Here is a 57,186-nt window from a genome sequence, read left to right on the forward strand (position 1 = left end):
CAGGCTGGCACCGCCGTCACCGCCACGGTCGAGGCTTTGTCGGCGCTGATCGAGAGCGGCAACCCGCTGCACAAGAACGGCAAGATCTGGACGCCCCACCGCCCTGCCCGGCCGGAGAAGTCCGAGGGCGGCATCTCGATCCGCATGGACTCGGAATACCAACCCGCCGGCGACCAGCCGACCGCCATCAAGGACCTCGTCGAGGGCCTGGAGAACGGCGATCGTTCCCAGGTGCTGCTCGGCGTCACAGGCTCCGGCAAGACCTTCACCATGGCCAAGGTAATCGAGCAGACGCAGCGCCCGGCGCTGATCCTCGCGCCGAACAAGACGCTCGCCGCCCAGCTCTATTCCGAGTTCAAGAACTTCTTCCCCGACAACGCGGTCGAGTACTTCGTCTCCTACTACGACTACTACCAGCCGGAAGCTTACGTCCCGCGCTCCGACACCTATATCGAGAAGGAGTCCTCGATCAACGAGCAGATCGACCGCATGCGCCACTCGGCGACGCGCTCGCTGCTGGAACGCGACGACTGCATCATCGTCGCCTCCGTCTCCTGCATCTACGGTATCGGTTCGGTCGAAACCTATACCGCCATGACCTTCCAGATGAATGTCGGCGACCGCCTCGATCAGCGCCAGCTGCTCGCCGACCTCGTCGCCCAGCAATACAAGCGCCGCGACATGGATTTCCAGCGTGGCTCTTTTCGCGTGCGCGGCGACACCATCGAAATCTTCCCGGCCCATCTGGAAGATGCGGCCTGGCGCATAAGCATGTTCGGCGACGAGATCGACGCCATCACCGAATTCGACCCGCTGACCGGCCAGAAGACCGGCGACCTCAAATCGGTGAAGATCTACGCCAACTCGCACTACGTCACCCCGCGCCCGACACTGAACGCCGCCATCAAGTCGATCAAGGAGGAACTGAAGCGCCGCCTGGTCGAACTGGAAAAGGCCGGCCGCCTCTTGGAAGCCCAGCGCCTGGAGCAGCGCACCCGCTACGATCTCGAAATGCTCGAAGCCACCGGCTCCTGCCAGGGCATCGAGAACTATTCGCGCTACCTGACCGGCCGCGACCCCGGCGATCCGCCGCCGACGCTCTTCGAATACGTGCCCGACAACGCCATCGTCTTCATCGACGAGAGCCACGTCACCGTGCCGCAGATCGGGGGCATGTACCGCGGCGACTTCCGCCGCAAGGCGACGCTCGCCGAATACGGCTTCCGCCTGCCCTCCTGTATGGATAACCGGCCGCTGCGCTTCGAGGAGTGGGACGCCATGCGCCCCGACACAATCGCCGTCTCGGCAACGCCGGGCGGTTGGGAGATGGAACAGTCCGGCGGCGTCTTCGCCGAGCAGGTCATCCGTCCGACCGGCCTGATCGATCCGCCCGTCGAAGTCCGCTCCGCCCGCAGCCAGGTCGACGACGTGCTCGGTGAGATCCGCGAGACGGCGGCCAAGGGCTACCGCACCCTCTGCACCGTGCTGACCAAGCGCATGGCCGAGGACCTCACCGAATACCTGCACGAGCAGGGCGTGCGCGTACGCTACATGCACTCCGACATCGACACGCTGGAGCGCATCGAGATCATCCGCGATCTGCGCCTCGGCGCCTTCGACGTGCTCGTCGGCATCAACCTCTTGCGCGAAGGCCTCGACATTCCCGAATGCGGCTTCGTTGCGATCCTCGACGCCGACAAGGAAGGTTTTCTCCGCTCCGAAACGTCGTTGGTCCAGACCATCGGCCGCGCCGCGCGTAACGTCGACGGCAAGGTCATCCTCTATGCCGACAACGTCACCGGCTCAATGAAGCGGGCGATGGAGGAAACCACCCGCCGCCGCGAAAAGCAGATGGCCTACAATGCCGAACACGGCATTACGCCGGAGAGCGTCAAGGCGAAGATCTCCGATATTCTCGACTCGGTCTACGAGCGCGACCACGTCCGCGCCGACATATCAGGCGCCTCGGGCAAGGGCTTTGCAGACGGCGGCAACCTCGTCGGCGGCAACCTGCAGGCGCATCTCAACGCGCTGGAAAAGCAGATGCGCGACGCCGCCGCCGACCTCGACTTCGAAAAGGCCGCCCGCCTGCGCGACGAGATCAAGCGGCTCAAGGCCGCCGAACTCGCCGTCATGGACGATCCAATGGCGCGAGAAGAGTCGAAGGCGCTGGAAGGCGGCCGCCCTCGTCCTTCGAGGGGCGCTACGCGCCCACCTCAGGATGCGGACGGAGCTGCGACCGCGGCGGGTAGCCCTCATGGTGAGGTGCGGAGCCCGAAGGGCGGAGCCTCGAACCGCGAGGGCGGGCGAGGAACCTCCTACTTCGCCAAACCCACCCTCGAGGACATGGGGCCGGGCACCGACAGCGCGACGCCGCTATTCCGCAAGCCTGACCTCGACGAAATGGGCCGCGACATAGCCGAGCCCGCGGGCAAGAGCCTCTTCCGCCGGAACTCCCTCGACGAAATGACCGTCGGCCGCACAGAAAAACCGGTCGCCGGCCAGCTGCCGGAGAAGCCAGGGGAATCGATCGGCACGAAGAAGCGCGTCTCGCCGCCGCTGGAACAGCAGACCGACGACGTCCGCCCGCTGGTGCGCGGCAAGACGGGGGTTGGGAGCTATGAGGATCCGGCAGAACAACGCCGCAAGGGGCGCACGAAGGGGAAGACGGGGCGGCCGGGGCGGTAGACGCAACGACCGCTTACGGCCAATGCAGGCCATCCGACCCAACGCATCTACAGCGGCCGGAGCATGCTTCAGTGTATCTGGCAAATCCGCTGGTAAGGAGGCCGGCGCCGCGACCTTCAACCATTTGAAGCCCGATCCGCTCCGAACGATACGTTCGACCAGACTACTGCGCGCGCCGCAGCTTTGCGGCGTCGCGAAATGAGATCAGGCGTCGGCTGTGCTCATCCCACAGAACCAGTTTTACACAGCGCAGGCTCTCCATCATGGTGATGCGGCCAATGCCGGCCAATGCCGGGTGGTCTCTCAGCACTTCCGGAAGCCTGTAATAGGGCACCCTGCTCGACAGGTGGTGAACGTGATGGATACCGATGTTGCCAGTGATCCAGCGAAGGGCCAGCGGCAGGTCGTAATGCGATGCACCGTGAAGGGCCGCATGTGGAAATTGCCATTCCGGTTCTCTTGACCAATGGGTTTCTTCAAACTGATGTTGCACGTAGAAGAGCCAGATGCCTGCGGTTGCGGCCAGTAAGGCGACAGGCAGATGCACCAGCAGGAAGGGCAGGATTCCGATTGCCCACATCAATGTTGCGGAGATAAGCGCGATCGCCAGATTTGTCGCCATGGTGGATATCCAGGGCAAGGAACCCGATCGCATCATGCCGAAGGGTAGCCGCTGCTTGAACAGGAACAGCCATGCCGGGCCGATGCCGAACATGACTGCCGGATGCCTGTACAGGCGATAGCTAAGCCGACCGGTCCAGGAACGGCGGTCATATTCCGATACCGTCAGCGTTGTTATGTCGCCAATGCCGCGCCCCTCGAGATTTCCCGCCAAGGCATGATGCTCCGCATGCGCTCGGCGCCAGTAATCATAGGGCGTAAGCGTCAGGACACCGATCACGCGGCCCGTCCAATCGTCGATGCGCCGACGCGCAAAAAAGGAGCCGTGGCCGCAATCGTGCTGGATCATAAACAAGCGAAGCAGAAAGGCGGCTGCGGGAACGATCAGAACCAGCCCGGCCCAGAAGCCGTAGTGAACCGCTGCCACGGCACCAGCCCAGCAAAACGCAAATGGAATGGCCGTTACTGCAAGTTCAAAAACACTGCGTTTGAGATGCGGTTGGCGATAATTGGCGATGATCTTGAGCCAAGCCTTTTCGTCGGAAAGGGGTGGGCTTAGGTCGCGGTGAAGAGCATCGATCAAAGAATAGTTCCGCGCATGGCAATGAATGTCGAGGAGACAAGGGCGATTGCGACCCCAGATTTAATGAGGAAAAGCGGGTAGTCGAAGCGATAGATCGCATAAAAAGAGTTCATCGTTGCTGGATGTCCTGAGGTTCGGAATGTTGGCGTGGGGACGCTCGCTTGACAAACGGCGCTCGGCCGCCTGGCGCGTTTCCCTTTGGCTTCATCTTTTGTGCTTGCCGCCTGGGCTGCTTTTCGTCGCGTCCTTGACCTGATTGGCGAAGGTCGCCTCGACCTTCACCGGCGACTTTTCCTGTTTAGGCTTCCGCGTCTCGCGGTTGCTTCTCATTTGTCCCTTGGCCATTGGTTCGATCCTTTCCGTCTTGAAATTGAGCTTTCCGCTTTCGTCCTGGGGCGTGATTGATGCACATCACCCCGCCTTCCTGGGTTCTTCCTATGCGGTATCGGAAATCCTGCCCTCGTATTGGGTATCATCTTCGGCGCGTCGGATGACAACGCGATCACGAAGCGGCCGGTATGTCATGGGGATCTTTCTGCGGCACAGCGCTTAGTGCGGCTTAAATAGCACCGATTGCCCTTGTCTGATAGAAGCGCCAAGAAATATTATCCGGAGATAAAAAATCACAAAAAACAACAATTGCCGTTCTATAACAATAAGAGAATGCGCGCGGAAATTAAGATGGAATTCCAGTGCGCGGATTGATTGGAGATATATTTCAGAGGCCGCCATTGGCACCCATTGCGGACATTCGATCTAATGCTAGCGCATCGGCTTCTGATTGGGATTCGCGGCGAGGAATTCGCCAAGGGTCGGGACCTCGGTATGGCGTTTCTGCTCATCTGCCATCACGAATTCGGCCCCCAACTCTCCCCGAAGCGATACCAGAAGCTGGTCCACATTGTCATTGAAGCGCTCGCACTTGGCTTGTGTCCAAAGACTCGGGCCAGGCGGGTAGAATGGGTTGAGGTAACTAGCATATTCTTGTTCGAGACGACTGATGAGCGAGTGAACCTTGCGAAATAATGAAATTCGGGGAGGCACTGCAATGTGCCCTTGAAGATCATAAACGGTGGCATCAAGCGGTCCGACGCCCAATTTGGATCGGGTGGCTTCGTCACCCGCCCACAAGCAGCCGCGGGCGCCATAATCAAAAAAGAATCGGAGTGAGCCCTTTGTCATGGCCGGAATAGTCGTGCCTTTAGAGATGTCCGCTGTCCGGCCGCCATGCCAGCCGCGCCGCATCCCATTAAACTTGCGTCAACCCCTGCATGGCATATCTGCCCCGGCAATGCGAAAGGAGACATGCATGGCATTCGTAGGCTTCAAGAACACCCACAACAACGCGATCTATGTCAATCCGGCGCAGGTCCTCTACGTCTCCGCCTTCGAGGAAGATGTCACCATCATCGCCTATGCCGTCGCCGATGCCGGCGGCAAGCCGGTGGTGTCGCATGTCCGCGGCAGCGCCGATTTCGTGCAGCACAAGCTCGGCGGCGCGGCTGCCCGTTAGGATTGCACCTCCTTGCAGGTACGCCCGAGGAAGGGAGGGCGCCGCGGCGGTGCCGTTCCGGCACAGTTTCCGGAAATGGGACAGCCGCGGCGGTGCATGGTTACCATTCGTCAAGTGTCTGAATCTTTGGCCATTCCCGGTACGTAGAATCGCATGCCACAATATTGCCGCTTGCCTTTTGCTTCGAATGCTGTCACCAAATGCGGCTCTCGGGCATTTGCATGCCGGTGACTGGACTGATGTGGTAACGCCTTCCGGCAGGAAGGCAGCGTGGGGGACACCTGCGTGCGTAGACGTTCTTTCCCCGTTCGTGAACTACTCGACTGACCCTTCGTGCGTTGATTTTTCGATGAGAGCGCGCGAAAGCTAAAGCCGTCCATTTCCTCTCGGGGGGATGGATACCAGACAGACTAAGGGAAAAGGACTATCCCAATGGCCACCAAGGGCACCGTAAAATTCTTCAACCAGGACAAGGGTTTTGGTTTCATCACGCCGGAAGGCGGCGCAAAGGACGTTTTCGTCCACATCTCCGCGCTGCAGGCTTCTGGCATCCAGTCGCTGCGCGAAGGCCAGCAGGTCACCTTCGACACCGAACCGGATCGCATGGGCAAGGGCCCGAAGGCCGTCAACATCTCGGCCAACTAATCCAAGTTTCCTGTTTCGGCAGGATGGAACGGCGCTCCGCAAGGGGCGCCGTTTTCGTTTGCTGGGATGGCGGCCGGACCCGCCGGCAAAGGACGCTCGCAAGGTGGCGTGCCACTTGCGGATGCCTCCTGCCCACCTGGACGCCACGGCCGCAGTTGCACCCGTCTCCGGTCAGCTCTCGTTGGCCTTCCACGGACATGCTGTCGCAGACGCAAACATCCCCGCTCCCGACAACGGTGCGATACTCGCTCCGAAGATCCGCGCTTCATTCCCGCACACCGGGGAATCAGGTGCGGACCAAGCCGCTGGAGATGAGAGGGGAGCGTGTGCACACAAACGGCGAAGAGGCTTCTTCCGCGCAAGGGCGTGTCGCCTGTTTTTCCTTAACTGGCGTGGGAATGCCATCTCGGACAGAGTCTGGCTCAGCAGCCAATGCACAGCTTCGCCGCCTGCCGCTCGCCGGACACCGGCGCATCGTGCAGGCTCGAGCTACGCGCCGACCGCTTCCCGTGCGCCTTCGAAATCCACCGCCGCAAAGGCGGCTGCGATCACCTCGGGCCCCGCCCCTGCCTTGACCGCATCGGTCGACAGGATCTGCCGGTAGCGCCGCGCGCCGGGCAGCCCGGTAAACAGCCCGACCATGTGCCGCGCCACCTGCTGCAGCCGCCCGCCGTTGGCGATATGGCGCTCGGCATAGGCCATCATCCGGTCGCGGATCTCGCCCCAGTCGGCTGGGTCGGTGGTAGCGCCATAAAAGCGATCATCGACATCGGAAAGAATGGCAGCGTTCTGGTAGGCTGCGCGGCCAAGCATGATGCCGTCGACGTGGTTCAGATGATCGGCCGCCTCGTCCAGCGTCTGGATGCCGCCATTGACGCCGATGAAGACATCCGGCCGCGCCTCTTTCATGTGGTAGACGATCTCGTAGTCGAGCGGCGGAATCTCGCGGTTCTCCTTCGGCGACAGGCCCTTCAGCCAGGCCTTGCGGGCGTGGATCCAGATCGCATCGGCACCCGCATCGAGCACCCGGTCGAGAAGATCGGGCAGCGCCGTTTCCGGATCCTGCTCGTCGACGCCGATCCGGCACTTCACGGTGACCGGCACGTCAGCCACCGCCTTCATCGCGCTGACGCAGGCCGCCACGATCTCCGGCGTCAGCATCAGGCAGGCGCCGAAGGTGCCAGACTGCACCCGATCGGAGGGGCAGCCGACATTGAGATTGATCTCGTCGTAGCCGTAGGGCGCGGCGATCCGGACCGCCTCGGCAAGCTTGGCCGGATCCGACCCACCGAGTTGCAGCGCCACCGGATGTTCGGCTGCATCGAAGGACAGCAGCCGCTCGCGCGGCCCATGAATAATCGCATCGGCCACGACCATTTCCGTGTAGAGCAGCGCATTGCGGCTGATCTGCCGGTGGAAATAGCGGCAATGGCGATCAGTCCAGTCGATCATCGGCGCAACCGCGAAGATCGGCCGGCCGGTTTTCAAGGCCTCGGCATAGAAATTGGATGTCGTCATGTCGCGCTCATAGCGCAAAGGCGGGTGAAACGCCAGTTTTCCCCGTGCAGGGCAGCAATGTCAGGATGCAAGGCAACAATGACTGTCGCTTTGACGAACCACGCTTCCCCCTTTGGTTGCTTTCCGTCTAAGATGCCAGGACTCACGAACAGCAAGAGCTCGCAATGTCCCTTCCCGCGACCGTCATCCCGCTTCCGCAACCTGTCTTGCTTCCCGTCAAAGGCACGGCCGAACTCTTCCCTGTGCGCCGCGTCTACTGCGTCGGACGCAACTATGCTGACCATGCGATCGAAATGGGGCATGACCCGAGCCGCGAGCCACCGTTCTTCTTTCAGAAGAATGCCGACAATCTGCTGCCTGAAGGCAAGGATTTCCCCTATCCGCCTCTGTCAAGCGACGTGCATTTCGAGGTCGAGTGCGTGCTGGCGCTAAAGGCTGGCGGCCGGAATATCGCCGCCGACAAGGCGCTCGACTGCGTCTACGGCTACGCCGTCGGCATCGATTTCACGCGTCGCGATCTGCAGGCCGAGGCGAAGAAGCTCGGCCGTCCGTGGGAAGTCGCCAAGGCCTTCGAATATTCGGCACCGGTATCGCCGATCGTCCCGGCAAGCAAGCTCGGCCACCCCTCGGCGGGCCGGATCTGGCTGGATTTGAACGGCAAGCGCGTCCAGGATGGCGATCTCAACCAAATGATCTGGAAAGTGCCGGAGATCATCGCCGAACTGTCAAAGCTCTTCATCCTGGCGCCGGGCGACGTCATCATGACCGGCACACCGGCGGGCGTCGGCGCTGTCAAGAAAGGCGATCGCGTCGATTGCGGCATCGACGGCATCGCCACGCTGTCGATCAACGTGGCCTGAGGGGGAGATGCTATGCCGGTCTATGCGCTTGGCGAATTGACGCCGGACCTGCCGCCGTCAGGCACCTACTGGATCGCACCTGACGCCCATGTCGTCGGCCAGGTCGCGATCGCTGAGGATGTCGGCATCTGGTTTGGCGCGGTGCTTCGCGGCGACAACGAGCCGATCAGCGTCGGCAAGGCGACCAACATCCAGGAGGGCGCGATGCTGCACACGGATCCGGGCTTTCCCGTGACAATCGGCGAGGGTTGCACCATCGGTCATCACGCCATCGTCCATGGCTGCACGATCGGTGACAACTCCTTGATCGGCATGGGCGCCACAGTGCTCAACGGCGCCAAAATCGGCCGCAACTGCCTGGTTGGCGCCAATGCCCTGATCACCGAGGGCAAGGAATTTCTCGACAATTCCTTGATCGTCGGCTCTCCGGCACGGGTGGTCCGCACGCTCGACGAAACGGCGATAGCGGGGCTTCGCCGCTCCGCCAAGAAGTACGTCGGCAACTGGCAGCGTTTCGCGCGCGACTTGCGCCCTCTATAACCTTCAGAATAGCAGACCCAAGCCGGCCACGTTCTTTTCGGCCGTCTTCACGAGATCGAAGACGGCACTAGGAATCTTCTACGCGGCTGCGTAAATGAGGAGTTCGAATTCGGTCAGCGCGCTGTTGAGATCGAGTTCGAGAAGATGCAGCGTCAGGTCTGCGGCCTTGACGGTAATCGTCTTTGCCACAAGCTGCGCCATGACCTTGGCGGTTTTCTGCGCGATGAACCCCAGCTGGTAGGTCATCTCGTCGCGAATGGCCGTCCATTGCTTCTTTGCCGTTGTGGCAGCGACGGACAGCAGCTCTTCGGCGGCAATCATTGCGAGAACACGGTTGCAGGAAGTTCGCCGTGGCCTAAGCAGCGCAAGCCTCGCACAGACCGCGGATCTCGATCGTGGTCTTCTCTGCCTTGAACTTCTTGCGGCGCGTCCAATCCATCAGGCGGTGATCGACCTCGTGGTCATGGAATTCCATGACATGTCCGCAGCTCTCGCAAATAGCGAAGGCGACGATGCCGTGGCTGTGGCAGTTCTGGTCCGGATGCGCGCAGGCGACGAAGGCGTTGATGCTCTCGAGCCGGTGCACGACACCATATTCAAGCAGCTTCTCCAGCGCCCGATAGACCTGCAGCGGCGCACGAAAGCCGTGGTCACGCAGCTTGTCGAGGATCGTGTAGGCGCTGAGCGGTCCGTCTGCCTTCTCGAGCACCTCGAAGACGAGAGCCTGGTTTTTGGTCAAAGCAGGTGCGTTCATGAACGTGGTCCTTCCAAGGCCCGCCCGCGCCCGCGCTTCGGCAGCAGGCTCAGGACGAAGAGGATCAGGGCTGCGACGACGATCGACGGGCCGGAGGGCGTGTCGTAGGTCAGCGAGCCGAACAGACCGCCGACCACGGCAACGGCGCCGATCAGCGAGGCGAAGATGGCCATGAACTCGGGCGTCGAGGCGAAACGGCGCGCCGCGGCCGCCGGGATGATCAGCAGCGAGGTGATCAGCATGATGCCGACGATCTTCATGGCGATGGCGATGACGACGGCCATCAGCAGCATGAAGAAAAGCCGGGCCCGCTCCGGCTGCAGCCCCTCGGCCTCGGCAAGCTCAGGATTGACGGTGGAGGCGAGCAACGGACGCCAGAGCCAGGCGATCGCCGCCAGCACGAGGATGCCGCCACCCCAGATCATGACGATATCAGCCTTCGAAACCGCGAGGATGTCGCCGAACAGAAAAGCGATGAGGTCGATGCGCACCCAGCTCATGAAGGCGACCATAACGAGACCGATCGCCAGCGTCGCATGCGACAGGATCCCGAGCAGCGCATCCGCAGACAGCGCCTGACGCTTCTGCAGGAACAACAAGAGGATCGACACCGTCGCGGCGACGAGGAAGACGGCAAGCGTCAGGTTGAACTGCAGAAGCAGCGAGAGCGCAACGCCGAGCAAGGCCGAGTGGGCGATCGTATCGCCGAAATAGGCCATGCGCCGCCAGATGATGAAACAGCCGAGCGGGCCGGTCGTCAGCGCCAGCCCGACGCCGGCAAGGATCGCGCGGACGAAGAAATCGTCAAACATGGCGTTCTCCTGCAGGCTGCCTGTGATCATGATCGTGGTTGTGATCATGACCGTGATCACCCGCATGATGATCACCGACGGCATGGGTATGGTCGTGACCGTGGCCGGCGTGGTCGTGATGGGTGTGGTCGTGCCCATCGTGGTCGGCATGGTGGCCATCGTCGGGATGGCAGTGATCGGTCACCGAACCGTCCGAATGCAGCACCCGGCCATCCGGTAGATGTGTGTGATCGTGGTGATGACTATAGACCGCGAGTGCCTGCGCCGCGCGGCTACCGAACAACCGGACATATTCGGCACTCTGCGTTACGGCCTGCGGCGTGCCGCGGCAGCAGACATGGCCGTTGAGGCAGATAACGGTGTCCGTCGCAGCCATGACGACGTGCAGGTCGTGCGAAATCAGCAGGATGCCGCAGCCGGTCGTGTTGCGGATTGATTGGATCAGATCGTAGATCGCAATCTCGCCCGAGAAATCGACGCCCTGGACGGGTTCGTCAAGGACGAGGAGATCGGGCTTGCGGGCGATCGCGCGCGCCATCAAGGCCCGCTGAAACTCGCCGCCCGAAAGATGCTGTACTTCCGCACCAAGCATATGTGACAGTCCGACCGCATCGAGTGCGGCCGCCATATCACGCTCGGAGAGCGGACCGGTCAGCGTCATCAGCCGGCGAACGGTAAGCGGCAATGTCCAATCGATCGCCAGCCTCTGCGGCACATAGCCGACCTTGAGGCCGGCGGCGCGTTCCACCTCGCCCTCGTCGGGCTTCAGCACGCCGATCGCCGTCTTCACCGTCGTCGATTTGCCCGAGCCGTTGGGGCCGATCAGCGTGACGATCTCGCCGCGCGAGACGGAGAAATCCACACCGCGCACGAGCCAGCGGCCGTTCCTTCGAACGCCGACATTGAAAAGCGAGACCAATGGCTTCGCTTCGGAATTTGCGGGAGAGAACATCATTTTTCCGAATGTGCTGTTGCGACTTGCTATTGCACACGTTATAGCATAACGCAATTGATGTAATAACATTACAATTGCAATTCAAGCGGAGCACACCGATGAAATTCGCGATGGCCCTTACCCTCGCAGTCCCCGCCATGCTGTTTGCCGAGGCGGGCAGAACGGCGGATGCGCCTGTCGTCGTGACCTCAATCAAACCGGTGCACTCCCTCGTATCGGCTATCATGCAGGGCGTCGGTACACCCGAGCTGATCGTCGACGGCGCCGCCTCGCCGCATACCTACAACATGAAGCCGTCGAACGCGCGCGCGCTTCAGAATGCCAAGGTCGTGTTCTGGGTCGGCCCCGGACTTGAAGCGTTTCTGGAGAAGCCTCTGGAGGCGATCGGGTCCGATGCCGTCGTCGCCGAGCTCGGCAAGGCGCCGGGCCTTACGAAGCTTAAATTCCGGGAAGGCGGCGCTTTCGAGCCGCACGATGACGGCGACCATGACGAAGCCGCCCATGCGGGCGCCGATCATGACCACGATCATGGGGCCTTCGACACCCACCTCTGGCTCGATCCACAAAATGCCAAGGCGATGGCAGCCGAGATCACCACCACTCTCGTCGCGGCCGACCCTGCCAACGCCCTCACCTACCAGGCCAACGCCAAGACGCTGGACGACAGGCTCGACGCGCTGGACAAGGAAATCACCGGCATCGTGTCACCGGTCAGGGACAAGCCGTTCATCGTCTTCCACGATGCCTACCAGTATTTCGAGAACCGCTATCATGTGCGGGTCGCCGGCTCGATCACCGTCAGCCCCGAAACGATCCCCGGCGCGGAACGCATTGCGGAGATCCACAAGAAGGTCGGCGAACTCGGTGCCACCTGCGTTTTCGCCGAACCGCAGTTCCAGCCGCGATTGGTCGATGTCGTGATCGAGGGAACCAAGGCGAAGGCCGGTGTGCTCGATCCGGAGGCAGCCACGCTCGACGCTGGACCAGATCTCTATTTCAACCTCATGCGCGGTATCGCCAATAGCATGAAGGACTGCCTCTCGCGAGAAAGCTGAGAGGTGGCGAAGGCGGACCTCACAGTCCGCCTTTTTCAGCACAAGATGTGTAATTGCATAACATCTCAGAGGCATGAATGGATACGAAGCTTCCCGTAACGGTGTTGTCGGGCTTTCTTGGCGCCGGCAAGACCACGCTGCTCAACCACATCCTTGGAAACCGGCAGGCTCTGCGGGTCGCCGTGATCGTCAATGACATGAGCGAGGTGAACATCGACGCCGCCCTCGTGCGAGACGGTGGCGCCAACCTGTCGCGAACCGACGAACAGCTGGTGGAGATGACGAACGGCTGCATCTGCTGCACACTGCGTGACGATCTGCTGAAGGAGGTCCGCCACCTGGCGGAACAGGGACGCTTCGACTATCTCCTAATCGAATCGACCGGTATTGCCGAACCTCTGCCGGTCGCGACCACCTTCGAGTTCCGCGATGAGAATGGCGCAAGCCTCTCCGACATCGCCAAGCTCGATACGATGGTGACGGTGGTCGATGCCGCGAACTTGCTCTCGGACTATGCATCCGCAGACTTTCTGGCAGATCGCGGCGAAACCGCAGGCGATGGCGACAATCGCACGATCATCGATCTGCTGGTCGAGCAGATCGAATTCGCCGATGTGATCATCCTCAACAAGATCGGCACAGCGACGCCGGCCGAGTGTCAGGCCGCGCGCCAGATCATCGTCGGGCTCAATCCCGACGCAAGGTTGATCGAGACCGACTTCGGCCAAGTGGAGCTCGGTGAAGTGCTCGGAACGGGACGCTTCGACATCGACCGCGCCGAAACGCATCCGCTCTGGTACAAGGAGCTGCACCGCTCCTCCGAACATATGCCGGAGACCGAGGAATACGGTATCCGCTCCTTTGTCTATCGCGAAAGGCGGCCCTTCGACCCTGCCAAGCTACAGCGCTTCTTCGACACCGCCTGGCCCGGCGTCGTCAGAGCGAAAGGCTTCTTCTGGCTGGCGACGCGCCCGCACCATGTCGGTGAAGTCAGCCAGGCCGGGGCACTCCTGCGGACGGGCAAGATGGGGCTCTGGTGGGCGTCGGTGCCGCGTGAGCGATGGCCGGACGATGAACGCTTCCTGAAGGCCATGTCGCCCTACCTCGACCCCGTCTGGGGTGACCGCCGGCAAGAGATCGTCTTCATCGGTAGCGATCCGATGGACGAGGACTGGATACGGCAGCAGCTCGACGGCTGCCTTGTAGCGGACGAGACCTTTGCGCCGGAAAAGTGGCGCGGGCTGCCGGATCCCTTTGCGAGCTGGGGAGAGCGCGGAGCGTGACGACACAAGCTCCCAAAACCTATCGCTGCCGATGCGAGGAATGTCAGCCTCTTGCGCCGATCGAGGGATTGGCTGCGCCGCAAGCAGTGGAAGCGGAAGCAGGCGCCATCAGTCGGCTGGCCGCCGTCGTGCAGCGGCTCCTTGACTCACGCAAACAAGCACCCGATTGAATCAGAAGGGCGGCATCGAAGCCGCCCTTTCCGGATATTGGCGTTGCCGCTTAGCGAATGACGATATTCGCGATCGCGCCGTTGACCGAGCCGATGAGCAGGAAGTCGTTATCGACCTGCACCCACCGATAGCCGCGCGGCGGAGCCGACAGGCGGTAGCGATGATAATCGCGCACGTCGCGCATATGGCGGCGCTCCGCCGACGTCATGCGATGGCCGCGGCTCCACTTGTACTTCTTAACGTGAACGTCGCTCCACGACAACGGGCCGACGATGATCCTGGGCGCTCGCTTCGGTCGTCGCCAGCAGCGGGGCGGCAATCACGGTAGCGGCAAGAAGGAGGGTGGCGAGCTTTTTCATTGGGAGGTTCCTCGTGTTGAACACGCCCCGAACCTAGGCCAAAAAAGATGAACCGAAACTGAAACTTAAGTAAAACTTCTGTAATAATAACACACACTTAAAAGCATCTTCTAAATTAAGAAATGCGACATCGCCCGGCATTTTCGGGCGATGTCGGTGCCTCTATCAAAGCTCTTCGTAGTTGAACCAGTCGAAGTCTGCCGTTCTTGCGCGGCCCGACGTATCGAAGGCGAAGACCCCGGCGAAGGCGCCCGTAAACGAGCCGTGCTCGCCGCGCCCGCCTTCATCTGACACGACGCCCGCATCGAGCACGGGACCGATCGGCTGCCATGCCCCCTTGCCTTCCGTCTGCCAGAAGAACTGCAGGTCGTTGTCCCCGATCTCCATGGAAAGCTGCACGCGCCCCTCCGCCGGAATGGCGACGCCGCTGCCTGCCGGGAAGCTGATGCGGCTGTGTGGGTAATCGCCGTCACAGGAAAAGATCGTGACGCAGCGCCCTAGCTTTTCATGCAGGGTCACGCCGATCGCATGGAACTTGTGCCTGTTGTAATAGTGGGTCAGGCCGGCAACCTGCTGGTAGGTGACGGGATCGAACTCGACGACCGTCTCCGCCCGAAAGCTGTGGTGCTCCTGGCGACGGGCGACGAGAGATTGCTCGAACCACGAGCCGATGCTTTCGCGCGCGATCAGTCTGAGGTGCCCTGCCCGGTCGGTCAGGTTGAAGATGCGCTCCGGCTTCGGCGTGCGAAGCCACTGAAAGTCAGCAGGCAGGCTGCCGCCATCGAAGCTGTATTCGCTGCGCATCGGCTTCTCGACGGGCACGGCACCAGCCAGTCCCGGCACGGTGACATCTGGGACGGTCGTGCCGTTTTCAAGATAGAGCCACCCATCCTCCTTCCAGACGCACTTCTGCAGGCTGGTTTCGCGACCGAGCGTGCAGCGGCGCTTCGGCGGCATCGGCCGACCGCAGAGATGCGTGTGATAGACCTGACCATCCGGCGTTTCGACATATTGGCCGTGCCCTGCCCGCTGCAGAATGGCTTCGGGATGATCCTTCGAGGTAATCAGATGCTTGTTCGGGTGCATCTCATAGGGACCGTCGATCGTGCGCGAACGGGCCATTGTCACCGCATGATCGTAACCGGTGCCGCCCTCGGCCGTCGTCAGATAGTAATAGCCGTTGCGCTTGAAGAGATGCGGTCCTTCGACAAGCCCAAGCGGGCTGCCGGCGAAGATGTTCTTGATTGGCCCCTTCAGCGATTGCGTCACCGCATCCCATTCCTGCATCAGGATACCGTCGAACGCCGGCGACTTCGGCGCACCGCCGAAGCTCTCGGTGCGCTGATTCCACTGCATGTTGAGGAACCACTTGCGGCCATCGTCATCGTGGAACAGTGATGGGTCGAAGCCGGAAGAATTCACGTAGACCGGCTCGGACCATTCACCCTCAATATCAGGCGAAGTCACGATGTAGTTGTGCGCATCCTTGAAGTTGCCGTCGAAGCGCTTGACGTCGGTATAAACCAGCCAGAACAGCCCATCGGCATAGGACAGACAGGGCGCCCAGACGCCGCAACTATCGGGATTGCCGCGCATGTCGAGCTGCGACTGACGCTCGAGCGGCCGCCGCACCATCGTCCAGTTCACGAGATCGCGCGAATGATGGATCTGGACGCCGGGATACCATTCGAAGGTCGAGGTTGCGATATAGTAATCGTCCCCGACGCGGCAGATCGATGGATCCGGGTTGAAGCCCGGCAGGATCGGGTTGCGGATCATTGGTGAAATTTCCTCCCTGAAATACGCACACAGCTTGCGGCACGTACATCAAAACTCAATAGAAAAAACGCCCGGAACGTGGGTTCCAGGCACTTCGGTTTATTCGCGTTCCGCAGACTTGGCCCAGAGATTGATGTCGGCCTCGCGGGCGTAGCCATCGATCTCCTTGAGTTCCTCGGCCGTGAAGTCGAGATTGTCGAGCGCTTTGACACAATCGACGATTTGCGACGAGCGGCTGGCGCCGATCAGCGCCGACGTCACCCGGTCGCCACGCAGCACCCAGGCGATCGCCATCTGTGCCAGCGTCTGGCCGCGGCGCTCCGCGATCTCGTTGAGCTTGCGGATGTTGTCGATGATCTGAGGACGGATGAACTCCTTCTTCAGGAAGTGGTTCTGGGCCGCACGGCTGTCCTGAGGGATGCCGCCGAGGTACTTCGTCGTCAGCATGCCCTGCGCCAGCGGCGAGAACACGATCGAGCCCATACCGACGTCATCGAGCGTGTCGAGCAGCTTGTCGTCCTCGACCCAGCGGTTGAGCATCGAATAGCTCGGCTGGTGGATCAGGCAAGGCGTGCCAAGGTCCTTCAGGATCGCTGCCGCCTCACGGGTACGCTGCGAATTATAGGACGAGATGCCGACATAGAGCGCGCGGCCGGAGCGCACGATATGGTCGAGTGCGCCGCATGTCTCTTCCAGCGGCGTATCCGGATCGAAGCGGTGCGAATAGAAGATATCGACATAGTCGAGGCCCATGCGCTTCAGGCTCTGGTCGCACGAGGCGATCAGGTACTTGCGGCTGCCCCACTCGCCGTAAGGACCGGGCCACATGTCGTAGCCAGCCTTGGACGAGATGATCAGTTGGTCACGCAGACCTGAAAATTCGGTGCGCAGGATTTCGCCGAAGGCGGTCTCGGCTCTGCCAGGAGGCGGGCCGTAGTTGTTGGCGAGGTCGAAATGGGTGATGCCGAGATCGAAGGCGGTGCGGCACATGTCGATCTTGCGGTCATGCGGCGTGTCACCGCCGAAATTGTGCCAGAGGCCGAGGGAGACGGCCGGCAGCTTCAGGCCTGAACGGCCCGTGCGGTTATACTTCATCTTTGAATAGCGGTCGGAAGCCGGTTGCCAGCTCATAATTCTGATCCTTTAAGCAAAAAGGCGCGGGCTCGTCGCCCGCGCCGGACCATAGTCCTTTGGACGCTTACTTCAAGAGCGCCTGTGCCTCTTCGATGCCGAGGGCGGCCGGCTGCGTGCAGGTCGTCGTCAGCTCGATGAAGCGGCCTTCCTCGCCCGACTTCAGGATCGAAGTCATGACGTCGACGCCGTGCAGCGTGCGATCGAGCGAGCAACGCGCATCGCGGCCCTCGATGATCGCCATCGCCATGTCGGCGAGACCTGCGGTGCGGTAGTTGGCGCGCGGTCCCTGCGGGCTTTCCTGGTTGAAGATCCCGAACGGATGCTCCCAGCCGTCCAGCGCCTTGATCTCCTTGTCGCGGCCGCTGGCCTCGACGACACCGCCGAAAAAGTTCGGGTCCGGGACGTAGAGCGAACCGTCGGTGCCGTAGAGCTCCATGTTGGCATGGCGGTGAGACCAGACGTCCCAGCTCGCCGTCAGCGTGACGGTCGCGCCGCTGACGAATTCGAGGATCGCCTGGATCGTCGTCGGCGTCTTGACCGGGATGATCTCGCCATGACGCGGCTGGCTGGTGATCGTACGGGTGTCGGACGCCATGGAGGTCATGGCGCCGACGCGCTTCACCGGACCGATCAGGTTGATCAGGTTGGCGATGTAGTAAGGGCCGAGATCGAGGATCGGACCGCCGCCGGGCAGGAAGAAGAAGTCCGGGTTTGGATGCCACATCTCCATGCCCGGGCTCATGACATAGCACGCACCCGAGGTGACGCGGCCGATGCCGCCTTCGTCGATGTACTTGCGGGCAAGCTGATGCGCGCCGCCGAGGAAGGTATCCGGAGCGCAACCGACGGAGAGGTTCTTCTCCTTGGCGATGCGGCGCAGCTCTTCACCCTGCTCGAGGGTGAGAACCAGCGGCTTTTCCGAATAGACATGCTTGCCGGCTTCGAGGATCGCCTTCGAGACCGGGAAATGCGCGTCGGGGATGGTGAGGTTGACGATGACGTCGATCTCGTCATTGGCGAGAAGCTCGTCGATCGTCTGCGCCTTGACGCCATATTCTTCCGCGCGGGCCTGGGCGGCCTGCACGTTGATATCGGCGCAGGCCAGAACCTTCAGCCCCTTGAAAAGGGGCGAAAGCGAAAAGTAGGTGGTGGAGATGTTGCCGCATCCGATGATGCCGACGCCAAGTTCCTTGGTCATGATGTGCCTCAGTATGTCTTGAAGGATGCGATCGAGCGGGTGATCAGGCGATCGACATCAGCCGGGTTGTCGTGCTCGACGACGTAGTGCTTGGTCTTGGTGCCCTTGAGGGCTGCGACGAGCTTTGCCCAAGGCAGCGTGCCGTGGCCGACATCGGCCCAGCCATCCTCGTTCTTGTTCTCGCCTGCCAGCGCAATGTCCTTGACATGAGCCGAGGTGATCCGAGACCCGAGCTTTTCGATCCAGGCGAACGGATCGGCACCGCCACGAACGACCCAGGCGATATCGGCTTCCCAGGAAATATCAGGCGCGCCTTCGAAGATGCGCTCGATCGGCAGAGAACCGTCGGCAAGCTTCGCGAACTCAAAATCGTGGTTGTGCCAGCCGAACTCATAGCCCGCATCCTTGTAGGGCTTGCTCATTTCCTGCAGGCGCTTGCCGAATGCCAGCCAGCCGGCAGCATCGGTCGGGCGCTGATCGGCCGCCAGGTGGGGAGCATAGATCGAGTCCATGCCGAGGATCTTGGCAATATTCAGCGACTTCTTGACTTCGCCGTCGAGGAAATCGGGACTGAAATGTCCGCTGGCCATGACAAGGCCGTTCTTGTCGAGTTCCGCACGCAGGCTCTTCAGGCCGGCATCGTCGAGATCCGCGTAGATGCCGCCAAAGCCTTCGACTTCCTGATAGCCGGCCTTGCCGAGCTTTTCGAAGATCGCAGAATAGGGCTGGAAGTTACGGGCGCTGTAAAGCTGAAAACTCAGTTTCGTCATCATTCCTCCTCGGGCCTCGTGCCCATTGCATTTCAGTCAGGATCAATCCACGGACTGGCAGGATTGCAGGTCGTAGAAACGGAAGTCCGGCAGTGCGTCGCTCTCCAGCGACTTGGCCGGGGTGAAGGTAATGCGGCGCGTCTCGCCCGCCGCCAGATCGAAGGCATTGTCGGAATACTTGCCGTCGGTGTCGGTCTCGATCATCACGAAGAGCGCCAGTCCCTTGGCGGTGACGTTGAGGCAGACGGAGCCATCCTCCTCGACATATTCGTGCGTCACCATCAGGCCTGCCGGCTCCAGCTCCAAGGCCTTGTAGGTGCCGTGGACATAGTGCCCCTCGCCGCCCATGCCGTTCGACGCCGTGAAGCGCCAGGCAAGCAATGTACCCGTCGGTAGATCCGCCACGTCGATGGTTGCGGCGGTAACTGCCGCATCAGGCGTGCAGACCGCCTGAACATCCTTCAGGTGCTTGCGCTCGCCCTTCATGTCGAGCACCGAGATCGACAGATCGACGCTGACTTCGGCCAGCGTGTCGTTGACCAGCGAAAAGCGGATCGTCTTGCTGTCCTCATCGGGAATCGCCGCCACAGCGACCGGCTGGAAGAAGCGCTTGACGAGATAGTGCATCGCCTTCCAGCGACCGCCGTAATCAAGGCTCGACCAAGAGGCAACCGGCCATGTGTCGTTGAGCTGCCAGTAGATCGTGCCCATGCAATGCGGCTTCAGCGAGCGCCAGTATTCCACCGCCGTCTTGATCGCGATACCCTGCTGGATCTGGCTGAGATAGACGAAGTTCGGGAAATCCTTCGGGAAGCGGAAGTAGCGGAACATCGTCCCGGCAATGCGCTCATTGCCGCCGGCATTCTTCTGGTGCAGCTCCATGACCGGCGACGCGACGTTCATATCCTTGGCGTCGGCATAGGTCTTGATGACGGGCAGCGACGTATAGGACTGGAAGCCGAACTCCGAGCAGAAGCGCGGGCGCACCGTGCGATAGTTGTCGAACGACTTGTTCTCGTGCCAGACCGACCAGTAGTGCATGTCGCCGGAACCGTCGGCATGCCAGGCATCGCCGAAATCGAGATAGCCGGACGCCGGGCTCGACGGCCACCAGATCGCGTCCGGCGCCGCCTTCTTCATCGCCTGCTCGATCGTCCGGTTGAGGCGGTCGTAGGAAACGAGGTAGCGGTCGCGGTCCTTCCGTGATTCCTCGAACCAGGTCAGTGCGCCGACCAGCTCGTTGTCACCGCACCACAGCGCGATCGACGGATGCGAGTTCAGGCGGCGGACCTGATAGTCGACCTCGAGCGTGACGTTGTCGAGGAAGTCCTCGGTTGAGGGATAAAGATTGCAGGCGAACATGAAGTCCTGCCAGATCACCAGGCCGAGCCGATCGCACAGATCGTAGAAATGGTCGTGCTCGTAAAAGCCGCCGCCCCAGACGCGGATCATGTTCATGTTGGCGGCCTTGGCCGACTGCAGCAGATCCTTGCTCTTCTCAGGGCTCGACAGCGAGAAAAGCGCGTCGGCCGGGATCCAGTTGGCACCGCGGCAGAAGATTTCGCGGCCGTTGACCTTCAACGCGAAACGGCTGCCGGCAGCATCGGGTGTCGTGATGAGTTCGACCGTGCGAAGGCCGATCTGCTTGGTCACCGCATCCGTCGGCAAATCGACCGTCAGTGCATATAGCGCCTGCTCGCCGCTGCCCGCCGGCCACCAGAGCCGCGGCTTGTCGATTTCGAAGACATGATTGACCACCGTCTCGCCGGCACCAACGCCGACGTCGAGACGAACGCGCTCACCATCGAGCGAGAAATGGACCGGCACGATGCCGGGGTTCTTGGCAAACAACGTCGCGCTGACCTGCAGATCCACGGAACCGTTGAGATTGTGCACCTGCCGCGTCGTGACGTGCTCGATGCGAGCCGTCTCGAGCTTGCGCAACGCGATCGTGCCGTAGAGCCCAAGGGGGGCAATCGCGATGTTCCAGTCCCAGCCGAAATGGCACTGTGGCTTGCGCAGCATGTTGCCGTTGGGGATAGGCGAATTGCCTGTCGAATAGGGAATATAGAAGGGCTGCCTAGCCTGCCGGTCGGCGCCGGCCGCAATGCTCGAATGCAGGACGACGCGAATAACATTCTCGCCGGCCTTCAACTGGCCGCCGACGTCAGGTCGATAGCGCCGAAAGCTGTTATCTGCGAGCAAAACCGGCGAGCCGTTGATGAAGACGGCAGCCACCGTATCGAGATAGTCGATATCGAGATACCAGTCGCCATCCGGCTCCGACAGCGTGAAGCTACGCTCGAGCACCCAGTCGCGATGCGCCACCCACTGAACGACTTCCTCGTTGCGGCCGAAAAATGGATCGGGAATGAGCTCGGCGGCATGCAGGGCAGTGTGCACATCGCCCGGCAGCTTAATCGATGTCGTGACTTCGCCATCGGCTGAAGTGAGCGTCCACGATCCTGATAGGTCGAGGTTAAACCCATTTGTCGGCAAGAATGTCATAGTATTATCCCGATCGGGCCGCGCTTGGGAATGCCCGCACCCGCGAGCCGCAGCCGAACTTGGTGGCCAGGTGGCCGATTAGACGAACGGGCGGAACCGAAGCTCCGCCCGCATTGCGGTTTCTAAAGGCGAAGCTCGGTCTCGGCATCGAAGATCGACGCCAGCGACATGTCGAAGCCGAGCTTGACAGCCGAGCCCGGGCTGAAGCGGCGTGCGCCATTGATGCGCACCGACATCGTGTGGCCGGCATGCTTCAGCCAGAGCAGGTTATCGGCGCCCATCGGTTCCTCAATGTCGACGGTTGCATCGTGAACCTCAGCACCGAGATTCTCGTTGACCTTCACATGTTCCGGACGAACGCCGAGGATGACCTTGCGCCCGGCCTGCAGCACTTCGGGCGTTTCATAGTCTGCGACAGAGAAATTCACGCCGTTGGCAGTGAAGAACGTCTGGTCGCCCTGCTTGGCGATCTCGCCGTGCAGGAAATTCATCGACGGCGATCCAATGAAGCCGGCAACGAAGAGATTGCGTGGCTTGTTGTAGATCGTCGTCGGATCGGCGAGTTGCTGGATGATGCCGCTCTTCATGATCGCGATGCGGTCGGCCAAGGTCAGCGCTTCGATCTGGTCGTGCGTGACGTAGATCATCGTATTGTTCAGCGACTGGTGCAGACGCTTGATTTCGACACGCAGTTCCGAGCGCAGCTTGGCGTCGAGGTTCGACAGCGGTTCGTCGAACAGGAACACGTCCACATCGCGCACCAGGGCGCGGCCGATCGCGACGCGCTGGCGTTGGCCGCCCGAAAGCTCGGCCGGCTTGCGCTTCAGGAGCGGCTGGATCTGCAGGATCTCGGCGGCACGCGCAACGCGCTTGTCGATTTCCTGCTGCGGCACCTTGGCAACCTGAAGACCGAAGGACAGGTTTTTCTCGACGCTCATCTGCGGATAGAGCGCGTAGGACTGGAACACCATACCGATGCCGCGGTCCTTGGGCTCCTCCCAGGTGACATTCTTGCCCTTAATGAAGATCTGACCGTCCGACGCATCGAGCAGACCGGCGATGCAGTTCAGCAAAGTGGACTTGCCGCAGCCTGAAGAGCCAAGCAGCACGAGGAATTCGCCGTTGTTGATTTCGAGATTGAGGTCCTTGAGCACGCTGACCGCGCCGAAATTCAACGAAAGATCTCTGATGGAAACGCTCGAATTCATGGATCAGCCTTTCACTGCGCCGGCGGCGATGCCACGGACGAAAAGTCGTCCCGACACGAAATAGACAACGAGCGGCACCAGACCCGTGAGGATCGTTGCGGCCATATTGACGTTGTATTCCTTCACGCCTTGGACAGAATTGACGATGTTGTTGAGCTGCACGGTCATCGGATAGGTGTCAGGCCTTGTGAAGACGACACCGAACAGGAAGTCGTTCCAGATACCGGTGACCTGCAGGATCATGGCGACGACGAAGATCGGCAGCGACATGGGCAGCATGATCTTGAAGAAGATCTGCCAGAAGCCTGCCCCGTCGATACGCGCAGCCTTGAAAAGTTCCTGCGGCAGCGACGCGAAGTAGTTGCGGAACAGCAGCGTCAGGATCGGCATGCCGAAGATGCTGTGCACGACAATCAGGCCCGTCAGCGTTCCGTAGATGCCGATCTCGCGCAGCACGATGACGATCGGATAGATCATGACCTGATAGGGAATGAATGCACCGACGACGAGGATCGAGAAGAAGAGTTCTGATCCCTTGAATCGCCAGTTGGCGAGCGCGTAGCCGTTGACAGAGGCAATGGCGATCGAGACGATCACCGAAGGAACCGTGATGCGCACCGAATTCCAGAAGCCGCGCGAGAGGCCATCGCAGTTGAGACCCGTGCAGGCGGTCGCCCACGCCTTTACCCAGGGCTCGAAGGTGATTTCGAGCGGCGGTGCGAAGATGTTGCCAAGCCGGATTTCCGGCATGCCCTTCAGCGACGTGACGATCATCACGTAGAGCGGAAGCAGGTAATAGGCCGCGGCGACGAAAAGCGTGCCGTAGAGCATGATGTTGCGCGGAGAGATCACCCGCTTCGGCTTCGGGCCGCTAGGGCCGGAGACGGACCTGTCGGAGATGCGACCATCGGCAGTCTTGAGAGCAATAGCATCAGGCACGTTTACGCCCTCCGAATTCCAGATAGGCCCAGGGAATGATGATGATCGCAACGGTGATCAGCATCATGGTCGAGGCAGCAAAGCCCTGCCCCAGATTCTGAGCCTGGAACATGTAGTCGTAGACGTATTTCGCGGGCACCTCCGACGCGATGCCGGGACCGCCGCTGGTCTGCGCCACCACGAGGTCATAGACCTTGACGATGCCGCTGGCGATGATGACGAGCGTCGTGATGAAGACAGGCCGCATCATCGGAATGACGATGAAGAGATAGGTCTTCCACATCGGGATGCCGTCGACGCGCGCAGCCTTCCAGATGTCTTCATCAATACCGCGCAGGCCGGCGAGCATCAGGCACATGACAAGACCCGTGCCTTGCCAGAGGGCGGCAATCAGGATGCCGTAGATGACGATACTTGGCGTATAGAGCGGGTCAAAGGTGAAGCTCGTCCAGCCGAGCGAGCGCACCACCGACTGGACACCGAATTCGGGGTTGAGCACCCACTGCCACACAAGGCCCGTCACGATGAAGGACAGGGCGAACGGATAGAGAAAGATCGTCCGGAACGTATTCTCGAACCGGATCTTCTGATCCATCAGCGCCGCCAGCACGAAACCGATCACCAGGCTGAAGATAAGCGAGAGAACGCCGTAGACAGCGAGGTTCTCGATGGAGACGATCCAGCGCGGAGCAGCCCAAAGGCGCTTGTATTGATCGAAACCGACGAAGCTCAACCGCGGAAGGAGCTTCGAGTTGGTGAATGAATAGAACACCGTCCAGACCGTGCCGCCGAGAAAGATAACAAGGGCGGTAAGGATCATGGGGATGGATGCAATCTTCGAATTCAGATTGCGCAGTAGCTGACTTGGCCGGCCTGCTTTCGCTTGACCCGTCATTGTAATTCCTCCTGAATCGCAATTCCTCTGTGATCCAGAGCGGCGAACCGTCTGCCGGTCGCCTCCTCTTCTCACTCCCGTACCGAGACCGGACGATCGCGCGTCAGCGCGTGTCAGTCGCGAGCGCTGCCGCCACCCGGATCACGATGGGAGTTCCGGGCAAATCCGGCTCCGTCAGACGGAGCCGGATCGCAACAGCATCGGAATGCAACGATCAGTCGGCAGAAGCGATGATTTCAGCGAAGCGCTTCTGAGCAGCTTCCGGCGTCATCGACGGATTTGCGAAGAACTCGGAGAAGAGGTCTTCCTTCTGCTTCTGGCTGTCCGCCGACAGAAGCTGGTCCGTGCCTTCGATCACATTGCCCTTGGCCAGGATGTCGAGACCTTTCTTCATGCAGTCGTTGGCGGCTGCAAGGTCAACGTCACCGCGAACCGGCAGCGAGCCCTTCTTCAGGTTGAAGGCAACCTGCGTCTTGGGATCGAGAAGCGTCTTGGCGAGGACATCCTGCGCCTTCGACTTGGCTTCATCCTTAAGCAGCGGGAAGTAGAAGGCATCACCACCGGTGGAGATGATTTCATTCACGCCGAGGCCCGGAAGGCAGGTGTAGTCGGTACCGGCTTTCTGGCCGGCCAGCTGGAACTCGCCCTGTGCCCAGTCACCCATGATCTGGCCACCGGCCTTGCCTGTGATGACGAGGTTGGTTGCCTGGTTCCAGTCCTGGACGTTGCTGCCCTTCGACATCTTGCGAGCGTCGTCGGCAGCCTTGAAGACCTTGGCGATCTCCGGACCAGCGGCAGCTTCCGCGTCCTTCTCCTTGAACACCTTGTAGAACGTCTCCTTGCCGGCGATGGCAACCATCAGCACGTCGAACGCGCCGGCAGCCTGCCACGGCTGACCGCCAACGGCGAGCGGAACGATGCCGGCCTTCTCAAGCGCCGGAGCAGCAGCGACGAATTCGTCCCAGTTCTTCGGCACTTCGACGCCGGCCTTCTTGAAGGCTGCATTCGAAAGCCACAGCCACTGCCAGGAGTGAATGTTGACTGGAGCGCAATAGATCTTGCCGTCGATCGTGCAGGAATCGAGCAGGCTCGACGGACGAATAATGTCCTTCCAGTGCTCGGCGGTGGCGACGTCGGTCAGGTCGCGCATCAGACCAGCCTGGACCAGTTCCTCCGCCTGGCGGCCATGGTTGAACTGCGTCGCACCCATCGGGTCACCGCCGGTGATGCGGCTGATCATGATCGGACGCGCAGTACCGCCGGAGCCGGCGATTGCACCGTCGACCCACTTGTTGCCGGTCGCATCGAATGCCTTTGCGAGCTCCGCCACGGCAGCAGCTTCGCCGCCCGATGTCCACCAATGGGTGACTTCAAGATCGGTCGCGCTGGCCGCACCGAGCGGCAGCACTACGGAAGCGGCAAGTGCAGCCGCCATCAAACGAAAATTCATGAGTTCTCCTCCCTCACTGAAACGTTGCCGGAAAAACTTAGTTCAATCGATATTTGGGTGCAACAGCTCGCCTCCAAAATTTTCTTTTCGAGGGGCATTTGCTACCAATGACTGTTGAGATGCTTGTATTTTCAACACGGTGACGCCATTCTAGCCAACAGATTGAGCACTTGCACACCAATACTATCATATTGATATAGATATGTTTTATTGCCATACTAGGCCTGCGAAACCAAGATTTCTGTTCGCAACCGCAAAAAATCCGAGCAAAATCGACATATGCAACCATCACGAGTAGTGGCCGCAACGCCGTGATAAAAAGCCCTCGACATTTCTACTGTATCGTTACAGATTTTGCTCCTTACGGGAGGAGCGGCGATTGCGTTCTTTATGCTTACAGCGCTTCGAAAAGACTCTATAAGCGGGACCAAAACGCGCAGGACGGCCTAGAGGGATGGAAAACAAAGCGAATTTTGCAGGAGTGGCCTCCGAGGCAACTCGAGAGCGGCCGACACTGAAAACGATTGCCTTCATGACCGGGCTCGGCGTGACGACGGTGTCGCGCGCCCTCAAGGATGCCCCTGACATCGGCGCGGAAACCAAGGAACGGGTTCGCATGGTCGCCCGCCAGCTCGGCTATCAGCCGAACAGGGCCGGCGTGCGCCTACGAACCGGCAAGACCAACGTCATTGCGCTGGTCCTCAGCATCGATGAAGAAATCATGGGCTTCAGCAGCCAAATGGTGTTCGGCATCTCGGAAGTGCTGACGGGCACGCCCTATCATATCGTCGTCACGCCGCATTCCCACAGCAAGGATCCGATGCTGCCGGTGCGCTACATCCTGGAAACGGGATCGGCGGACGGCGTCATCATCTCCCGCATTGAGCCCGACGATGCGCGGGTCCGGCTGCTCGCCGAACACAACATGCCCTTTGCGACGCACGGGCGCACCGATGCCGGCCTTACCCACCCCTTTCACGACTTCGACAACGAGGCGTTCGCCCATCAGGCCGTCGAGAAGCTGGTCGGCAAAGGCCGCAAGCGCATTGCCCTTCTCCAGCCTCCAAGCAAGCTCACATACTACACGCACATGCGCATCGGATTTCAGGCGGGACTGCATGACTACGGCGCCGAGGAAGTGCCGTTGCGCGTCACGATCGACAACCCGCTGGAGGAAATCCGCAATGCCGTCGAGGTGATGATGCGCGCGCCGAATGCGCCGGATGGAATCGTTTGCTCCGCCGGAAGTGCCGCCATCGCCGTCAACGCCGGTATAGAGGCCGCTGGCAAGCGGCTTGGCCGGGATGTCGACATGGTCTCCAAGGAATCGGCGCCGATCCTCAACTGGATCCGTCCCGAGATCATCACCGCCTATGAGGACGTCCGCCACGCCGGGCGGGAGATGGCGAAGGCGGTTATCGCCCGCATCGACGGCATCGAACCGGAGTTGCTGCAAAGCATCAGCCAGCCCGTTTGGTCGCGGAAAGTCAAGTAGACCATCGCCATCACCGCGCCACCTCTATCCGATGGCGGCAGAGGTACAAGCAGTCACAGCGGAGACGCACTGGATATGACTACGGCACTGCTGATCATCGACGTTCAAAACGCCATTCTCGCGGGAAAATGCAGCCCCGAGCGTCAACCCATCATCGATGCGGCGCTGAATGAAACGGTTTCACGGCTCCAGTCGCTTCGTGCCGAGGCCCATCGCCAGGGGGCACCGGTCGTGCTCGTCCAGCACGACGGCGATCCCGGTCACCGCCTGGCGGTTGGCACTGACGGCTGGGCGATCCGGCCGGAACTGTCTCCTGCCGAAGGCGATACCGTTGTTCACAAGAAGAGCTCGGACTCGTTTTTCGAAACGGATCTTGCCGACCGATTGGCGGAACGCAACGTGACCCATCTGATCGTCGGCGGCTGTATGACGCAATTCTGTGTCGACACAACGGTCAGGCGTGCAGTGTCGCTGGGATATGATGTCACGCTGGTTGGCGACGGCCATACGACGGCCGATTCTGATACGCTGAACTTCGCCGATATCGTCGCGCATCACAATGAAACGCTCGACGATTTCGATGCCGGCAGTGCCCGCATCCTGGTTCGCCCGATGGCGGATATTCGCTTCTGAAGCGACACTTTTCAGGTCCGAGACCAGCCGGGCGTACCCGGCTGGCTTCATCAAGCCGTTTTAGAACGTTGAAGCACCACTGCCCCACGGGCCGTGGTGGAAGTCCTTGCCGTCGAGGCGATCGAAGCCATGCGCGCCGAAGAAGTCGCGCTGCGCCTGGATCAGGTTGGCGGTGCCGCGGCCCTGGCGATAGGCATCGAAGTAGGTCAGAGCCGAGGTGAGCGCCGGAACCGGCAGACCGGCCTGCAGGGCTGCACCAACCACGCGGCGCAGCGCCGGCAAAGATTCCTTGACCATCTCGGAGAAAGCCGGCGTTACGATCAGGTTGGCCGCATCCGGAGCCTTGGTGAAGGCAGAGGTGATTTCGTCGAGGAACTGCGAGCGGATGATGCAGCCGGCACGCCAGATCTTGGCGATGACAGGCATCGGCAGCGACCAGTTGAACTCGCGCGAGGCTTCCGCCATGACGGCGAAGCCCTGTGCATAGGCGCCGATCTTGGCCGCAAACAGCGCCAGTTCCAGATCCTTGTTGAGTTCCGGACCGTAAGCGATCGGGAACTTGTATTCCGGCTTGCCGAAGATCTTTTCGGCCGCCTCGCGCTCAGTCTTCATCGACGACAGGCTGCGGGCGGCAACGGCGGCTTCGATCGCGGTTGCCGGGATACCCATGTTCTGGGCTTCGATCGCCGACCACTTGCCGGTGCCCTTCTGGCCAGCCTTGTCGAGGATCATGTCAACCATGGAACCGCCGGAAACCGGATCGGTCGCCGCCAAGACCTTTTCGGAGATCTCGATCAGATAGGAGTTCAGGCGGCCCTTGTTCCACTCGCCGAAAATCTTGCTGATCTCCTGCGAGTTCTTGCTAAGACCGTCGCGCAGGATGCCGTAGATTTCGGCAATCATCTGCATGTCGGCATATTCGATGCCGTTGTGGATCGTCTTGACGAAGTGGCCGGCACCGTCATTGCCGAGCCAGGCAACGCAAGGGTCGTCGTTGTACTTGGCGGCAATCGAGGTCAGCACCTTCTCGACGCGCTTCCAGGAGTCCTCGGTGCCGCCGACCATGATCGAAGGACCATGACGTGCCCCTTCCTCGCCGCCCGAGACACCCATGCCGATGAAGGTCAGGTCGGTGTTCTTCAGGCGGTCGAAGCGGGCGATTGTGTCGCGGAAGTTGGCGTTGCCGGCATCGATCATGATGTCGCCCTTGGACAGATACGGGCGCAACAGTTCCATCTGCTGATCGACGGCCTCGCCGGCCTTGATCATGATGATGATCGGACGCGGCGGGCGGATCGCTTCGACGAACTCTTCGATTGTCTTGCAGGGAACGATCTGCTTTTTCAGATCGCCGGCGCTCTCGTAGAATTCATCCGTTTTCTCAGGAGTGCGGTTGAAGACGGCAATCTTGTTGCCTTTTTCCGCAATGTTGAGTGCCAGGTTGGAACCCATGACGGCAAGGCCGATGAGCCCGATTTCTGCCTTTTCCACGATACACCTCCGATGAGTCATTTTGGACCGGTGTTGTGGCACTCTCTGGCTCAAACGGCAAGTTCGATTCGGCTTCGAATCGGCCTCGTATTGCCCGCATTACAAACTAAGCCATATTCTCTCTTAGACGCAGGGGGAAGAAGATTGATGGGCCGTACAGCACGACAGGAGGCCGCCTTTCTGGCCGCACGCGCGGGCCTTTACAGGGAGCACGCGCCCTCACCTGTGCTTGAGGCGCATTTTTGCTGCCTGTGGTCGCACGATATCCATGATGGCCCCAATCGCAGAATTGCGATCGTTCCGGACGGTTACTGCGACATCGTCTGGATGGGTGGCAGGCTTCTGGTCGCCGGGCCGGACCGTAGCGGTGCCTTCCCGTCCCTCGCCAGCGGCGAGAAGATAGTGGGCGCGCGCTTTGCCCCGGGTGCGGCGGCTGAATGGCTCAAAGTGCAGCTCTGCGACATCGTCGGCCAATCTATTCCTCTGGACGATTTCTGGGGAGCGGCGGCGCTGAGATTGAATGAATTGCTAGGTGCCTGCGCCCATTCGGACGAACGGCTGTCGCAGTTAGAAACAGCACTTGAGAAAGAGGTCGCCAAACGTGCGGCGCCGGCAAGGGACATGGCCTCGGTATTTGCGCGGGCAAGTGACATTTCGCCGTGCAGGAACGTCACCGATCTGATGCTCGACGACCTCTCCATCGGCGTGCGCCAGCTTCGCCGCCGTTGCTACACCCATTTCGGCTACGGACCGAAGACGCTCGCCCGAATTCGCCGGTTTCAGGGCATGCTCAGCCTTTGCCGCAGCAAGAAGGCCCTCCCGCTCGCAGCGCTGGCAGTGGCGGCCGGCTACTCCGATCAGGCGCATATGACCCGCGATGCACGCGAAATTTCCACGCTGACGCCCATGCAGCTTCAGCAGCAGATAGCCGGCTGAGCGTCCGTTTTCTTCAATACGAAGCCGACTGTTCTGCTATCTCCATTTCGAGCAACACAGGAATCGCCATGTCTACGATGCCCGCAAGGATCATCCACCGCTCCATCGACCGGAATTGGCGCGACGTCTATGCTTTTGCCGCCGCACCTGAAAACATGCCGCTCTGGGCGTCCGGACTTGCCTCAGGGCTGGAGCGGAGCGGCGATGACTGGATTGCCACCGGCGCGCTCGGCACGGTGAAGGTCAGTTTCGTCCCGCACAACGAGTTCGGCGTCATCGACCATACAGTGACGATCGAGAGCGGGCTGCGGGTCTACAACGCGCTGCGGATCGTACCGAACGGCGATGGTTGCGAGATCATGTTCACGCTGTTGCGCATCCCGGGCATGACGGACGAACAGTTCGAAGCAGATGCCGCCCATATCGCGAAAGATCTGGCGGCATTGAAGGTATTGATGGAAGCATAGGAGGCGATCGTGGCTGCAGCAGTGGACAACCGACGCATTGACTACGTCGAATTCAACGTCGGCAATATAGAAGCCTCTAAGGCATTCTACGGCAAGGCTTTCGGCTGGTCCTTTACCGACTACGGCCCACAATACTGCGAATTCGATGACGGGAGGCTCAAGGGCGGCTTTACGACGCTGGGCACGCCGCGCACCGGCGGACCTCTCGTCATCCTCTACGCAGACGATCTTGAAGCCGCCCTTTCAAGCGTGGAACGTGCCGGTGGATCCATAGTAAAGCCAATCACCGGGTTCCCTGGCGGACGCCGGTTTCACTTCAGTGATCCGGATGGATATGAGCTTGCCGTTTGGACGAAGAACTGATCAAACGATAACGGTCGACGCCTTCGCTCCTGTATGCTGCAGGATGATCAGGGCCCCGATCACACTTCCTGAAGAATCCCGCAATGGCGACATGCGGCAGCGAACCGTCTTTACGGCGTCGCCGTCGCCGCGCTCGTAAGCGTAGTCGCTCCCGCGCCCGGCAAAACAAGCGTCGAGCCTTGCCTTCGCGCCCTCGTGAAAGCGCTTCTCACCAATAAACTCGATCAGGTGGCGACCGATCATATCGATCGGCTTCCTGCGGAGATAGGTCGAGTTGACGGTGTTGGAATAGAGATAGCGATAATCCCTTGTCAGCACCGCGACACGGTCCGGCATGGCATCAAGGATTGCAGCGTTCAAGAAGTTGCCATTGTCAACGTTCGGCGTAAACGCAAGGGGGGCAGCCACAGGCCGCCGCTCGACGGGCGGCATCCGCCAGCGGGGCGCTGCGCCGCCGAAATACTTTTCCATGAGCTCGGAAAGCAGTGCGACATAGCCGCGGACCGACTCGCTGTCCTCGGCATACTGGTCGATAAGGCAGCCGACGAACTCGAGCTGCGTATGAACTTCGAGAATATTTACGGCTGGGTATCCGAGGATTGCGTCGACAAGAGGCTCGATTGAGCAATCGAGCATGTTCACACGCGCATCATCGCCTGCAGCAATTGCAGCATCGATCTGCGCACAACACAATGAGAACGCCCGAAAAAGCCCTAGCAAGACGCCTCCAATGCATTCCCTAAGAGAATGCGACCGAGAGATCGGCTGAGCTTTGCGTTACGGAAGTTGAAACCGCCGGCGCCTAGCCACTCGCCTTGATGGCAATCGGTAACATGACGCACGTTCATATTCAATGAACGCACGCCCCTGTTTTTCAATGATAAGATGTAAGGATCGGGTAGCGTTTACTTCAGCACGTCGTGTTTTATCTTCCAGCGGTCGTGATACCAGAGCCACTGTTCGGGATACTCCCGCACCCAGCTTTCCACCTTGTCGTTCAGGAGTTGCGCCGTCGCGACCATATCGAGATTACCGTTGGCATCTCGAGGCATCTCAAGCTTCGGCTCGATTTCCAGGCGATAGCGATTGCCCGGAAGCCGGATGCAGCGTGCCGGATAGACCTCGCAATTGAATTGACGGACAAGCTTTCCGAGCAATGGGTTGGTTTTGACATCGAGCCCGAAGAACTTCGTCTTCAGGCCCTTGCGGAACTTCTGGTCGACCAGGACACCAACGCCCTGCCCGGCTTCCAGCTGCCGCGCCAAGGCAAACGACGAGCCGGCATGAGACGGCACCAGCCTGCCCATGCGCGCGCTGCGAAAATCGAAGACTCTCTGCGCGACATAGGGGTTGTTCGGCGGGCGGAATAGCACAGACACATGGAGACCAAACGCCGCGCCAGCCACTGGCAGCAGCTCGAAATTGCCCGTGTGCGCTGTGAAAACGATAAATGGGCGCGGATTTTCGAGCAGATCGATAAAAATCGGTATGCCGGAAACCTCGACCCGGCCCGGCTCCTCGCGTTCATAATCGAAATCGAATAGGCGGTCGAGAAACACATACTCAGCGGCGAGACGTCCCATATTCCCCCAGCTCGCCAACGCAATTTCCTCGATCTCCGCCTCGCTTTTCTCAGGAAACGCATTGCGAAGGTTGGTGAGCATCAGCCGGTGGCGCCTTACGCGCGGGCCGAGCTTTCGCATCAGCCGATCCGCAAAATTGACCGCACCGTCAGCTGGAAACAGCTTTAGGAAGTTCAGGAAACCAAACATCATCTGCGCGATCAACCACTGGCGAAAGTGGTTGATCGCAAGGACGATCCGAGTGATGAAGAGCTTCAAGGGCTCAATCCATCTTGAGGATGATCTTGCCGAAGATCTGGCGCGATTCCATTCGCTCCAATGCGCGATCGATATCGTCGAATCCGACTTCAGTGTCGATGACAGGATGGACCAGTCCGCGCCCCATCTTCTGCATAGCATCAGCCATGTTCTCCATGCGGCAACCAAAGGAGCCAAGCAGCTTCAGCTGTTGCTGGAAGAGCATCATAAGGTTCATCTCTGTCGAGACACCCGATGTCGAACCACAGGTGACGAGGCGACCGCCGCGCTTCATGCAGAGCATCGAACCTGCCCATGTGTCCTTGCCGACGTGCTCGAAAACGACATCGACGCCCTTCTTCTTGGTGAGCTTGCGGACAACACCCTCAAAGCGGTCGGTGCGATAGTTGATAACGTGATCGGCGCCGAGCGCCTTGGCCTTCTCGATCTTGTCGTCGGAGCCGACAGTCGTGATGACGGTGCAGCCGATCTTTTTGGCCAGCTGGATCGCCGCCGTGCCGATGCCGGAACCGCCCGCATGAACTAGGATGGTCTCGCCGGGCTCAAGCTTCGCATTGTCAAACAGCATGTGCTCGACCGTTCCAAAGGTTACGGGAGCAAGTGCGGCGCCAATCGCGTCGACGCCGGGAGGGGTCGGAACGAGCAGGCGCGCCGGCAGGTTTACCTTCTCCTGCGCGAAGCCATCGAGATGGAAACCGTGAACGCCGGACACATGTTCGCAGAGATTATCGCGCCCTTCACGGCATGGACGGCAGAGGCCGCAGGTGCGCGCACCGTAGATCGAGACCAGCTGACCAGGCAGCACGTTGGCAACGCCCGGTCCGATCGATTCGACAACGCCCGAAGCCTCGGCGCCGATGACGAGCGGCATCTTGCGCTTTGCAAAAGCCATGCCGCGCCAGCCCCAGACGTCGATGTGATTGAGAGCGACCGCCTTGACACGCAGCGTAACCTCGCCTGCGCCCGGAGCCTCGGGTTCCGGCAGGTCGGTGATCTCAAGCTTGCGATCGTCAATCAGTTGCAAAGCGCGCATGGCAAAGTCCTTCGCCGCGAGGGCGTTCTATCTCGATGTTTTGTCGGGAACCGCTTAAGCCGGTTCGAGCGCCATGACAAGGCTGGCGTTCTGCCCGCCGAAGCCGAAGGAATTGGAAAGCACGGCACTGACCTGGCTCTCCCGCTTCTTGTTCGGCACCACGTCGATAACGATCGAGGGATCGGGGTTGGTGTAGTTGATCGTCGGTGGCAGCGTGCCGGTCAGCATCGTCTGCAGCGAGAACACCGCTTCCACCGCGCCGGCGGCCGTCAGCGTGTGGCCGATCATCGATTTGTTCGACGACAATGGAATGGATGCCATCCGCTCGCCGAACACGGCCAGCATGGAGGCATATTCCATCTTGTCGTTCTCAGGCGTCGAGGTGCCGTGGGCGTTGATGTAGCCAATATCGCCCTCTCCCATGCCGGCATCGGCCAACGCGGCGCGGATCGTCGCGATCGCCGGTCCGCCATCCGGAGATGAACGGGTACGATGGAAGGAGTCAGCCTTTTCGCCAGCGCCCTTCATGATGCCGAGAACTTTCGCGCCCCGCGCAACAGCCGCCTCGAGCGACTCCAGCACCAGGGTAGCGGCACCTTCGGCGATAACGAAGCCGTCGCGATCCTTGCTGAACGGCTTGGAGGCCTTGGTCGGCGGATCGTTCTGTGTGGAGAGAGCCGAAAGCAGCGAGAAGCGGATGAGTGCCTCTGCGCTTACCGAGCCGTCGGTCGCCACAGCAAGCGCCCGCGACGTGCGGCCCTGGCGGATTGCTTCGATGCCGAGCTGGATCGCGGTCGCGCCCGATGCACAGGCGGTCGATAGCGTCACCGGCAGGCCGCGCGTGCCGAAGCGATCAGCAAGGCGTTCGGATATTGCACCAAACAGCGATGCCTCGTGGAAAGCAGCATCCGGCCGCTGGCGCATGGCAGCGAGGAACCGGTCATAGGCGTCTCCGGCGTGGTCGGCCGGCGGCGAACGGTCTGCGAGTTCGAAACGCGCACTCCATTCCGGTTCGATCGGCGGCGCAGCCAGGAACAGCGGTCCATCAAAATCACCGCTGATGCCAGCATCGGCGAGCGCTTCGATCGTGGTTTCCCGGGCGAACGCATAGGAGCGTTCGACGGCGTTTGCGACCGGAATGTCGATGAAATCGACGGTGCCAGCGATGCGGGTCGAAAGTCCCTCGGTCGGAAAGCGATTGATCGCATGAATGCCTGAGGTACCGGCCGTCAGTGCCGACCAGTTGTCCTTCAGGCCCTGCCCCAGCGAGGTAATGATACCGACACCCGTCACTGCGACGATCGGGCGGCCGAGGTGATCCTTGTAAGCCGAATCTTTCATTTGCACACTCCTCACGCTTCCGCGGAAAGAACCGCGACGCCTTCGCCGCGCTGGTGACCGACTGTCGTAACGATGGCTGCCTTGGTCGCGGCGCCCATCGGCTTTTCGTGGGTCGGGTCGAAGACCGGGACCTTTGCCTTACTGTCGACCGCCAATGCCGCCAGCGCCAGACCGAGCGTGAAATGCGCCTCAAGTCCATGGCCGGTCACACCGCCGAAACCGCGGATAGCCGCGCCTGGCAGATGACGTTCGAGAACGGCCTTTTCGCGCCCCGCCAAGTCGGGAATGCCTGTCGAGCCGGAGAAGATCGCCGTGCTTTCCGGCGAAACGTCGACTGCGGCTTCCAGCAATCGCTCGAGGCGCTTCTCGAGACTGCCGGGATTGCGATTGCCGCGATCGCCTTCGATGGAGGACATCGACGCGTAGATATGCGCGCCGCGTGCCTCAGCATGGGCGCGCGACTCCAGAACGAGGAATGCGCCGAGGGAACCGGAAATGACACCGCCCTGATCGCGCGACCAGAGCGGCTGCCATTCGTTGCGGCTGTGGACGTTGATCGCTTCGAACAAGAGCACCATGTCCAGACGCTCCGCCGAGAAGGCTCCGCCAACCAGGGCATGCGTCGATTCACCCGACTTGATGCGATAGAAGGCCGTTTCAACCGCAGAAATGCCAGCAGATTCCTCACCCATGAAGGTTCGCGAAGAGCCCGTTACCTTGTGGACGATGGAAATGTTGCCGGCGAGCAGGTTGGACAGCTGCGCCAGAAAGAGCGTCGGACGGAGCTCCGTCGTCAGCTTCTCGTTCAGGAGAACCTCACGGTCGTTGCGCTTCAGGCCCTCGTCGACGATCAGCGTATCGACGTTGATGTCGCGCTCGCCGCCGCCAGCCGCGACGATCATATCCATGGAGCCGCAGGCTTCCGCATCGTCCTTGAAGCCGGCGTCGTCGAGGGCAAGGCCGGCTGCGAAAACACCGATGCGCTGCCAGTTTTCCATCTGCCGCTGATCGCCTCGCTTGGCGATCTGCTGCGACCAGTCGATCTCCGGAAGCGGATGAACCGGATACGGCTTGAACTTCTCAAGCTCGACCACTGTCTGCGGCGCACCTTCGGCATTGAGCAGCGCGATATGCGGCTCCTTGCCGACGCCCTGACACGTTACAATGCCGACGCCCGTGATCACGACATCATTGTGAGCCTTGCTCATCCATTCACTCCCTGCGCAGCGATCGCATCCATCAGGCCAACTTCGCCGGCCCGCTTCTTGACGATATCCCCGAGCGGAACCTCGCTGAAAGGCAAGGTCCGCAGCTTCAGCTGCGCGTCGCAAACCTTCTTGCCGCCGCTTGTGATCTTCGCCTTGGTTACCGCAAATCCAGAGCCGTCGTGCTCGAGAAATGCCTCGATATCCAGCACCGCCTCCGGTTCGACGAAGGTACGCATCTTGGCGCCGTCGACGGACATCAGGAACGGCATTGCAGCAAAATCAGTTGCCGCCAGCACGAGCATGCCGGATGCCTGCGCCATCGTTTCGATCAGCAGCACGCCGGGAACCAGCGGCATACCGGGAAAATGACCTTCGAAGACCGGGCTTTTCGCCGGCACGATCGAGCGTGCCTTGAGCGTCCCGTTATGAAGGTCGACCGCCTCGATGCGGTCAATCATCTGGAAGTATTCCAGTAGCATCGAATCCTCCGGCCACAAGGGCACCTCGCCCTGAGGCTAGGCCTACTTAGGAACGAAACCGCCCGGCCGCCATGGTTAACAGCGGCAGGGCGGAGAAAAAGATGACGATGTCAATCAGGCCTTGGCGGCGCGCAACTCGTCGATCTTGGCACAGAGGTTCTTCAAAACGAAATATTCTTCCGTGGAAACCTTGCCTTCGTTGACTTCCTGCGTCCACTTCTCGAGCGGGATCTTGATGCCGAATTCCTTGTCGATCGCAAAGACGATATCGAGGAAGTCGAGGCTGTCGATACCGAGGTCGTCAATCGTATGGCTCTCCGGCTTGATCGTATCACGATCGATCTCGCTGGTTTCTGCAATGATGTCGGCAACTTTATCGAATGTAGCGGTCACGCCTTTACCTCTTGAAATGACGATTTGACCCTCCTCATAGGCAAATCCATTTCAAAAAGCCAATGCTTTCCGCCGTCTCGGCACGCAATTTGCAGGACCAGTGTTGCCTAAACAGCAAAGCATGACGACGCGTTTGCCACGGCGCGCTAGCCAAACGCTTCCCGTTCGGGCCTAGAGCAGGACCAGGAAAAGAACTAGCGCAGTGGCAGCGAGGATCGAGCAGCTGGCATAAAAGACCGAGACGCCATCTTCGATATCGACCACAGTTGCCGTATCGCGCCCGCCGCCGTTGATCATCGGCTCCATGACGACAACCCCGGAATAGACGCGCGGCCCGGCGAGTTGCACATTCAGAGCCCCGGCCATCGCCGCCTCTGGCCGCCCGGAATTCGGCGAACGATGCAGGCCGCCGTCGCGGGCCGCAACGCGCATCGCCTCCTGAAAGGCGGTGCGCCCCCGACGCAACCAGGCTCCGGCAGCGATCAACAGAATCGAAAAGCGCGCTGCCGGCCAGTTGGCGAAGTCATCCAGTCGCGCCGCAGCCCAGCCGAAATCGGCATATCTGTCGGACTTGTGGCCGATCATTGAATCCGCCGTGTTCAGCATCTTGTAGGCGAAGAGGCCGGGCAAGCCGAAAACGGCGTACCATAGGGCTGGCGCAACCACGCCATCTGAGAAATTCTCGGCCAGGCTCTCGATCGCGGCACGGCAGACGGCGGGCTCGTCGAGTGTTTCCGGATCACGCCCTACGATTCGCGAAACCGCCAGCCGGCCACCACTGATGCCTCCGGTCTTCAGTCCTGCGGCAACGGCCTCCACATGATCGGCAAGGCTCTTCTGCGCCATGAAGACGGCAACGCAAATGACTTCGAAGAGGATCCCGGCCAGACCGAACAGCGAGAAGAACCAATGCAGCACAATGCCGGCGACGGCACTGAGGATCAAGAGACCGGCGATCGACCAGACGCCGTTGCGCCGGCGTTCACGCTTGTGGAGCTCATCACGATTGAACATCTGGTCGACACGGGAGATCGCGTTTCCAAACAGCACGACCGGATGCTGCAGCCGCATCCAGAGAGCATCGGGATCACCGACGATCCTGTCCAGCAAAAGGGCCAGAACCAGCACGAGAAGGTTATGATCAAGCGTCATGATGTGTAACTCTGCAGTGCATCGGAAAGCCGCTGGTCGCCAGCCGCGTCGGCGGCGAGACCGAAACGCAACCAGCGTGGCTCATAATCGAATTTGCGGACCAGAATATGATGCTGGCAGAAATGCCGGTGCAATTCGGCCGCCTGCTCGTGGTCGACAAGGGCAAAGAAATCAGTCCCTCCGACGATGCGTAGACTGCCTTGCCTGAGAACTGTGTGCAGCGCGCCGGACCTTTCCGATAGCCGACGCTGTATCGGGGCGACATCCGATGCGAAAAGGTCTGTTGCGATCGAAAGCGCCGGACCTGACACCGCCCATTGCCCAAGCAGCTCTTCGATGCGCTTCATGATCGGCTGCACAGCCACGGCAAACCCCAGGCGCAACCCTGCCAGTCCAAAGAACTTGCCAAAAGAACGGAAAATGAGAACATTCGGCAGCCGTGAGGCAAAGGGTGCCAGGCTCAGTTGAGGGCCTGCATCCCCGAAGGCTTCATCCACAACGACAACACCTCCCCTGGCCTTCATCTCTTTGCTGAATGCGACGAGCCTTTCCGGAGCGTAGGCACGACCATCGGGGTTGTTCGGATTGACGATGACGACAATTGCGTGATCCGCTCTGACGTCATCCAAGCCGGCGATCAGATCAACAGAATGACCTGCCATCTTGAAGGCGCGCTCATACTCACCGTAAGTCGGAGCCAGAATTGCGACCCGCCCGGCAACCTCAAAGAGCCGCGGCAATAACTGAATGGCGGATTGCGTGCCGGGAACAGGAAGTGGAAGGATGTCGCCGCTGCGATAATAGCTCTGCGCCGCGGCGCGCGCTCGATCGATTAGGTCTCTGTCAGGCAGACGGTGCCAGGCGCGTATCGGGACATCGGGCAGCGGAACCGGGCACGGATTGATCCCCGTCGAAAGATCAAGCCAATGCTCCAACTCGCCGCCGTAGATAGCGGCCGCAGCCGTGATGCCGCCTCCGTGAATGATCGGGGCGTTCATCCTGTCCCCTCGGCAAGGTCGATCAGGTGCATGTACGATCCGGCGATCTGCCCACGCTGGAGGCCCGCTCGCCCGAGGTCGTTGCCCAACGCGTCCGTCACCTGAAAGAGGCGATCGGCCGCCCCCTCGGAAACCACGGCCGAATAATGAAACTCGTGTGCCGTCATGGACTGTTCGAAGTAGGCAGCGCTCAGCGGTTTCACGCGCCGATAGCCAAGGTGACGTTTGCGCTCCTCGTAACTCGTGACGACAGGCAACAGGCCGAGCATCTCGTGACGCTTGCCGGTGCCGTCGACCAGCCCTTCGCCGAGAACCATGTATCCGCCGCACTCACCGTAGATTCGCACGCCCTTGCCTGCCGCATCGATAAGCTTTGCCCTGAAATTGCGCGCAGCGGCGATCCGCCCCGGATGCAGTTCAGGATAGCCGCCCGGAAGATAGATCGAGTCCGCCGTCGGATCCGGGGCCTCATCGGCAAGCGGTGAGAAAAAGGTGATTTCCGCACCGCGCCGACGCCAACCGAGAAGCATGTGCTCGTAGGAAAAAGCAAAGGCGATGTCGCGGGCCACGGCGATCCTGGTGCCGAGCGGCGGCAACCGGGCAATGTTCGCGGGAGACGGACGGTTGAGCCCCTGGCGAGCAATACGTAACAGGAATTCGAAATTGCATTCTTTTGATACGGCATCAGCCGCATGTTCAATGAAACTCTCGAGCGTCTGATGCTCTCCGGCTTGGACAAGACCGAGATGCCTTTCGGGAAGAGCAATGTCATTGTCACGGCGAACGACGGCGACGATCGGCATGCGGATCGCTTCGAGCGCCTTGCGAAGCATCATCTCATGGCGTTCGCCGCCAACCTTGTTGAGGATCACGCCGGCGATGCGCACATCGGCCCGGAAGCCCGCGAATCCTGTCACCAGTGCCGCCACCGACTGCGACATATGCGAGGCGTCGACGACGAGCACCACGGAAAGACCTAGCATGGCGGCAAGGTCCGCTGCGGTTCCCTTCCCGTCTGTCGCACCGTCGAAAAGCCCCATCATTGCCTCGATGACGAGGATGCGGTCACCGGAGCGATGCAGGGTCGCATTGGCGGAGATCAATTCCGGGCGCATCGCCCAAGGATCGAAGTTGAGACAGGCAACGCCGCTTGCCGCCGAATGAAAGGCAGGGTCGATATAGTCGGGGCCTGCCTTTCCGGGGGCGATCGCTATACCGCGCTTGCGAAGCGCGCGCAGAAGTCCCAGCGTAACCGTCGTCTTGCCCGATCCGGAGGAAGGGGCTGCAATCAACAAACCGCTCATGCCGTCTCCCTACTGTTCGAGTCCCGGAACGGGTCAGGGCGCAACCTGCGTCCTGCGAGCGCACCCAGCCAATCGAGCGACTGCCTGAGCAGCACCACCTCCCCGACCACGACGATCGCCGGCGGCTCGAGCCCCGACGCCGCAACAGCTGCAGGCGCCTCGCCAAGTGTCGTTTCAAGCACCTGCTGATCGCCCGTCGATGCGTTGCAGACGAAGGCGACCGGTTCTTCCGGGGACCGCCCAGCAGCGATGAGATTCCTGCTGATCTGCGCGATATGTTTCATCGCCATATACATGACGATTACAGGCGAGGCTTTGCCGATGGCTTCCCAATTGATGGCATTCGGCACGATGCCCGAAGCGTCATGCCCCGTGAGGAATGTCACCGCATGGTTGACATCCCTGTGCGTGACCGGAATGCCGGCATAGGCCAATCCGCCGATGCCGGCGGTGATGCCCGGAACGATGCGAAACGGAACATTGTGCTCGACCAGCGTCAACGCTTCCTCGCCGCCACGTCCGAAGACAAAAGGATCGCCGCCCTTGAGACGCAGGACGCGCTTTCCGGCACGAGCGAGTTCGACAAGCCGCAACGAAATGTCCCGCTGCTTGGCGGACGGCTTACCACCACGCTTTCCGGCATATTCCAGCAGGGCATCGGGCCGTGCGAGCTTCAGGCAGTCGGCGTTCACCAGCGCATCGTGAACCACCACGTCCGCCTCTGCCAGACCCTTGGCTGCAAGAAGCGTCAGCAATCCGGGCTCGCCCGGACCTGCGCCAACAAGCCAGACGCTGCCCGGCTCAAGAGCCGGCAGATGTGAAAACGCAGCTTCGATCATTGGCATGATCTATGCTCCGCCGGTGGCAAGGTCAACGCCGCTGATCGGGCCACGAGAAAGAAGTGAAAGGCACACCCTCTCCAACCCCTCTGCTGGCCCACGGACGCAACAAAGATCCGCGCTCGGCCGCGGCGCGACCGGGCACAAGTTCTCACGCGCGCAGAAGTGTATCGCGTATGAGATCGATCACCTTTTCGGAGTCGATGCCGGTGCAGACGATCTGGCTCGGCAGGCCATCCCAATTGCCTGGCGGGAACCGGCGGCCGTCCGGTTTCACGATCGTCTGTCCATCGGCAATCCCGCCGCAAACCACGCGCACCGGGCCGCGGATGGTCGAGAACAGCTCGGGTGCGACGATGTAGACGCAAGCGCAGCTGTCGTGAACCATCATGCCGTCCTCGACGGCGTGCTTGTAGAAATCGATATAGTCCTGCGAAAGATCATTCAGCAGCTTTACGGCGCTGTCGCCCCTGGCCGCAACCTCGGCGAGGTAGCTGCGGCTCATCGTCGTGATCGCAGTCACGTCGAGGCCAATGACGGCAACCTTACAAGGCGCGGTGAGGACGATGTCGGCCGCTTCCGGATCGCCATGGATGTTGGCTTCCGCGACCGGCGACACGTTGCCCGGAACATAGAAGTTGCCACCCATGATGACGACGTCCTTGACGAGACCGGCAATCTCCGGATCCTCCTTGAGCGCCATCGCCAGGTTGGTCATGCGACCGACGGCAACCAGCCGGACCTCGCCCGGATTGGCGCGGACGGTATCGATGATGAAGCGGTGCGCAGGACGCGGATCGAGCGGCAGACCGACCGTTTCGGGCACCTCGATGTTGCCGAGGCCGTTCTCGCCATGCACGACGGTCGGCCACGCCCCCTCCCTACGCTCCGGATCGATCGTCACGCTCGCCCCCTTGGCGACGGGAGCAGAAATATCCCATTCGCGCTTCAGGAACAGCGCGTTGCGCGTCGTCGTCTCCACCGATGCGTTGCCGAAGACAGTCGTGATTCCAATCAGATCGATTTCGGGATGGCGGTGCAGGAAAAGCAGCGCCATTGCATCATCGACGCCCGGATCCGTGTCATAAATGACCTTGTGCATGAGTGTGCCTCTTTTCGTTATTGTCGCAGGGCAGCCGGACGGCGCCGCGAAGTCGGCGGCCACCATAGCGTCCGCTAATCTTTCTGCAACAGGGCACACGCAATCGCTGCGGTGGCGCGTCGCGACTTGATCTTCGGGACAACGAGCTCCGCATGCGTTCCAATCGCGGCCAACGCGGCCGATTCGGCGACGCCGTGACACCCCACCCGAGCGAAGACGATCGCCGAAGGATTTTTCAGCCGCGACGTCTCTTCCTCGAGCCGCGCGGCAGCGAAGAACAAGAGCGGTACGCCAAGGTGGCGCGCTACTCCAAGGATCGCGTATTCATTGCTCCGCGTATCGATCGATGCGACGGCCGCCAGCGTGCCAGCGTCGATGCCCGCCGCCGCCAACGCCGCAATGGCAAGCTCCTGAACCTCACCCTCCGGCGTCCCGCGCTCGCAGCCGAGGCCGATCACGTACCGGCGCGTTTTATCGAATCCAATTCCAGTCATGTGCGACAATGAAACCCGCCCCTTGTGTCCCTCAAGCCATTGCAGCATGGGGCGGGAAATGCAACATGCGCCGCGTACCACATTCCAGAGCTTCCCTCCTTGTCCGATCTTGCCCCCAATCTGCTCTTCATGCTGGCCGCAGCCGGCTTCCTCGCTGGATTTGTCGATTCCATAGCCGGCGGCGGAGGCCTGATCACGGTCCCGGCAATGCTGATCGCGGGTATTCCACCGCTCCCAACACTCGGCACCAACAAGGTGCAGTCGGTATTCGGCGCAGCCTCCGCGACGATCGCCTATGCCCGAAAGGGGCATGTTCATCTGCGCACGCAGCTACCGATGGCGCTGATGGCGGTCCTCGGTGGCGCTCTCGGCGCCGCATTGGCGACGATCGTGCCTGGTGACGTACTGCGGGCGATCATGCCGGTCCTTCTGGTGGCGATCGCGCTATATTTTGTGTTGAAGCCAAATCTGAACGACGTCGACAAACATCGCCGCATGACGCCTTTCGTCTTCGGCCTGACGCTGGTGCCGGCCATCGGATTTTACGACGGTGTCTTTGGTCCCGGCACCGGCTCCTTCTTCATGCTGTCCTTCGTGTCTCTTGCCGGTTTCGGTATGCTGAAGGCAACGGCGCACACCAAGCTCTTGAATCTCGGCTCGAATGTAGGCGCCCTCATCATCTTCGTTTCCTTCGGTGCAATCCTTTGGAAAATCGGCCTAATGATGGGCGTCTGCCAGTTCCTGGGGGCGCAGCTCGGCTCGCGGCTTGCGATGCGGACTGGCGCGCGTTTGATCAAGCCGCTGCTCGTCCTCGTCTGCGTCGCCTTCACGATCAAGCTTCTCTCCGATCCCGCCAATCCGATCCGACTCTGGCTGGAGATCTGACATTTTCCTCGATTACCTCCCACGTAATTGAGGGAGCCGCGTCGCCTCTCCATGATCGCGATGCCTGGATAGACCGGGCGCCAACAGGAGATGATCGATGACCAATGCAACCATCGATGCCGAACGCTACATCGCAATCTGGAACGAGACGGACGCGACCCGCAGCCGAGCCAGTTCATGAGGTTGAGCTTCTCACCGAGAAAGACGACACGAAAACCGCGACGAGAACAATCGAAAGCTTGTCGATCGGGGCGACGCGAGCGGCGTCACCAATCTTCAATGCGCGGAAATAGGCAAGCCACGAGGCTCCGGTCACCGCCCCCGAAAGGCAGAGGAACAGCCATGTCTTGCCTGAAATGCTGGAGAAAGGCTGCCATTGTCCGGTTGCGGCGACAATGGCGCTGATGATGACAACGATGACCACGGTGCGGATCAGGCTGGCGAGATCGGAACTGATGCCAGCGACGCCGATCTTGGCGAAGATCGCAGTCAACGCTGCAAAGGCCGCCGAAAGCACCGCCCAGAAAATCAGAACTCCACGCCCGGCTGCCCCTTGATGCCCGAGCGGAACGGATGCTTGATCAGCTCCATCTCGGTAACGAGATCGGCGATCTCGATCAGCTCGTCCTTGGCGTTGCGCCCGGTCAGGACGACATGAGTCATATACGGCTTCTCGTTCTTCAGGAACTCCACCACCTCGTTGATATCGAGGTAGTCGTAGCGCAACGCGATATTGATCTCGTCGAGCAGCACCATCGAATTGCGCTCGTCGCGGATCAGCTCCTTCGCCTTCTCCCAGGCGGCACCGGCGGCAGCCACGTCGCGAGCGCGATCCTGGGTCTCCCAGGTGAAGCCCTCGCCCATGGTATGGAACTGGCAGATGTCGGAGAAGTGCTTCTCGATCAGGTCGCGCTCGCCGGTCCACATCGCGCCCTTGATGAACTGCACGACAGCGGAGGGCTTTCCATGCGCGATATGGCGGAAGATCATTCCGAACGCCGAGGAGGACTTGCCCTTGCCTTTCCCGGTATGGACGATGATAAGACCCTTCTCATCGGTCTTTGAGGCCATGATCTTGTCGCGGGCGGCTTTCTTCTTCGCCATCTTCTCGGCGTGGCGTGCGTCGTCGTGGCCAGTCGGCTCAGTGGTTTCGGCAGTCATCTCAATTTTCCCCGGATGCAAGCTTGAATGTGTCAGAAAGATCAAACCGCGCCGAATTGCTTCGCGGCGTCCAAAGGTGCCGATCGATGGCCTCGAGCAGTCGCTCCTTCATGTCGTCGAAGGCGGCAGGGTTTTTCTCGACTATGAAATCGCGCACCTTCGGATCGACCACGAAGGCCTGATAGACGGCTTCGAAATGATGATTGCCCACCGCTCCCGTCGTCGCGGCAAAGGCGAAAAGATAATCGACAGTCGCAGCGATCTCAAAGGCTCCTTTGTAGCCATGGCGAATAACGCCATCGATCCACTTCGGATTAACCACGCGGCCACGCACAACACGCCCGATCTCCTCTTCCAACGATCGGATGACCGGCTTTTCCGGCCTCGAATGATCGTTGTGGTAGATCGATGGCCGATCGCCCGCCAGCATTTCGGCTGCAGCCGCCATCCCGCCCTCGAACTGGTAGTAGTCGTCGCTGTCCAGAAGGTCGTGCTCGCGATTGTCCTGGTTCTGGACGACAGCCTGGATCGAGCGCAGGCGCTCTTCGAAGACGCCACGCTCCGCCCGGCCCTCTTCGCCGGCACCGTAAGCATAGCTACCCCAGACGAGATAGGCTTCGGCCAGATCGGCGCGACGCTCCCATCCCTTTTCATCGATCAATGCCTGCAAGCCAGCGCCGTAGGCCCCCGGCTTTGAGCCGAAGATACGATAGCCGGCGCGACGACCCGCTTGCGTCGCGTCCAGACCGGCAGCCTCGAGCCGCGCCGCCTCTCCACGCATGCGCTCGGCAATCGGATTGTCCACCGCATCCTCGTCGAGCGCGCCGACCGCACGGACGGCCTTGTCGAACAGCGCGATCTGTTCGGGAAAGGCATCTCTGAAAAAGCCGGAAATGCGCAACGTCACGTCGACACGCGGGCGGCGCAGCAGCGCCGGCGGAATGACTTCGTAGCCGGTGACGCGCCGCGAGGTCATGTCCCAGACCGGCTTCACGCCGATCAGGGCCAGAGCCTGTGCAATATCATCGCCGCCGGTGCGCATGTTCGAAGTGCCCCAGGCGGTCAGGCCGAAGGACACCGGCCATTCGCCGTGATCCTGCACATAGCGGCGGATCAGCAATTCGGCGGACTTCCTCCCTAGCTCGTAAGCGGCCGGCGTCGGAACCGCGCGGCTGTCGAGCGAGTAAAAGTTTCGCCCAGTCGGCAGTACATCCGGGCGTCCTCGCGTCGGCGCACCCGACGGCCCGGGCGCCACGAAACGGCCGTCGAGCCCCCGGAGCAGACCTTCGATCTCGGCAGCCCCGCAGGCCAAAATGGCGGGCTTGAGCCGCATTTCGATCTCCGCAAGCACGGCGCGTGTGGCCTCCCAATCCTCCGGGCAAGCGAACTCGCCTGCGACCAGCCTTGCCGCAAGCAGTTCGATCCGCTCGACAGTATCGCCGTTCGTTCGCCAGATCGCGTCTGTGGTATCGGCAAGACTATCCGGAAGCGGCCCGGCCCAAGGCTCGGCCATGTCGCAGTCGAGAGGGTCGAAATTCAGGCCGATATCTGCGGCAATCGCCCGCTGGAGGCTGCGGTCGCCGTCCTGGCCGAGGCCCCGCGGGACCCGAGCCAATGCCACCGTCAGATCGGTCAGCAATCGGCCCTGAGGCGAGACGCCGAACACATGCAGGCCATCGCGAATCTGCATCTCCTTGAGGTCGCAGAGATAGGCATCGAGCTTCTTCAGCGCTTCGGTTTCGCTCTCGCCTTTGTTGATACCGGCATCGCGGTCGAGACCTATGTCCGCCACGAGGTCGAGAATCTGCTTGCTGAGAAGCCGAATGCGGCGCGGATCGCCACCTGACGCCTCGTAGTATTCGTCGACCAGCGCCTCCAGATCCTTCAGTGGCCCGTAGCTCTCGGCACGTGTCAGCGGCGGTGTCAGATGGTCGATGATCACGGCGCCAGCGCGACGCTTCGCCTGAGTTCCCTCGCCGGGATCATTGACGATGAAGGGATAGAGATGCGGCATCGGGCCGAGGATGGCTTCCGGATAGCATTCCTCGGAGAGCGCCAGCGCCTTGCCCGGCAGCCACTCGAGATTGCCGTGCTTGCCCATGTGGATGACGGCGTGCGCGCCGAACTCGTGGCGAAGGAAAGCGTAGAAGGCGAGATAGCCGTGCGGCGGCACAAGATCCGGCGAATGATAGCTTTCCTTCGGATCGATGTTGTAGCCCCGCGCCGGCTGGATGCCGACCAGCACCTCCCCAAGCCGCATGAACGGCAGCGCAAAAGCGCCGTTCAGCACATAGGGATCGGTCTCGGGCGCATCCCAGCGCGCACCGATTTCATCCTGAATCGTTTTGGGAAGACTTGCGAAGAAAGCTTTGTAACGACTCAAGGAAAGCACTTCGCGGACAAGCTTCCCATCCGTGCCGGAATTTGTCGGGCCTTCCATAAGCCGCCGGATCAGCGCGTCGCCATCATCCGGCACATCCGCCACTCTATAACCGGCGGCACGCATTGCCTTCAGCACCTCGACGGTGCCGGCAGGCGTGTCCAGCCCGACGCCATTGCCGAGCCTGCCATCGCGGTTTGGATAGTTGGCCATGACAAGCGCAATGCGCCGGTCGCCGGCAGATGTCGTGCGCAGCGTCGCCCAGTTGGCAGCAAGCCGGGCCGTATAGTGCATCCGCTCGATATCGGGCTCGCTGCCGACAATGTTGGCCTCGACCCTCGCATCGTAGCGAGCCGCGGATTTGAAGGAGACCGCGCGGGCAAGCACCCGTCCGTCCACTTCAGGCAGCGCAACATTCATTCCAAGATCGCGCGCGGTGAGGCCCTGCGAGGAGGTGGCCCAGGCCTGACGCGACGAAGCCGAAAAGATCGCCTGAAGCACGACCGCGTCGTTGGCTTCCAACACGGTCGGTTCACGATCCGCGCCCGGCGCAGATACGGCAAAGCCAGTCGTGTTGATCACCACTTCGGGTTTGATGAGGTCAAAGACACTTTCGAGAATGCCCTTCGAGACGGGGTCCTTGAGACTATAGGCAAACACCGGCAGCGGCCGGATGCCTTCGGCCAGCAGCGTATCGATCAAGGCTTCGACAGGCCTGGTCTCGCCGCTCTGCACGAGCGCCCGATAAAAGCTGACTGCAACGACAGGCGAATGCGACGCCCCCTGCAGGAATCGAAGCCGCTCATCGCATGCCGCTTTCCACTCCTCGACACCGACGACGCCCTTGCCGGGCCACCAGATCCCGGCCTTCATCAGCGGCGATGCCGCTTCGGGCTTTTCAGCGCCTGATAGCATCGCGCCGGCATAAGCGAGAAACGCACGTGAATTGGCGTCGCCACCTTCGATGAGATAGGCCCAGAGGGCATTTAAGTCTTCAAGCGGAACATTCGAAAACGGCGTCAAACCCGCGTCCGGCTTCGAATCTCCCGGCAGTACGGCGATAAGCGCGCCATGGCGCGCTGCCGCCGCATGAAGCGCCTCGAGTGCATAGTGGAAATAGCTTGCGCCACCCAACGCCCTGACGACGATCAGCTTCGCATGCCGGGCCGTCCGCTCGATATAGGCGTCGACCGACATCGGATGCTTCAAGCTCATCAGGCTTGCCAGCCGCAGCCCGAAGCCAGCGGCCGCCTCGTCATACGCGGCCGCCACTGCAGCAAGCTCGGTGTCGGCCGCCGACAAAAAGAGGACATCGCCGGGAGACTGACCGAGATCGATCGCCTCCTCGCCGTCACTTATCGTTCCCTGCTGTGCCAGGAGCAGATGCATTGGTCTGCCTTATGCCAGCGCTTCTATCGCCTTGCGCACCGCCGCTTCGTCCATCTCGTGCAGGCCGATGACGACCAGGCGGGTACCGCGCGCTTCGCCGGGCGCCCAGGCGCGATCGAAATAGTGGTCGATGCGGGTTCCAACCGCCTGGACTTGCAGGCGCATCGGCTTGCCAGGAACATCGACGAATCCCTTGAGGCGCAGCACGTCATGCTGGCCGATGATCGACTTCAACGCGCCCACGAAGGCGGCAGGATCGGCAACGGGGCCGAGTTCCACGACAAAGCTGTCGAACTCGTCGTGGTCGTGCGGTACGCCGTCCTGGTGCTCGAGTTCATGATGGGACTTGCGGTTGACTACATCGTCTTCGGTACCGACGCCGAGCCCGAGCAGCACGCTCGCCGGAACCTCGCCATTGCGTGCCTCGATCATGACAGGCTTGCGGGCAATACGGGAAGCGACCTCGTCGCGCACGCGACCGAGGCCTGCCGCATCGAGAAGATCGGTCTTGTTGAGCACGATCAGATCGGCGCAGGTCAGTTGATCCTCGAAAAGCTCCTCGATCGGGCTTTCGTGGTCGAGCGACTCGTCCTCCACGCGGCGGGCCTCGACGGCATCGTGATCGTCGGCAAAGCGCCCGGCGGCAACGGCGGCGCTATCGACGACGGTGACCACGCCATCGACGGTGACCTGCGTGCGGATGTCGGGCCAGTTGAAGGCGGCAACGAGCGGCTGGGGCAGCGCGAGGCCGGAGGTTTCGATGACGATGTGGTCGGGGCGCTGTTCGCGTTCCAAAAGCTTCGTCATCGTCGGAATGAAGTCGTCGGCAACCGTGCAGCAGATGCAGCCATTGGTGAGCTCGATGATATCGTCCTCGGTGCAGTTTTCGGCGCCGCAGCCCTTGAGCACCTCGCCGTCGACGCCGAGATCGCCGAACTCGTTGATAATCAGCGCGATCTTCTTGCCGTTCGTATTGGAAAGCAGATTGCGGATCATCGTCGTCTTGCCGGCGCCGAGAAAGCCGGTGATCACGGTCGCCGGGATTTTCTGCTGGTTCATGAAATTCAACCCTTCATCTTCAGCGGCAGACCTGCCGCGATAAAATACACATCCGCGGCTTCAGCCGCGATCATTTGATGCAAGCGGCCGGCATGATCCCGGAACTCCCGCGCCATGCGGTTTTCCGGAACGATGCCCAGACCGACCTCATTGGAAACGATGACGAGGCGCGCACGCGCCGTAGGCACGTACGCGGCAAGCGAGGCGAACTCTGCCCCAATGTCGCGCTGCTCCATCATCAGATTGGTGACCCAAAGCGTCAGGCAATCGACAAGGATCGCCCGCCCCTCGCCGTCGATCGCCCGCAGGCATCCGACAAGATCGAGCGGTTCTTCCTGGGTATGCCACAGATGGCCACGATCGGCTTTGTGCTTGTCGATCCGGACGCGCATCTCGTCGTCCCAAGCCCGGCCCGTTGCCACATAATGGCGCTCCAGACCGGTCGAAACGACCAACTGCTCGGCAAAACGTGATTTTCCAGAGCGCGCACCGCCCAAGACGAAGGTCGCGCCGGATGATATCGGGCTCATGGAAAGTACTGTCCGATCTGCGGAAGTCTTCCGCGAGAAGCCGGAGCGGCTGCAAAACGCAGCCGGAAAATCTCTCTTTCAGCCATGACAACCTCCGTGCTGGCAGCGGGCATCGCCCAGGAATGGGCTGTTCGCCCGGCACGATTGGCAGGTCTCCTGGCTCGCGGATTTTAGCCGCGATCGGGGCAGACCGGAAACCGGTCGCCCAGATCGTGCTAGCGGATCTTCCTCGCCTTCCCGGCTGCATTTCATGAAAAGGCGGACGATTCGTAGACGTAAGAGGCGTCCAGCCCCGGTTGATCATGATGCACTGCCAGTGACTTTTCCGTCGCCGCTTCCGCGCCGCCCGCCTGCACTATTGCAGACCGTCAACCACGGGGAACCAACGCCGGACGGAAAACCCTGACCGCTCTACAGTCGCGGGGTCGGCTATGATGACGGTGCCCGGATTGGGTCCACCGCTTCACATTCCCTTTTCATCCGTACCGATTCAACCGGTCCGGAACCATCCGTTATGAAGTCATCGTTAGGCAAGGCCACTGGCGAAGTCAATCGTGAGCCATCACTCACGACAACGACGTTGCATGCCTCGGGCCGCGGTCAAGACGACCTTCTCTACCATATTTATCGTCTTTTATCAGTGGCTTACGTCACAAATAATTGTTGCTAGCGCCGGTCTTTTGCCGCAATTGCATCGCAAGCGGGTCGCGCCACTGATTGCCCTTCCCCTCACCGCACTTGACCGCACCAGCGCCCGCCTAGTTTCTCTGCCATGCTCCTGAAAGTCGATATCCGCCGCTTCGGCCCGTTTCACACCCTCCTCGATATCGGGCGGATGCGCGCTCTGCTGCGGCGGAGCGAAATGGGGATGGTTATCGCCGGCGCGATCGTCGGGGTGATCTCCGGGCTGGCTGTGACAGGCATGAGCCTGGCCTCCCGTGCAATGCACAGGCTGATCTTCGGAATCAGCGACGTCGAGAGGCTGAGCTCCTCGCAGATCGATAACAAGTTCCTGCTACTGACGGCACCGGTTTGCGGCGGCATCCTGCTCGGTCTTTTGCTGTTCATCCTCGCCAAGACCCGTAAGAAGCCGATGGTGGACCCGATCGAGGCAAACGCTCTGCATGGCGGTCGGCTATCGCTCACCGACAGCATTCTGGTGGCCGTCCAGAACCTTATTTCGAACGGATTCGGCGCTTCGGTGGGCCTGGAAGCCGGCTACACACAGTTGGCGGCCGGTCTGGCCTCGAAGCTTGGCCTGAAGTTGCAGCTTCGCCGGTCGGACCTGCGCGTTCTCGTCGGATGCGGCGCGGCCGGTGCGATTGCCGCGGCCTTCAATGCGCCGCTGACCGGCGCCTTCTATGCCTTCGAGCTCATCATTGGCACATACACCATCGTCTCGCTGACGCCGGTCGTCGTTTCCGCACTGGTCGCGACCCAGGTTGCGCGGCTGCTGGCCGGCAGCGATTTCCTGATCGATGTTGGCGAATTCGGCTCGGTCATGCCGGCGGACTATGTCCCGGCTCTGCTACTCGGTGCCGTCTGCGCGGGCGTTGGCATTCTCATCATGCAGGGCGTCGCCTCGATCGAGGAACTGGCGCGCCGGAGTTCCATCGCAACGCCGCTGCGCCCCGCCCTTGGCGGCATCGTCGTCGGTCTGCTGGCCCTTATCACGCCGCAGGTCCTGTCAGCGGGACACGGAGCGCTGCACCTCAATCTCGGGCGCGATGTCGCTATTCCGGTCCTCATTGGGTTGCTTCTCCTCAAAGCCTTCGCCTCCGCGATCTCGATCGGCTCGGGTTTCAGAGGCGGCCTCTTCTTCGCGTCGCTGTTCATGGGGGCGTTGCTCGGCAAGCTATTTGCCTATTCCGCACCCTATTTCGCCCACGCGACGCTGACACCCGTCATCTACGCGGTCGTCGGCATGAGTTCGCTCGCAGTCGCCGTTATTGGCGGCCCCCTGACGATGACGTTCCTGGCGCTGGAGATCACCGGCGACTTTCCAATCACCGCGCTTGTCCTTGCGGCCGTCATCACGTCCTCACTCGTCGTGCGCAGCACCTTCGGCTACTCCTTCGCAACATGGCGCTTCCACCTGCGCGGCGAGAGCATTCGCAGCGCCCACGATGTCGGCTGGATTCGCAACCTGACGGTCGGCCGGCTGATGCGCGCCGATGTGAAGACCGCCAACGCCACGCTCTCGATCGACGAGTTCAAGGAGCGCTTCCCCATTGGTTCGGCGCAGCGCGTCGTCCTGGTGGACGACACGGGCAAATATAGCGGCCTGGTGCTCGTTCCCGATATTTACGCGAACCTGACCGACACCGACGACACCGGCAAGGATCTCAGCGAATTCATCCGCTACAAGAACGATTTCCTGCAGCCGCAGATGAACGCCAAGCAGGCAGCCGCCATCTTCGACAAGACCGAAAGCGAAGCGCTGGCCGTCGTCAACAATCTGATTGAGCGCAAGGTTGTCGGGCAACTGAGCGAGGCCTATACGCTCCGCCGCTATAGCGAAGAACTAGATCGCCGCCGCCGCGAAATATCTGGCGAGATCTAGCCGAAGAGCTTGTCAAGCCAGCGCCGGTCAAGACAGGCTTCCAACTCGGCCGCAATGTCGTCAAGGGCCTTTTCGACACCCGCACGGTAATCGTTCGTTTCGCCCGAAAGACCGAGACTCCGCAGCAAATGGGAACGATAAATGTCACTCGTGAAGAGCCCGTGCAGATATGTGCCGGCAATCCGGCCGTCTGCAGATACTGCACCGTCCGGCTTTCCATCGATGATCGCGAACGGCCGGCCGCAATCCTCTCCGACGGTGATGCCGAGGTGGATCTGATAGCCTGCAAGCGGCGCGCCGTCTTCCACCGTCACGGCGACGCTGTTCCGCACCGTCTTTTCCGGTGCCATCTCCGTCTCGACATCCAGTAGGCCGAGACCGGTAGTCTCCACCGCATCTCCCTCGATGCCCAAGGGGTCGCGGACCTTACGTCCGAGCATCTGATAGCCGCCGCAAATGCCGATGACCCGGCCACCCCGTTTCACATGGGCCAGGAGATCGGCATCCCAACCTTGCGTGCGCATATCCGCCAGATCCGATATCGTCGACTTCGAACCGGGCAGGATGACCAGACGGGCGTCCGACGGCAGCCGCTCGCCGGGGCGGACAAAAACCAACTCGACATCCGGCTCCGCAGCCAGCGGATCCAGATCGTCGAAATTCGCGATGCGGGAAAACACCGGTACGGCAATCCTCAGCGCAGCCGTACCGCCTCGTGCCAGGCGCTCCAGCGCCACCGAGTCCTCGGCCGGCAATTGCGAAGCGTATTTGAGCCACGGCACCACACCGAAGCATGGCCACCCGGTATGATCCCGTACAGCATCGATCCCTGCATCGAACAGCGAAACGTCGCCGCGGAACTTGTTGATGATGTAGCCGGATATCATTGCCCGGTCTTCCCCTGATAGGATCGTATGCGTGCCGACTAGCGAAGCGATCACGCCGCCCCGATCGATATCGCCCACCAGGACGACGGGCACGCCGGCGCGTGCCGCAAATCCCATATTGGCGATATCGCCGGCCCTGAGATTGATTTCGGCAGGCGAGCCGGCGCCTTCCACAATGACAAGATCTGCTCTGATCGAAACTTCGGAAAAGCTCTGCATCACGTAGTCGAGGAGTGCGGGCTTGAGTTTTTGATAGTCCCGCCCTTTGGCCTGCCCCCAGACCTTGCCTTGGACGATGATCTGGCTGCCGTATTCGGATTGCGGCTTGAGCAACACAGGATTCATGTGCACGGAGGACGGTACCCGCGCAGCGAGCGACTGCAGCCATTGCGCCCGGCCGATCTCACCACCGTCATCAGCGACAGCGGCATTGTTTGACATGTTCTGGGGCTTGAAGGGACGGACCGAAAGGCCGCGATTGGCAGCAAGCCGGCAAAGCCCCGCAACAAGAACGGTCTTGCCGACGTCGGAGCCGGTACCCTGGAGCATGATGGCCTTGGTCATTGTCGCAGAACTCCGGAGAAATTCGCCTCGGCCTACAACGACGTCAAGGTTGCGGTCAATCGCAGGCGCCGAAAATGCGAAGGCCGCGTCAACCGTTGAAGGTTGCGCGGCCTGCCGAAATACGCTGGCGCATTCGCCCACACACGGCGAAGCTCACGTTCCCCGGGACGCACTACCTGATCCGGAGAAGCAGCGGTGTCCCCCGCTACGCAACAACAGATAGCGCCACATTGTTACCGGAGGGTTAGCAAGCCCTTAAGCAAAGATGAATTTTGGCATTTTCTGACTTTTCTTCTCGATCGAGGCGCCGCTGCCAAGTCTACCAACACAATCTCTGAACGCTCGCGGTAATCTTTTGGTGAGACTAGCATTAACGATATTAAATCAGATGTTTAGACTTCACGCCTCAAGCACAGAAGACAATTGATTTCCGCAACCGAACGCGTAGGCTGCCTTCCAAGGCGCCAAGACGAGCGCCACCGCAAAAGCCCGGACAACAGCACGAGGACCTCCGCAAGGTGTGGAACGCCTAGGTTGTGGCCGCTGCAGCAAGAATGGGAACGCAAGATGAGATTTCTCTGCACGTCAATCCTGCTCGCCGCAGGAGTTTGTGCAGCCGCCGCTACCGCGCAGGCTGCCGAATGCGGCAACGTCGCCATCGCTGAAATGAAATGGGCCTCGGCCGGTATTGCCGCCAACTTCGATAAGTTCATTCTCGAGAAGGGTTACGGCTGCTCGGTCAAGATCGTCCCGGGTGACACGATGCCGACTTTCCTCTCGATGAACGGAAAAGGTGAGCCGGATATCGCGTCCGAGTTCTGGATCAATTCAGTGCGCACCGAACTCGATAGCGCAGTCAAGGAGGGCAAGTTGATCCAGGCGGCCGAAATCCTCTCGGAGGGCGCCGTCGAGGGCTGGTGGATACCGAAATTCATCGCCGATGCCAATCCGGAGATCCGCAGCGTAGAGGACGCACTCAAGCATCCCGAACTTTTCCCGGCACCGGGCAATTCATCGCAGGGCGCGGTCTATAGTTGTCCCGTCGGCTGGAGTTGCCAGATATCGACGTCAAATCTGTTCCGCGCGCTGGGAGCCGACAAGAACGGGTTTCAGCTTGTCGAAACCAGCAGCCCGCAGGAACTTGATGATTCCATCGCAGCCGCATTCCAGAAAAAGACCGGTTGGCTTGGCTACTATTGGGCCCCGACAGCCATCCTCGGCAAATACGACATGACTCTCCTCAGCTTCGGCGTCGGTCATAACAAGGCAGAATGGGACAGCTGCACATCGGTCCCTGGCTGCGCTCGACCGCAGGTGAACTCCTACCCAGTCTCCAGGGCCTACACGATCGTGACCAAGGGCTTCGCCGATCGGGCCGGGTCGGCGATGGATTATCTCAAGGTCCGCTCATGGGACAACACGACGATCAACGAAGTGCTTGCCTGGCAGGATGAGAACCACAAGAGCAACGAGGAGGCCACGATCTATTTCCTCCAGAACTATGCCGCCCTGTGGACCAAATGGGTTCCTGCCGATGTCGCCCAGAAGGTCAAGGCCGGGCTTTAAGGCGAGCCCGCCGGACGATAGATCCGCGCATGAGAGTGAACGCGCGACGAGAACGTCTTCCCTGTGGCGTTGTGGTTTTCCTATAAGCAGCGACTGCTTGTGCCCGAATCGTGCAAAGTCGCGTTTGCCCAGACCAGGAGAATAGAGATGACACCTGCTCCATTTCCAGACCGAGATACGATCGCCTCAAAGTTTGCGAGCTTCGGTGAACAGGAGAAAGCCTACATTGTCCTGCTGATGGAAAACTCGGCACAGGATGAGAACCTCATCGATGGCCTCCACCGCCACCTGGACAACGCCGCGAGCGCATCGTTCCTGAACACATTGAAACTCGATCACGTTGGGAAATGGATTGGCGAGGCAGCACCCGTTCGCCTGCAGGATACGCCTCATGG

General features: G+C 60.8%; 51 protein-coding genes, 3 pseudogenes and 1 riboswitch (1 of these 55 only partly in view). Of the genes and pseudogenes, 16 read left to right on the top strand and 38 right to left on the bottom strand.

The window, feature by feature from the left end:
* Nucleotides 1-2,688: excinuclease ABC subunit UvrB (gene uvrB / locus PMI09_RS01845; RefSeq protein WP_007788301.1), on the top strand; the 2,688-nt coding region annotated here is incomplete at its 5' end.
* Between the two features lie 163 nt (nucleotides 2,689-2,851).
* On the opposite strand, the gene PMI09_RS01850 is transcribed toward uvrB, so the two are convergent.
* From PMI09_RS01850 to PMI09_RS31150, 3 genes are all read right to left on the bottom strand, one after another.
* Nucleotides 2,852-3,892, bottom strand: a complete 1,041-nt coding sequence (locus PMI09_RS01850; protein ID WP_007788302.1) for a fatty acid desaturase — start codon at nucleotides 3,890-3,892, stop codon at nucleotides 2,852-2,854.
* 204 nt (nucleotides 3,893-4,096) lie between these two features.
* On the bottom strand, nucleotides 4,097-4,237 hold the full coding sequence (locus PMI09_RS31630; protein WP_007788304.1) for a hypothetical protein: 141 nt from the start codon (nucleotides 4,235-4,237) through the stop codon (nucleotides 4,097-4,099).
* 417 nt (nucleotides 4,238-4,654) lie between these two features.
* Entirely contained in the window at nucleotides 4,655-5,074 is a 420-nt protein-coding gene (locus PMI09_RS31150; protein ID WP_007788306.1) for a hypothetical protein, read from the bottom strand.
* A gap of 127 nt (nucleotides 5,075-5,201) precedes the next feature.
* Here PMI09_RS31150 and PMI09_RS01860 point away from each other — a divergent pair, with 127 nt between their 5' ends.
* Nucleotides 5,202-5,405, top strand: coding sequence for a hypothetical protein (locus PMI09_RS01860; protein ID WP_007788307.1), 204 nt, complete (start codon nucleotides 5,202-5,204; stop codon nucleotides 5,403-5,405).
* Nucleotides 5,406-5,837: 432 nt separating this feature from the next.
* Nucleotides 5,838-6,050, top strand: coding sequence for a cold-shock protein (locus tag PMI09_RS01865; protein WP_007533154.1), 213 nt, complete (start codon nucleotides 5,838-5,840; stop codon nucleotides 6,048-6,050).
* A 489-nt stretch (nucleotides 6,051-6,539) separates the two neighbouring features.
* On the opposite strand, the gene dusA is transcribed toward PMI09_RS01865, so the two are convergent.
* Nucleotides 6,540-7,538, bottom strand: coding sequence for a tRNA dihydrouridine(20/20a) synthase DusA (dusA, locus tag PMI09_RS01870; protein ID WP_193385377.1), 999 nt, complete (start codon nucleotides 7,536-7,538; stop codon nucleotides 6,540-6,542).
* A 194-nt stretch (nucleotides 7,539-7,732) separates the two neighbouring features.
* On the opposite strand from dusA, the gene PMI09_RS01875 reads away from it, so the two are divergent.
* Nucleotides 7,733-8,428: a fumarylacetoacetate hydrolase family protein gene (locus PMI09_RS01875; protein ID WP_007788310.1), complete on the top strand. Its 696-nt coding sequence runs from the start codon at nucleotides 7,733-7,735 to the stop codon at nucleotides 8,426-8,428.
* 12 nt (nucleotides 8,429-8,440) lie between these two features.
* Nucleotides 8,441-8,968 (top strand): gamma carbonic anhydrase family protein, encoded by a 528-nt coding sequence (locus PMI09_RS01880; protein ID WP_007788311.1) that lies wholly within the window; start codon nucleotides 8,441-8,443, stop codon nucleotides 8,966-8,968.
* A gap of 78 nt (nucleotides 8,969-9,046) precedes the next feature.
* Here PMI09_RS01880 and PMI09_RS01885 read toward each other — a convergent pair whose 3' ends face one another.
* The 4 genes from PMI09_RS01885 to PMI09_RS01900 are packed head-to-tail and all read right to left on the bottom strand — an operon-like array spanning nucleotide 9,047 to nucleotide 11,486.
* The gene (locus PMI09_RS01885; protein ID WP_007788313.1) at nucleotides 9,047-9,289 is read right to left on the bottom strand and encodes a hypothetical protein; all 243 of its coding nucleotides are present in this window, start codon (nucleotides 9,287-9,289) and stop codon (nucleotides 9,047-9,049) included.
* Nucleotides 9,290-9,323: 34 nt separating this feature from the next.
* Nucleotides 9,324-9,722, bottom strand: coding sequence for a Fur family transcriptional regulator (locus PMI09_RS01890; RefSeq protein WP_007788315.1), 399 nt, complete (start codon nucleotides 9,720-9,722; stop codon nucleotides 9,324-9,326).
* Entirely contained in the window at nucleotides 9,719-10,534 is an 816-nt protein-coding gene (gene znuB / locus PMI09_RS01895) for a zinc ABC transporter permease subunit ZnuB (protein ID WP_007788317.1), read from the bottom strand. Before znuB ends, PMI09_RS01890 begins: the two co-directional genes overlap by 4 nt.
* Nucleotides 10,527-11,486: an ATP-binding cassette domain-containing protein gene (locus PMI09_RS01900; protein ID WP_007788319.1), complete on the bottom strand. Its 960-nt coding sequence runs from the start codon at nucleotides 11,484-11,486 to the stop codon at nucleotides 10,527-10,529. The genes znuB and PMI09_RS01900 overlap by 8 nt, the downstream gene beginning before the upstream one ends.
* A 101-nt stretch (nucleotides 11,487-11,587) precedes the next feature.
* Between PMI09_RS01900 and PMI09_RS01905 the strand changes: the two genes are divergently transcribed.
* Nucleotides 11,588-12,544, top strand: coding sequence for a zinc ABC transporter substrate-binding protein (locus tag PMI09_RS01905; RefSeq protein WP_007788321.1), 957 nt, complete (start codon nucleotides 11,588-11,590; stop codon nucleotides 12,542-12,544).
* A gap of 77 nt (nucleotides 12,545-12,621) precedes the next feature.
* Nucleotides 12,622-13,827: a zinc metallochaperone GTPase ZigA gene (gene zigA / locus PMI09_RS01910; RefSeq protein WP_007788323.1), complete on the top strand. Its 1,206-nt coding sequence runs from the start codon at nucleotides 12,622-12,624 to the stop codon at nucleotides 13,825-13,827.
* A gap of 220 nt (nucleotides 13,828-14,047) precedes the next feature.
* Here zigA and PMI09_RS01915 read toward each other — a convergent pair.
* From PMI09_RS01915 to PMI09_RS01960, 10 genes and pseudogenes are all read right to left on the bottom strand, one after another.
* Nucleotides 14,048-14,357 (bottom strand): annotated as a pseudogene (locus tag PMI09_RS01915) (RcnB family protein).
* Nucleotides 14,358-14,522: 165 nt separating this feature from the next.
* Entirely contained in the window at nucleotides 14,523-16,136 is a 1,614-nt protein-coding gene (locus PMI09_RS01920; RefSeq protein WP_007788328.1) for a glycoside hydrolase family 43 protein, read from the bottom strand.
* A 99-nt stretch (nucleotides 16,137-16,235) separates the two neighbouring features.
* On the bottom strand, nucleotides 16,236-17,267 hold the full coding sequence (mgrA, locus tag PMI09_RS01925) for an L-glyceraldehyde 3-phosphate reductase (protein WP_007788329.1): 1,032 nt from the start codon (nucleotides 17,265-17,267) through the stop codon (nucleotides 16,236-16,238).
* Between the two features lie 67 nt (nucleotides 17,268-17,334).
* Nucleotides 17,335-18,468: a Gfo/Idh/MocA family protein gene (locus PMI09_RS01930; protein WP_007788330.1), complete on the bottom strand. Its 1,134-nt coding sequence runs from the start codon at nucleotides 18,466-18,468 to the stop codon at nucleotides 17,335-17,337.
* 8 nt (nucleotides 18,469-18,476) lie between these two features.
* On the bottom strand, nucleotides 18,477-19,238 hold the full coding sequence (locus PMI09_RS01935) for a sugar phosphate isomerase/epimerase family protein (protein ID WP_007788331.1): 762 nt from the start codon (nucleotides 19,236-19,238) through the stop codon (nucleotides 18,477-18,479).
* Nucleotides 19,239-19,280: 42 nt separating this feature from the next.
* Nucleotides 19,281-21,746, bottom strand: coding sequence for a beta-mannosidase (locus PMI09_RS01940; protein WP_007788332.1), 2,466 nt, complete (start codon nucleotides 21,744-21,746; stop codon nucleotides 19,281-19,283).
* Nucleotides 21,747-21,868: 122 nt separating this feature from the next.
* Nucleotides 21,869-22,954, bottom strand: a complete 1,086-nt coding sequence (locus PMI09_RS01945; RefSeq protein ID WP_007788333.1) for an ABC transporter ATP-binding protein — start codon at nucleotides 22,952-22,954, stop codon at nucleotides 21,869-21,871.
* Between the two features lie 3 nt (nucleotides 22,955-22,957).
* A complete protein-coding gene (locus tag PMI09_RS01950; protein WP_007788334.1) occupies nucleotides 22,958-23,893 on the bottom strand; it encodes a carbohydrate ABC transporter permease in 936 nt (311 codons plus the stop codon).
* Nucleotides 23,886-24,788 carry a carbohydrate ABC transporter permease gene (locus tag PMI09_RS01955; protein WP_007788335.1) on the bottom strand — a complete coding sequence of 301 codons (903 nt, stop codon included), beginning with the start codon at nucleotides 24,786-24,788 and terminating at the stop codon, nucleotides 23,886-23,888. Before PMI09_RS01955 ends, PMI09_RS01950 begins: the two co-directional genes overlap by 8 nt.
* A 214-nt stretch (nucleotides 24,789-25,002) precedes the next feature.
* Nucleotides 25,003-26,238, bottom strand: coding sequence for an ABC transporter substrate-binding protein (locus PMI09_RS01960; RefSeq protein ID WP_007788337.1), 1,236 nt, complete (start codon nucleotides 26,236-26,238; stop codon nucleotides 25,003-25,005).
* A gap of 454 nt (nucleotides 26,239-26,692) precedes the next feature.
* Between PMI09_RS01960 and PMI09_RS01965 the strand changes: the two genes are divergently transcribed.
* Complete coding sequence (locus tag PMI09_RS01965) at nucleotides 26,693-27,733, top strand: LacI family transcriptional regulator (protein ID WP_007788339.1); 1,041 nt, start codon at nucleotides 26,693-26,695, stop codon at nucleotides 27,731-27,733.
* A gap of 75 nt (nucleotides 27,734-27,808) precedes the next feature.
* The gene (locus PMI09_RS01970) at nucleotides 27,809-28,366 is read left to right on the top strand and encodes a cysteine hydrolase family protein (protein WP_007788341.1); all 558 of its coding nucleotides are present in this window, start codon (nucleotides 27,809-27,811) and stop codon (nucleotides 28,364-28,366) included.
* Nucleotides 28,367-28,426: 60 nt separating this feature from the next.
* Here the strand turns inward: PMI09_RS01970 and gndA are convergent, their stop codons facing one another.
* Nucleotides 28,427-29,878 (bottom strand): NADP-dependent phosphogluconate dehydrogenase, encoded by a 1,452-nt coding sequence (gene gndA, locus PMI09_RS01975; RefSeq protein WP_193385375.1) that lies wholly within the window; start codon nucleotides 29,876-29,878, stop codon nucleotides 28,427-28,429.
* A gap of 126 nt (nucleotides 29,879-30,004) precedes the next feature.
* Between gndA and PMI09_RS01980 the strand changes: the two genes are divergently transcribed.
* The 3 genes from PMI09_RS01980 (at nucleotide 30,005) to PMI09_RS01990 (ending at nucleotide 31,623) form a co-directional block, all read left to right on the top strand.
* Complete coding sequence (locus PMI09_RS01980; protein WP_007788346.1) at nucleotides 30,005-30,793, top strand: helix-turn-helix domain-containing protein; 789 nt, start codon at nucleotides 30,005-30,007, stop codon at nucleotides 30,791-30,793.
* Nucleotides 30,794-30,861: 68 nt separating this feature from the next.
* Nucleotides 30,862-31,260 carry a hypothetical protein gene (locus tag PMI09_RS01985; RefSeq protein ID WP_007788348.1) on the top strand — a complete coding sequence of 133 codons (399 nt, stop codon included), beginning with the start codon at nucleotides 30,862-30,864 and terminating at the stop codon, nucleotides 31,258-31,260.
* A gap of 9 nt (nucleotides 31,261-31,269) precedes the next feature.
* Nucleotides 31,270-31,623, top strand: coding sequence for a VOC family protein (locus tag PMI09_RS01990; RefSeq protein WP_007788350.1), 354 nt, complete (start codon nucleotides 31,270-31,272; stop codon nucleotides 31,621-31,623).
* Here PMI09_RS01990 and PMI09_RS01995 read toward each other — a convergent pair whose 3' ends face one another.
* From PMI09_RS01995 to PMI09_RS02055, 13 genes are all read right to left on the bottom strand, one after another.
* Nucleotides 31,624-32,343: a PAS domain-containing protein gene (locus tag PMI09_RS01995; RefSeq protein ID WP_007788353.1), complete on the bottom strand. Its 720-nt coding sequence runs from the start codon at nucleotides 32,341-32,343 to the stop codon at nucleotides 31,624-31,626. It abuts the gene before it with no gap.
* Nucleotides 32,344-32,528: 185 nt separating this feature from the next.
* On the bottom strand, nucleotides 32,529-33,464 hold the full coding sequence (locus PMI09_RS02000) for a lipid A biosynthesis lauroyl acyltransferase (RefSeq protein WP_007788354.1): 936 nt from the start codon (nucleotides 33,462-33,464) through the stop codon (nucleotides 32,529-32,531).
* A 4-nt stretch (nucleotides 33,465-33,468) separates the two neighbouring features.
* Nucleotides 33,469-34,497 (bottom strand): zinc-binding dehydrogenase, encoded by a 1,029-nt coding sequence (locus PMI09_RS02005; RefSeq protein WP_007788355.1) that lies wholly within the window; start codon nucleotides 34,495-34,497, stop codon nucleotides 33,469-33,471.
* 54 nt (nucleotides 34,498-34,551) lie between these two features.
* Nucleotides 34,552-35,838: a beta-ketoacyl-ACP synthase gene (locus PMI09_RS02010; RefSeq protein ID WP_007788356.1), complete on the bottom strand. Its 1,287-nt coding sequence runs from the start codon at nucleotides 35,836-35,838 to the stop codon at nucleotides 34,552-34,554.
* A gap of 11 nt (nucleotides 35,839-35,849) precedes the next feature.
* Nucleotides 35,850-37,046, bottom strand: coding sequence for a beta-ketoacyl-ACP synthase (locus PMI09_RS02015; protein WP_007788357.1), 1,197 nt, complete (start codon nucleotides 37,044-37,046; stop codon nucleotides 35,850-35,852).
* A complete protein-coding gene (locus PMI09_RS02020) occupies nucleotides 37,043-37,525 on the bottom strand; it encodes a 3-hydroxyacyl-ACP dehydratase FabZ family protein (protein ID WP_007788358.1) in 483 nt (160 codons plus the stop codon). The genes PMI09_RS02015 and PMI09_RS02020 overlap by 4 nt, the downstream gene beginning before the upstream one ends.
* A gap of 114 nt (nucleotides 37,526-37,639) precedes the next feature.
* The gene (locus tag PMI09_RS02025; protein ID WP_007533215.1) at nucleotides 37,640-37,918 is read right to left on the bottom strand and encodes an acyl carrier protein; all 279 of its coding nucleotides are present in this window, start codon (nucleotides 37,916-37,918) and stop codon (nucleotides 37,640-37,642) included.
* 171 nt (nucleotides 37,919-38,089) lie between these two features.
* Nucleotides 38,090-39,070 carry an adenosylcobinamide-phosphate synthase CbiB gene (cbiB, locus tag PMI09_RS02030; protein WP_007788360.1) on the bottom strand — a complete coding sequence of 327 codons (981 nt, stop codon included), beginning with the start codon at nucleotides 39,068-39,070 and terminating at the stop codon, nucleotides 38,090-38,092.
* Nucleotides 39,067-40,068 (bottom strand): threonine-phosphate decarboxylase CobD, encoded by a 1,002-nt coding sequence (gene cobD / locus PMI09_RS02035; protein ID WP_007788362.1) that lies wholly within the window; start codon nucleotides 40,066-40,068, stop codon nucleotides 39,067-39,069. Before cobD ends, cbiB begins: the two co-directional genes overlap by 4 nt.
* On the bottom strand, nucleotides 40,065-41,372 hold the full coding sequence (locus PMI09_RS02040) for a cobyrinate a,c-diamide synthase (protein ID WP_007788364.1): 1,308 nt from the start codon (nucleotides 41,370-41,372) through the stop codon (nucleotides 40,065-40,067). The genes cobD and PMI09_RS02040 overlap by 4 nt, the downstream gene beginning before the upstream one ends.
* On the bottom strand, nucleotides 41,369-42,211 hold the full coding sequence (gene cobA / locus PMI09_RS02045; RefSeq protein ID WP_183721659.1) for a uroporphyrinogen-III C-methyltransferase: 843 nt from the start codon (nucleotides 42,209-42,211) through the stop codon (nucleotides 41,369-41,371). Before cobA ends, PMI09_RS02040 begins: the two co-directional genes overlap by 4 nt.
* 151 nt (nucleotides 42,212-42,362) lie before the next feature.
* Complete coding sequence (locus PMI09_RS02050) at nucleotides 42,363-43,313, bottom strand: nucleoside hydrolase (RefSeq protein ID WP_007788368.1); 951 nt, start codon at nucleotides 43,311-43,313, stop codon at nucleotides 42,363-42,365.
* Between the two features lie 74 nt (nucleotides 43,314-43,387).
* Nucleotides 43,388-43,807, bottom strand: a complete 420-nt coding sequence (locus PMI09_RS02055; protein WP_037081635.1) for a cobalamin biosynthesis protein — start codon at nucleotides 43,805-43,807, stop codon at nucleotides 43,388-43,390.
* Between the two features lie 129 nt (nucleotides 43,808-43,936).
* On the opposite strand from PMI09_RS02055, the gene PMI09_RS02060 reads away from it, so the two are divergent.
* A complete protein-coding gene (locus PMI09_RS02060; protein WP_443216161.1) occupies nucleotides 43,937-44,692 on the top strand; it encodes a TSUP family transporter in 756 nt (251 codons plus the stop codon).
* Between the two features lie 164 nt (nucleotides 44,693-44,856).
* On the opposite strand, the pseudogene PMI09_RS02065 reads toward PMI09_RS02060, so the two are convergent.
* The 5 genes and pseudogenes from PMI09_RS02065 to cobU form a co-directional block, all read right to left on the bottom strand.
* Nucleotides 44,857-45,224: pseudogene (locus tag PMI09_RS02065) on the bottom strand (EamA family transporter); the annotation flags it as partial.
* Complete coding sequence (gene cobO, locus PMI09_RS02070; RefSeq protein ID WP_007788375.1) at nucleotides 45,221-45,853, bottom strand: cob(I)yrinic acid a,c-diamide adenosyltransferase; 633 nt, start codon at nucleotides 45,851-45,853, stop codon at nucleotides 45,221-45,223. The pseudogene PMI09_RS02065 and the gene cobO, both read right to left, overlap by 4 nt.
* Before the next feature lies 1 nt (nucleotide 45,854).
* Nucleotides 45,855-49,622, bottom strand: a complete 3,768-nt coding sequence (gene cobN, locus PMI09_RS02075; RefSeq protein WP_007788376.1) for a cobaltochelatase subunit CobN — start codon at nucleotides 49,620-49,622, stop codon at nucleotides 45,855-45,857.
* A gap of 9 nt (nucleotides 49,623-49,631) precedes the next feature.
* Nucleotides 49,632-50,681 carry a cobalamin biosynthesis protein CobW gene (cobW, locus tag PMI09_RS02080; protein WP_007788378.1) on the bottom strand — a complete coding sequence of 350 codons (1,050 nt, stop codon included), beginning with the start codon at nucleotides 50,679-50,681 and terminating at the stop codon, nucleotides 49,632-49,634.
* Between the two features lie 5 nt (nucleotides 50,682-50,686).
* Nucleotides 50,687-51,211 carry a bifunctional adenosylcobinamide kinase/adenosylcobinamide-phosphate guanylyltransferase gene (gene cobU, locus PMI09_RS02085; RefSeq protein WP_007788380.1) on the bottom strand — a complete coding sequence of 175 codons (525 nt, stop codon included), beginning with the start codon at nucleotides 51,209-51,211 and terminating at the stop codon, nucleotides 50,687-50,689.
* Between the two features lie 129 nt (nucleotides 51,212-51,340).
* Nucleotides 51,341-51,736, bottom strand: a riboswitch (cobalamin riboswitch).
* A 247-nt stretch (nucleotides 51,737-51,983) separates the two neighbouring features.
* On the opposite strand from cobU, the gene PMI09_RS02090 reads away from it, so the two are divergent.
* A complete protein-coding gene (locus PMI09_RS02090) occupies nucleotides 51,984-53,774 on the top strand; it encodes a chloride channel protein (protein ID WP_007788381.1) in 1,791 nt (596 codons plus the stop codon).
* Here PMI09_RS02090 and PMI09_RS02095 read toward each other — a convergent pair.
* Entirely contained in the window at nucleotides 53,771-55,225 is a 1,455-nt protein-coding gene (locus PMI09_RS02095) for a cobyric acid synthase (RefSeq protein WP_007788382.1), read from the bottom strand. The two genes, PMI09_RS02090 and PMI09_RS02095, sit on opposite strands and share 4 nt — an antisense overlap.
* Before the next feature lie 567 nt (nucleotides 55,226-55,792).
* Between PMI09_RS02095 and PMI09_RS02100 the strand changes: the two genes are divergently transcribed.
* On the top strand, nucleotides 55,793-56,791 hold the full coding sequence (locus tag PMI09_RS02100) for a glycine betaine ABC transporter substrate-binding protein (protein WP_007788383.1): 999 nt from the start codon (nucleotides 55,793-55,795) through the stop codon (nucleotides 56,789-56,791).
* Between the two features lie 147 nt (nucleotides 56,792-56,938).
* Nucleotides 56,939-57,186: pseudogene (locus PMI09_RS02105) on the top strand (hypothetical protein); it runs 101 nt beyond the window's last position.

This window comes from Rhizobium sp. CF122 (assembly GCF_000282035.1).
Lineage (GTDB): Bacteria > Pseudomonadota > Alphaproteobacteria > Rhizobiales > Rhizobiaceae > Rhizobium.

Excerpts from the sequence above, each read along its gene's own strand:
- PMI09_RS31630 (WP_007788304.1), bottom strand. The coding sequence starts at position 4,237 with ATGGCCAAGGGACAAATGAGAAGCAACCGCGAGACGCGGAAGCCTAAA.
- PMI09_RS31150 (WP_007788306.1), bottom strand. The coding sequence starts at position 5,074 with ATGACAAAGGGCTCACTCCGATTCTTTTTTGATTATGGCGCCCGCGGC.
- PMI09_RS01860 (WP_007788307.1), top strand. The coding sequence starts at position 5,202 with ATGGCATTCGTAGGCTTCAAGAACACCCACAACAACGCGATCTATGTC.
- PMI09_RS01865 (WP_007533154.1), top strand. The coding sequence starts at position 5,838 with ATGGCCACCAAGGGCACCGTAAAATTCTTCAACCAGGACAAGGGTTTT.
- PMI09_RS01875 (WP_007788310.1), top strand. The coding sequence starts at position 7,733 with ATGTCCCTTCCCGCGACCGTCATCCCGCTTCCGCAACCTGTCTTGCTT.
- PMI09_RS01880 (WP_007788311.1), top strand. The coding sequence starts at position 8,441 with ATGCCGGTCTATGCGCTTGGCGAATTGACGCCGGACCTGCCGCCGTCA.
- PMI09_RS01885 (WP_007788313.1), bottom strand. The coding sequence starts at position 9,289 with ATGATTGCCGCCGAAGAGCTGCTGTCCGTCGCTGCCACAACGGCAAAG.
- PMI09_RS01890 (WP_007788315.1), bottom strand. The coding sequence starts at position 9,722 with ATGAACGCACCTGCTTTGACCAAAAACCAGGCTCTCGTCTTCGAGGTG.
- znuB (WP_007788317.1), bottom strand. The coding sequence starts at position 10,534 with ATGTTTGACGATTTCTTCGTCCGCGCGATCCTTGCCGGCGTCGGGCTG.
- PMI09_RS01900 (WP_007788319.1), bottom strand. The coding sequence starts at position 11,486 with ATGTTCTCTCCCGCAAATTCCGAAGCGAAGCCATTGGTCTCGCTTTTC.
- PMI09_RS01905 (WP_007788321.1), top strand. The coding sequence starts at position 11,588 with ATGAAATTCGCGATGGCCCTTACCCTCGCAGTCCCCGCCATGCTGTTT.
- zigA (WP_007788323.1), top strand. The coding sequence starts at position 12,622 with ATGGATACGAAGCTTCCCGTAACGGTGTTGTCGGGCTTTCTTGGCGCC.
- PMI09_RS01920 (WP_007788328.1), bottom strand. The coding sequence starts at position 16,136 with ATGATCCGCAACCCGATCCTGCCGGGCTTCAACCCGGATCCATCGATC.
- mgrA (WP_007788329.1), bottom strand. The coding sequence starts at position 17,267 with ATGAGCTGGCAACCGGCTTCCGACCGCTATTCAAAGATGAAGTATAAC.
- PMI09_RS01930 (WP_007788330.1), bottom strand. The coding sequence starts at position 18,468 with ATGACCAAGGAACTTGGCGTCGGCATCATCGGATGCGGCAACATCTCC.
- PMI09_RS01935 (WP_007788331.1), bottom strand. The coding sequence starts at position 19,238 with ATGACGAAACTGAGTTTTCAGCTTTACAGCGCCCGTAACTTCCAGCCC.
- PMI09_RS01940 (WP_007788332.1), bottom strand. The coding sequence starts at position 21,746 with ATGACATTCTTGCCGACAAATGGGTTTAACCTCGACCTATCAGGATCG.
- PMI09_RS01945 (WP_007788333.1), bottom strand. The coding sequence starts at position 22,954 with ATGAATTCGAGCGTTTCCATCAGAGATCTTTCGTTGAATTTCGGCGCG.
- PMI09_RS01955 (WP_007788335.1), bottom strand. The coding sequence starts at position 24,788 with ATGACGGGTCAAGCGAAAGCAGGCCGGCCAAGTCAGCTACTGCGCAAT.
- PMI09_RS01960 (WP_007788337.1), bottom strand. The coding sequence starts at position 26,238 with ATGAATTTTCGTTTGATGGCGGCTGCACTTGCCGCTTCCGTAGTGCTG.
- PMI09_RS01965 (WP_007788339.1), top strand. The coding sequence starts at position 26,693 with ATGGAAAACAAAGCGAATTTTGCAGGAGTGGCCTCCGAGGCAACTCGA.
- PMI09_RS01970 (WP_007788341.1), top strand. The coding sequence starts at position 27,809 with ATGACTACGGCACTGCTGATCATCGACGTTCAAAACGCCATTCTCGCG.
- gndA (WP_193385375.1), bottom strand. The coding sequence starts at position 29,878 with ATGACTCATCGGAGGTGTATCGTGGAAAAGGCAGAAATCGGGCTCATC.
- PMI09_RS01980 (WP_007788346.1), top strand. The coding sequence starts at position 30,005 with ATGGGCCGTACAGCACGACAGGAGGCCGCCTTTCTGGCCGCACGCGCG.
- PMI09_RS01985 (WP_007788348.1), top strand. The coding sequence starts at position 30,862 with ATGTCTACGATGCCCGCAAGGATCATCCACCGCTCCATCGACCGGAAT.
- PMI09_RS02005 (WP_007788355.1), bottom strand. The coding sequence starts at position 34,497 with ATGCGCGCTTTGCAACTGATTGACGATCGCAAGCTTGAGATCACCGAC.
- PMI09_RS02010 (WP_007788356.1), bottom strand. The coding sequence starts at position 35,838 with ATGAAAGATTCGGCTTACAAGGATCACCTCGGCCGCCCGATCGTCGCA.
- PMI09_RS02015 (WP_007788357.1), bottom strand. The coding sequence starts at position 37,046 with ATGAGCAAGGCTCACAATGATGTCGTGATCACGGGCGTCGGCATTGTA.
- PMI09_RS02020 (WP_007788358.1), bottom strand. The coding sequence starts at position 37,525 with ATGCTACTGGAATACTTCCAGATGATTGACCGCATCGAGGCGGTCGAC.
- cbiB (WP_007788360.1), bottom strand. The coding sequence starts at position 39,070 with ATGACGCTTGATCATAACCTTCTCGTGCTGGTTCTGGCCCTTTTGCTG.
- cobD (WP_007788362.1), bottom strand. The coding sequence starts at position 40,068 with ATGAACGCCCCGATCATTCACGGAGGCGGCATCACGGCTGCGGCCGCT.
- PMI09_RS02040 (WP_007788364.1), bottom strand. The coding sequence starts at position 41,372 with ATGAGCGGTTTGTTGATTGCAGCCCCTTCCTCCGGATCGGGCAAGACG.
- cobA (WP_183721659.1), bottom strand. The coding sequence starts at position 42,211 with ATGATCGAAGCTGCGTTTTCACATCTGCCGGCTCTTGAGCCGGGCAGC.
- PMI09_RS02050 (WP_007788368.1), bottom strand. The coding sequence starts at position 43,313 with ATGCACAAGGTCATTTATGACACGGATCCGGGCGTCGATGATGCAATG.
- PMI09_RS02055 (WP_037081635.1), bottom strand. The coding sequence starts at position 43,807 with ATGACTGGAATTGGATTCGATAAAACGCGCCGGTACGTGATCGGCCTC.
- PMI09_RS02060 (WP_443216161.1), top strand. The coding sequence starts at position 43,937 with ATGCTGGCCGCAGCCGGCTTCCTCGCTGGATTTGTCGATTCCATAGCC.
- cobO (WP_007788375.1), bottom strand. The coding sequence starts at position 45,853 with ATGACTGCCGAAACCACTGAGCCGACTGGCCACGACGACGCACGCCAC.
- cobN (WP_007788376.1), bottom strand. The coding sequence starts at position 49,622 with ATGCATCTGCTCCTGGCACAGCAGGGAACGATAAGTGACGGCGAGGAG.
- cobW (WP_007788378.1), bottom strand. The coding sequence starts at position 50,681 with ATGAACCAGCAGAAAATCCCGGCGACCGTGATCACCGGCTTTCTCGGC.
- cobU (WP_007788380.1), bottom strand. The coding sequence starts at position 51,211 with ATGAGCCCGATATCATCCGGCGCGACCTTCGTCTTGGGCGGTGCGCGC.
- PMI09_RS02090 (WP_007788381.1), top strand. The coding sequence starts at position 51,984 with ATGCTCCTGAAAGTCGATATCCGCCGCTTCGGCCCGTTTCACACCCTC.
- PMI09_RS02095 (WP_007788382.1), bottom strand. The coding sequence starts at position 55,225 with ATGACCAAGGCCATCATGCTCCAGGGTACCGGCTCCGACGTCGGCAAG.
- PMI09_RS02100 (WP_007788383.1), top strand. The coding sequence starts at position 55,793 with ATGAGATTTCTCTGCACGTCAATCCTGCTCGCCGCAGGAGTTTGTGCA.